The following is a 57,671-nucleotide window of genomic DNA, read 5'->3' on the forward strand; positions in this document are numbered from 1 at the left end:
CAGAATTACTATTCACTCCAGCATTAAACCAGTGGGAAACAATCAGCATTCCTCTGGCAGACTTTACAGCGGCAGGAATGACGAGTTTCAGCGATATTAATCAAATGATTATCTCTAGTTTACCTACAGGAATTAGTAAGATTTATATTGATAATATTTATTTCTCTACGATGTCTCCATTATCAAACGATGATACTGCACTCAATCCATTTACTGTATTCCCTAATCCTAGTAGTGATGTATGGAATGTAAGAACAGAAAATCGCCCTATAACTCAAGCGATACTTTATACACTAGCTGGTAAGAAGTTGATGGAGTTTCAACCTAACGCAAACTCGCTTTCTATCTCAAATCAAAGTTTAGCGAGCGGTATGTACATTCTAACTTTAAATACTGCAAATGATACACAAAGTTTGCAAGTGATTAAAGAGTAATTATAATATGATGTTTTATAAAAGGTTGTCAGTAATGGCAGCCTTTTTTTATGGCTGTAATTGAGGTTGAGGTGGTGGAATTAATATGATAAATGGATTCAATTCTAGACTATATCTGTGATTACTATTTAGGTCTTTGTTTGTCTTAAAATGAGCTCTCAAAGAGTTTAAAAGTATCCTATTTACAGTTTTTGCTTTAGTGCTTTCATGAAGATGAACTTCTACAACAGAACTCAAAGGAGTATTTCTACTTGATAATGAGGTCAAATCATCTTCATATTGTTCTTTGAATACTTTTTCTAAGTTATCAGTATTCAATTCGTAATCTTCAGAATTAACACTGTTGTAAATGTAAAAATCGCCAATTGTTATTTTTCTCTTGCCTCGACCACAGTAAGGAATAGGTTCACAAGATTGAAGTGTAGGCTGTATAAGAAACTTATTATTGTTTTCCATTACCATTAGTAGAGGTTGTTTACCATTACAAAGCTCTTTTTGGTAAGTTTCAATAATCTCACCGTAATTATAAAATTCTAGAACGTTTATTTCGATTCTTTCATTTTCTGTATGATGAGAGGTATTTGGATCTTCAGATTTCTCTATACTTATCACTCCATTTGGTAAAAGCAATATTTCCTTAACTCCAAATTTCTCGCTGAATAATAATGCAGCAATACAACCTATGATTAATGTAAGTGAAGCTATAATATATTTCATAACATCGTTTTCAAAACAACATCAAGATTGATACCAAAGCTTTTAATTACTCTTTCAATCAAAAATCTTCCCAGGATTGAGCAAACCATTAGGATCCATGGTCGCTTTTAATGTCTTCATTAATGCTATTTCCTCTGGTGTACGACATAGTTCTAGATAGGCTTTCTTATGAGTTCCTATGCCATGCTCAGCACTTACTGATCCGCCTATAGCTTGGAGTCCATCATAAATGCAGTGGTCGATCTCTTTCTTTAAGTCCGTACTCAGATTTGATTTTCCGATCATAAAATGAATGTTCCCATCTGCTACGTGGCCAAAAGCATACACCTGTTCCACACCATTTATTTGAGCCAGTGATTCATAGCGTTTTGCTATATAATCTCCTATCAATGGAATAGGTAAACTAATATCAAAATGCTGATCGTGCTTCATAAAATCTACGAGATTATTTACATCTTCTCTAATCCTGAAAAACCATACCACATCACTCGAAGATTGTGCCATGACCGCATCGAGAATTTGTTCGTTTTCTAAAGCATTTTCTAGTAAGGTTTGAAACTCTGCATGATCGTTTTGCACATGACTTCCCAGAGCTTCTACCAGAACATAGTATTTATAATCATAGGGTAATGGTGGTCGTACGGCATCGCTCACGCTTGTCATTTGCTCATAACTATTGCGCCATATTAATTCAAAGCCGCTCAGTTTTCCAGCAAGATTGCTGTCCATATACTTGAGAAAAGAAACTACTTGATCATAAGAATCAAATCCTACATAAGCTGCGTTTCTACTATTAGGTGCTTCTTCTAATTTGAGAATTGCTCGGGTGACTATTCCCAGCGTTCCTTCAGATCCTATAAAGAGCTGTTTTACATCATAAGCACTGTTGTCTTTGATGATTTTTTTCATGGAAGAGATAATTGTTCCATCTGCTAGAACAGCTTCTAGTCCCAGAATTAATTGTCTGGTCATGCCATATTTGAGAACACGTAATCCACCAGCATTTGTAGAAATCACACCACCGATTTGTGCACTACCGCGCGCTCCAAAATTGAGCGGAAACAATAAATTCTGAGCTGCTGCAGCATCATGTATGTTTTCAAGAATGACTCCAGCTTGAACAGTCATGGCACGACTGGCCGTGTCGATTTCTTCAATGATGTTCAATCGTTCTGTGGAGATCACTATTTCATTTCCATGAGTTTCAGTGCTGCCTACTAAGTTAGTAAGTCCACCATGTACGACAACAGGTAAATGATGTTCATGGCATATTTTCATGATAGCACTTACTTCTTGAGTGCTTGATGGTAATAAAACGCATAGCGCATTTAACGGCTCATCCATGTGCCATATATGATGATAGCGATCCTTGAGATCATTATCACTTAAAATTTGAGAATCTTTTAAAATGGATTTAAAAAGTGCTGCGCTCATTAATCTAGAATGGATTTAAGCATTCTTAATAAATGCTTTTCCATTTGGTCAAAGTCACCATCAATCTTAAAAAGCTTTTTAATTTCTTGAAAAACAGGTTTCAAGTCATCATGAGAATAGTTATGTGCTTTTACATATTCTTCAATTCTTGTAAGGCTTTGGTAATCAGTGTCGTTATTGAATACTTTAGATATCAACTTAAAGTCAGATTTATTCACGCGATCTTTTATGAAATCGAGTTCTTCGGCGCTTTGAGTGAGATCTGCATTTGCGCAGTACAGTAGCAGGTAGGTCTGGAATTCATTTTTACTCCAGTCAATATGATTAGTTTCCATGGCTTTTAATTTATACTTAAAGTTAAGCATAAATAGCACATTTGTAAAAGTTTTTGAGGCTTTTAAGTATTAGAGACTATAGTTTGATTTTTACTTTTAATTTCACAATACTACTGATCTCTTTTTCAGGTCTAACATCGTAAACACCCAACTCTTATCTTTTTTCAAGGGAAGACGATTCTTTTTCTTTTATATTATTCTATTTTGAATTCACAAAGTTTAAGTTTTCCCTTGAGGGAAATGTCCGTAGGACAATGGGTATTGCGCATGAGTGAATGAGAATAATAAAAATTAACTCAAGAAATTTTATAATGGTTAAATGATACTAACGCTGTATTAATTTTTCACCATTACATACCAGTCCCATTCTGCTGGATCGCCTATTCCTACACTAGGTGTGTAAAGTAATAAATGAACATATTCTCCAGGATTATTGGCACGAAATTTTGCGACCACATCGAGATCTTTTACAGCGCCCCATAAGGCGACATAGTCAATCACGTGAGGATAAAATGCCGTTTGGTCATAATTAACGACTTCCATATAATAGTCACTAGGTTGTGGAGCTGGTGTTGTGGTTAATTGAAAATCTGCAGGAGAATCTAGGTTTTGAGGAAAACTACGTTCTCCTAATCCTGCCCAGACTATACTACCATCAAATATCATCTCATTTAAACCTGCATAATATACTTGCACACCGCCAAAATCGCCTGGTGCCTGATATTCAGTAGCAAGAGTAAAGGAACTATGAACAGGGAAGTCGAGAACTGTTCCGCCTTCAAAGGTGTTAGTTAAATAATCAACTTTAAGTAGCGCTACTTTATTATCACTAGCGCTCGTTAAACTACTGGTATTACTGCTAGAGCAACTTAGTAGAAAAGAGACAAGTAAAATGGATATGAAAGTTCTCATAAGTATTTCTTTTTAAGCAAGATAGTGAAATAGTATGCTTTCGCGAAAGCGTGATTCAAAAAATCACTTTAATCCTCTAACCACAATTGTCCTCGATGAGGTTTTAAAGCATCTCTTACCGGTGGCATGGCAATTTCATCTATGCCCATAAACGCGATATGGTGATTATCACTGATTTGCTGTGTTCCGGTTCCTAGCGATGCGATGTTGTCACGTTCAATGAATTCGTCTAGGTGAATCAAGTGATGTGCTGCGGTGCGTTCAGCATCAGGACCTTTAAAATCCCATATTAATTTAAGTTTTCTATCCATGTTCATTACTTTGAAGCTGCAAAGGTCTTAAAATCTTCCATGTGCTGGTGCGTTTGAGCTGTAAATAATTGTGGTCTGCCTCTAGCGATCAGTCTCATCATTCCTGTAAACGTAAAAGTTGCGGTACTTTCCCATAAAGTAGCTTTTTGAGAAATACCATTTTCAGTAAGTTCAATTTCTTTAAAGCGGTTACTTTGTTTATTTATCACACCATTTGTGCGGTATGTCGCTTCCCATAGATGAGGTAAATCTATGGCTGTGATTTCTTCTATCATGGTGATAGTTGTTCCTGCGACTCTTATCTTCATGGATCGCTTGCTTCCTTTTTCACCTACAGTAGGTGTGGTGTTTTTAAAACTGATTAAGCTTTTTTGCCATGCGGCAAAATAATCTTGATTTTTAAATAGTTCCATGACAGTCTCAATGGGCTGTTCTATGATTACTTGATGCTCGCTTTTTATCATAAGTCATGAGTCGATAGAACTTTTATAACTAACGGTTGATTTTTGTAAAACCTTTCACAAATAAAATATACTATCTATGAATGGCAAGCGTTTTGCGTAGGGTTAAAATATGGTTATTTTTGCTGGCCTTGAAAGCGATAAAATATGAATTCTATGAAACGTTTTTTTACGATACTATTACTTGTCTTAAGTTCAATAGCAGTCGCTCAGGAACTAGAAGATAAATCATTACTCACCATCGATGGTACATCTTATGATGCTGGGACATTTATGAGAGTATATCTCAAAAACCTTGATGTCGTGCAGGATGAAGAACAAAAAGACATCGATAACTATCTCGACTTATACATCGATTATAGGCTTAAATTAAATCAGGCTTATGAACTAGGCCTGGATGAAAAGGAGTCTTACAAGAAAGAACTTAAAAATTACAGACAGAGTCTAGCTCAAGCTTACCTTACAGACACTGAGGTAACTGACGCACTCGTTCAAGAGGCTTACAATCGCATGACTCGTGAAGTAAAAGCAAGTCACATTCTTGTAAAAGTAGGTCCTGGAGATGCACCACAAGATACTCTCAGAGCGTGGAATAAAATCAATTCTATAAAAACAGAACTAGATAAAGGTGGCGATTTTGCGCAAATTGCTCGAGCTCAAAGTGAAGGTCCTAGCGCTGGAAATGAAGGTCAGTTAGGATGGTTCAGTGTTTTTAAAATGGTATATCCTTTTGAAACAGCTGCGTTTGAAACACCTGTAGGGAAGCATTCAAAAATATTTAGAACAGATTATGGCTATCATATCGTTAAGATATATGAAGATCGTAAGGCTAGAGGAAAAGTTACAGTAGCGCATATCATGACTATGGATTCTAGAGATGCAACTGAGAAAACAGCCGAAAAGCGCATTAAAGAAGTTTATAAACAATTACAAGAAACAGGGAAGTTTGAAGAGCTAGCTCGTGAGTTCTCTGATGATATGAATTCGGGTCCACGAGGAGGAAAACTAGACCGTTTTGGTACTGGTGGATTAAATGCCCCTGTATTTGAGGATACTGCTTTTGGCTTAGAAGAAAAAGGACAATACTCTGAGCCTTTTGAAACTAAATTTGGTTGGCACATTGTTAAGCTTATTGAAAAACATCCTTTAGGTGGTTTTAAAGAACTTGAAGCAACTATAACAGATAAGATTAGAAAAGCACCTCGCGCTCGCAAGATCACAGATTCTTTCAATAAAAACCTCAGAGAAAAATATCAGGTAACAAGGTCTGACGATGTTCTTGCTGTTCTCAATCAAGTAATCACAGATTCTATTATGCCTAATAAATGGCAGTATGATTTGAATCATGCGACAGTTAAGAAAACAGTATTTGAGATTAAAGACAAGAAATACACTTATGGTGATTTCTACAAATTTGTAATGCAACGTCAGAAAAAGGATTTTACAAATTATGCGAGTAAAGAAGAAAAAATAAAAAAGCTCTATGATGATTACATCGATAGTTCTATTGCTGCTTACTATGATGAGAATCTCGAATTTGAAAATAAAGATTTTGCTTTTATATATAATGAGTATAAGGAAGGATTGCTGCTTTTTGATTTACTAGAAACTAAAATATGGAATAAGGCCAAAGAAGATTCTCTAGGTCAGCAAGCATATTATAACGAGCATAAAGAAAAATACCAGTGGAAACGTAGACTGGATATCATTATGACTCAAAACACAACCGAAGAAGTTGCTCAAGAAGTTAAAAAGTTACTTGAGCAAGGAACTGATAAAACCGCTATTAAGGAACAGTTCAATGTGGATGGTCGTACTAAAGTGATGATCTCTAGCGGAATCGTGGAAGAAACATATAATCGTCTTCCAGACAATTTTGAGGTGACAATAGGCGTTTCTTCTATCTACCACGATAAGAAAACAGGTTTTTACAAAGTGATAGTAGTTAATGAGATTCTAGAACCTACTCAAAAAACACTTGATGAGGCTCGTGGAGCTGTCATTAATGATTACCAGCAACAGCTAGAAAAAGACTGGCTCGATTCATTGAGAAATGGCAGGAAAATTAAATTGAATAAAAAGACCTTTAAAAAAGTGAAAAAAGCTATTGAGAAGAATGCGTAAATACTTTCTATACATAGCTATTGCTAGCTTACTTTCATCTTGCGAGTATTTCCAGAAGGCAGAGCCGCTGGATGCTGTAGTCATGGTAGGTGATGCATACTTAACTCAAGAAGATATAGAAAATTTGCTACCTGTTGAATATACTGCAGAAGATTCTACCATTATAGTTTCTAGATATATAGATAGTTGGGCGACAGAGCGATTGTTAATGCAAAATGCTCGTAATAACATATCACTAGATAGACAAGAGCAACTCGATAAGCTCATCGAGAAATACAGATTTGAATTGTACTCTCAAGCTTATAAAGAAAAGCTTACCATGCAAAATCTAGATACGGTAATCAAGCCTCAAGAAATCGACAGTTATTTTGAAGAAAATAACAAGGATTTTAAGCTTAATGAAGATCTTATTCAGTTTCGTTACTTACAACTAGATCCATTATATGCAGACTTTAATACAGTACAAAAGTTGTTTGCAAAAGGTGACTCACTATCCCTACGCCAGCTCGATAGTCTAGCTTTAGGATTTAAAAACTACTTTTTAAACGATACAATTTGGGTAAAGAAAAATGTGGTTTACGATAGAATTACAGCGATCAATCCCACAAATGAAAACTCCTATATAAAAGAAGGTAGATATTGGAAATTAGAAGATAGCGTTGGCGTATATTTGGTGCGATTCAATAATGTACTGCGCCGTGGTGATAATGCACCACTATCTTACGTAAAACCTACTATAAAACAAGTATTGCTTAACAGGCGCAAACTCAATTACATTAAAAAATTAGAAAAAGATTTATTAGATGATGCTATCAAGAGTAAAAAATTTAAAATTAAACCATAGATTCCTCTTTGTTGTTTTAGGATTCGCTTTCGCGAAAGCGTCCATAGCACAAACAGATACACTTCAAATATCTGACGAGCAGGTAAAAGAAGAAGTGCTTATGGCTATGCGTAAGGCAGATTCTGTAAAGCCAGTAGTTCAAGTAAGAGAATTAATCGATGGAGTTTCTGGAGTTGTAGGTGATTATGTGATCCTTAATTCTGATATTAAAAAGCAGTTACTAGAAATTCAAGGAGATCAAGATCTAGGAGAATTAACAGACTGTCAGTTGATAGAAAGTATCCTGCGTGAAAAGATGTTTGCTCACCATGCTATTCAAGACAGTATTACTGTAAGCGATCAAGAAGTTGAGGCAGAGACAGATCAACGTATCGCTTATTTTAAAAGCATACTAGGAACTGATGAGAAAGTTCTAGAAAAATACCAAAAAAGCTCAATGCCAGAACTGCGCAGCGCACTTAATCGTATCACAAGAGATATGAAACTAGCACAACGCATGCAACAACGCATTACTGAAGAAGTAGAAATTACTCCTGAGGAAGTAAGAGCATTCTTCTATGACTTACCAGAAGATAAGAGACCACTCTTTAATACAGAGGTGGAAATGGCACAAATTGTTGTAAAACCTAAGCCGAGTGAAGATGCCGTAAAAGAAGTAGTAGATAAATTAAAAGATTACAGACAAGATGTACTTGATAACGGAGCTAGTTTTGCCGCAAAAGCAGCACTCTTCTCTGAAGATATTGCTACTGAACGTCAAGGTGGAATAATAACTCTTAAAAGAGGTGATCCATTTGTAAAAGAATTTAAGGAAGCAGCATTCTCATTAACTGAAGGTGAAATAAGTGAGCCGTTTGAAACGATTTTTGGATGGCACATTTTAAAAGTAGATAAAATAAAAGGACAAGTAAGAGATGTACGTCACATTCTATTATATCCATACATCGCCGTGGCTCAAGTAAATGAGGCAAAGCAAAATCTTGATAAGATTAGAGATAAAATCATTTTAAAAGAAATGACTTTTGATCAAGCTGCAAGAGAAATGAGTGATGAAAAGGAAACAGCAAAAAATGGAGGTAAATTAATAAACCCTAACACAGGTGAAGCTCGACTTGATCTAACTAGATTATCTGAAGATTTAACGAGACAAATCATCTTCTTAGAAAAAGGAGATATAAGTGGTATTATAGATGAAAAAGATCAAATAGGTCGTACCACATTTAAAATCATTTATATCATAAATAAGATTAAGGATCATAAAGCAGACTATGCACTAGATTACCTTAAAATTAAAGATATTGCCTTAAAGGATAAACAAGTAAAAGCGATTAGAAAATGGCAGTCAGATAAACTCAAGGATACCTATATTAAAATAGGAAATGAGTTTAAAGGTTGTGATTTTGAAAATCAATGGAATAAATAATACACAGATCACATGTCAGATGTTGCTGCTATAGATAACTTGGTTAAAAAACACCAAGAGCTTAAGAAAGAAATTGCCAAAATAATAATAGGTCAAGATGAGGTCGTTGATCAAATCTTGATTTCCATTTTTGCCGGTGGACACGCCTTACTTGTAGGTGTTCCAGGACTTGCAAAAACTTTAATGGTAAATACTATTTCGCAGGCACTAGGTTTACAGTTTAAGCGCATCCAGTTTACACCAGATTTGATGCCTAGTGATATTCTAGGAAGTGAAATTCTTGATGAAAACAGAACTTTTAAATTTATAAAAGGACCTGTATTTTCAAACATCATCCTAGCAGATGAGATCAACCGTACTCCACCTAAAACTCAAGCAGCTCTTCTAGAAGCCATGCAAGAGAAAACGGTAACTGTAGCAGGTCATAACTATAAGTTAGATGCACCGTACTTTGTACTAGCAACTCAAAACCCAATTGAGCAAGAAGGAACATATCCGTTGCCTGAGGCACAGTTAGACCGTTTCATGTTTGCCATTAACTTAGAATACCCATCTTTTGAGGAAGAAGTAAATGTTGTAAAAGCAACGACAAGCAATCATAAACCTCAAGTAAACGCATTATTTAACGCGCAAGAAATCATTGATTTCCAGCAGTTAGTACGCCGCATTCCTGTGGCAGATAATGTTATAGAATATGCTGTGACTCTAGTAGGTAAAACCAGACCTAAGTCTGACGCTGCTCCAGAGATTGTTAAAGAATACATTGATTGGGGTGCAGGACCACGTGCTTCTCAAAACTTAATCCTTGCTGCAAAGACTCATGCAGCAGTAAATGGGAAATACAGTCCAGATATTGAGGACGTAAAAGCCGTAGCTACTGGAATTCTAAGACATCGTATCATTAAAAACTATAAGGCTGAGGCCGAAGGTTATACTGAAGACAGTATCATCGCAAAAATCTTGTAATTATGCGCAAGTATGCTATTGCATTATATCTCTTTTTAATAGGCGGTATTTTAGTAGGTGCTGGTGCTTTTTATAAGGAATCTCATGCTACATGGAGCACCTGTTTTTTAGTGGTAGGCTATACAGTAGATCTTGCTGCTGTTTATTTTGTGCTTAGAACTGCTCTTAAAAAGTAGATTTATTTTTTATTCTGGTTATGAAATTCACGCTTTCGCGAAAGCAAAATTACCAATTTCGTAATTTTCACCTACTATTTTTATCAATTTGACTAGTTTAATGAGTTGAACGAATCGAATTATTGAGGATATTGCAAAGAATCGTGAGTTTTACTGAGTATTTTTAAAAATCACTCCTTTTTTGTAACTTCGCAACACTGAAAAAATGACAAACTAAATTTAGATATATGGCTTTTGATATTGATATGATTAAAAAGGTGTATGCTGAGTTGCCAGGTCGCGTTGCTAAAGCTCGTGCACTTACTGGTAAACCACTTACACTAGCTGAGAAGATTTTATATTCTCACCTTTGGGATGGAACACCTGGTAAACCTTTTACAAGAGGTAAGGACTATGTGGATTTTGCACCAGATCGTATCGCATGTCAGGATGCAACGGCTCAAATGGCTTTGCTTCAATTCATGCAAGCAGGTAAAACTGAAGTAGCAGTACCTACAACGGTACATTGTGATCACTTAATTCAAGCAAAAAACGGCTCTAGTTCAGATCTTCAGAACGCGTTGAATACTTCTAACGAGGTTTTTAATTTCTTAGAATCAGTGTCAGATAAGTACGGAATCGGTTTCTGGAAACCAGGAGCTGGTATTATTCACCAAGTTGTATTAGAAAATTATGCATTCCCTGGTGGAATGATGATAGGTACAGATTCTCACACCGTGAACGCTGGTGGATTAGGAATGGTTGCCATAGGTGTAGGTGGAGCAGACGCTGTAGATGTTATGGCTGGAATGGCTTGGGAATTGAAATTTCCTAAACTTATCGGTATCAAATTAACTGGTAAACTATCAGGATGGACAGCGCCTAAAGATGTAATCCTTAAAGTTGCTGAGATTCTAACTGTTAAAGGTGGAACTGGAGCGATTGTAGAATACTTTGGAGATGGAGCTATCAACCTTTCATGTACAGGAAAAGGAACGATTTGTAACATGGGAGCAGAGATAGGAGCAACGACTTCTACTTTTGGTTATGATGATTCTATGGAACGTTACCTACGTGCTACAGAAAGAGCAGACATTGCTGATGCTGCAAACGAGGTAAGAGAACATTTAACTGGTGATGCTGAAGTGTACGCAAATCCAGAACAATATTTTGATGAGGTAATCGAGATTAATCTTGATACTTTAATGCCACACATTAACGGACCATTTACTCCAGATCTAGCTACTGAGGTAGGTTCTATGAATGAAAAGGCAACTAAAAATGACTGGCCGCTTAAGGTAGAATGGGGACTGATAGGTTCTTGCACTAACTCTTCTTATGAAGACCTTTCTCGTGCAAGTTCTGTAGCTCAACAAGCTATTGATAAAAAACTAGTTACTAAAGCAGAATTTGGTATTAATCCAGGTTCTGAAAAAGTACGTTACACGACAGAGCGTGATGGTATTTTAGGAGTTTTTGAAAGTGTAAATGCTAAGATCTTTACAAATGCTTGTGGACCATGTATCGGTCAGTGGGCACGTTACAGTGATCCTAAAAATGCACCTAAGAACTCTATCATCCACTCGTTTAATAGAAACTTTGCAAAACGTGCAGATGGGAATCCTAACACACACGCCTTTGTAGCATCACCAGAAATGGTTGCTGCGATTGCGATTGCAGGAAGATTAGATTTTAATCCTATCACTGATAAGTTGATCAATGAAGATGGAGAAGAAGTAATGCTGGATGAGCCAACAGGATGGGAATTACCTCCTAAAGGTTTTGAAGTAAAAGATGACGGTTACCTTGCTCCACAAGAAGATGGTAGTGGAGTAAAGATTAAAGTTGCTGAGGATTCTGAGCGTCTTCAATTGTTAGAGCCATTTACACCTATAGGGACTAATGTAAATAATGCTAAACTGTTGATTAAAGCATTTGGTAAATGTACTACTGACCATATTTCTATGGCTGGACCATGGTTACGTTATAGAGGTCACTTAGATAATATTTCAAATAACTGTTTAATAGGTGCTGTTAATGCTTATAATAAGCAAACCAACTTTGTTAAGAATCAGTTAGATGGTGAATATGGAGCTGTACCAGCAACGGCGAGAGCTTATAAAGCTGCTGGAATACCTTCAGTTGTTGTAGGCGATCATAATTATGGTGAAGGTTCTTCTCGTGAGCATGCTGCCATGGAGCCACGTCACTTAGGTGTTGTCGCTGTGATTGTAAAATCATTTGCACGTATCCATGAGACCAACTTAAAGAAACAAGGAATGCTAGGTCTTACGTTTGCAAACGAAGCAGACTATGATCTAATCCAAGAAGATGATAACTTCAACTTTGTAGATCTTGCACAATTCTCTCCAGATAAGCCATTAACAATCGAGATCACTCATGCTGATGGTTCTAAGGACTCGATCAAAGCAAATCATACTTACAACGCTGCTCAAATCGAGTGGTTTCACAAAGGAAGTGCTTTGAACAAAATCAAAGAAGATAATGCTGCTTAATTAAAAGCGTTTTCTATTTATATTCAAAATGCCTCTTGAGTTTTCAAGAGGCATTTTTTGTTTTATACATTTAATTATCGATGCTCTTTTATAAACTTAGTTGGAATTAAATATCCATTAGTATCTCTAGAATATCCACCACCAATGGGTAATTCTAAATCATCTCGCATCTCAAAATGAAGATGTGCTAAGTAGGCTCCATTTGCAGTTCCTATAGTACCTATTTGAGCACCACGTTTTATGAGAAGATCTCTTGAAACAAATATCTCATTACAGTGAGCATAAAGCGATTCTACAAAAGTACTATCTGGTAAACGATGAGTTATTCTAATCACGTTTCCCCAGCCACCACCTATATTTTCTGCAAAAGTTACTTTACCATTTGCGATGGCATAAATAGGGTCTCCTAAATCGGTATTCCCACCAGTAACTGCGTTCCAATCATCTCCTAAATGATTATTCTTTCCAAAAGCTTGAGCGTTGTAATAACCTTTACCATTAGGTTTGCCTACTGGATAATCAAAATGAGTTGCGATAGGGACAGGTATTACTTCAATAGCTTCTTCAATAGGTTTCTCAGCGATTTCAGTTGAGATAGGAGATTCAGTAATTTTCTTTTCAGTTGAATTACAGGAAATGAATAAAAACAAAGGAAAAAGTATAAGGTATTTCATAAATCATAAATAGGTTCATATTTACAACATCAATTTAACCATATTAATTGTATAGCGGTCTATCTTTGTAAGACATGTCACAACAAATCACAACACTCACTTTTTTTAAATACCCAAGCTTTAAAGAGAAACTTTGGGCTTTTGGGATGATGCAATTTGCGCATAGTCCTTTGAAAAAAGTAAAAGGGTTGCAGTTTTATAAACTGTTAGGTTCTGGGAAAGAAAATTTTGATCCTAAACCAGACTGGAGTGTTTATGGATTATTACAAGTTTGGGACAATGAAGAAACCGCAAAAGACTTTTTTGCAAGTTCCAAACTTTATAAACGTTACCAAAACCATAGTGAGCACCAACTTACGTTTAACATGAAAAGTATTAAAGCTCATGGTCAGTGGTCTAAGAAAAATCCTTTTGAACCTAGCGATTCACTTGATGAGAATAACGCTTATATCTCAGTCATTACCAGAGCGACTATCAAATTAAGTATGTTGAAGAAATTCTGGGATTATGTACCTACTTCACAATTAGATTTGGTTGACAATCCTAATTTGTTATTTACTGCTGGAGTAGGAGAACGTCCTGTGACACAAATGGCTACCTTTAGCTTATGGAATGATGCTAGAGCATTAAAAAAGTTTGCCTACCGCAGTCAGAATCACAGACATGCGGTTCAACAAACTCAAGCATTGCAGTGGTATAAAGAAGAAATGTTTACTAGATTTCAGCCTTATAAAATTACTGGCAGCTGGCCTGATTTTGAGATTCCTGAAGACTTAAAATAACTGCTTAAAAAAGGACTTAATAAATGCATAAGAAGTCATAGGTAACATAATTTCTAACTCTTCTTTAAATACCGTTTCTTCATCTAGAAAGCTGAATATTTTCTTAATGTTGTTTTTCTTATACAGCGTATGAAAAACTTTAGAGCCACGACCGTTATCACTATGTAATACATCTAGCATAATATCATCATAGAATCTAAACTTTTTAGAATTCATCTGGTGATGAAGTACTTGATGATTTAAAATATTATTTACCAGTTGCGCTGCTTTTTTCTCACTCATCTTAAAACTATAACCTGTAGAAGGTTTTACCCAGCCGCCAGCCGTTCCTATTTTAAACAGATTCTTTTCATGGTGTTGATCAAATCGATACGTGGTCATTGGGATGATTCCTTGTTCTGTCTTCTCAATGGTGTAACTTTCTATTTGTAGAAGGTCCTTGATGTATTTTTTAAGGTATTTCTCATAGGTTTCTTCACTTACTATTTCCTTAGCAAAATAGGTGAATTCCACTAAGGCCTCAGTGGTAGAAAAGGGCAATACATAGGTAAAATTGGTTGTGCCGGCATCGATTAACCGGTAATCCATCATCACAAATTCTTCTGGGTCAAATGCAGGTTGCTCTGTTTTAATAACCCAACCTTTAAAATGCTGCTGTAATGAAGTTGCTTTTGTATCGGTAAAAAATGCCGGATCGATGCGACTGTCTAGTACGAGATTTGTGGTGATGTCAGTGCTGTCACAATGGACTGTGCGTATCTCATCACCAGATACGCTTTTTACTTTCTCTTCTATAATTGAGAAGTTAGGATGTTTTTGTAATTCCGCTTTCGCGAAAGCGATAAAATCATGGCTTTCTATGGTTTTATAAACATAAGGATTGAGGTCCAACGGTATCAAATCTGTAGGCATTATAAATGTGCCTTTTTCCCAACTATGCGAGATCAAATGATCCCAACGGCCTGTTCCTTTTTCCCAATACGACCAAGTTTTTTCAAGAGACTTTGCCTTAAAATCATCAATAACAACCACTTTGAGCGTGGTTTTATGACGCAATAATTCCTGCACGACATGACTGCCAGCACAGCCCATTCCTATAATCGCTATGTCGTAATGATGATCCATAAACCTGATGCAAAAATGAGTTGTACCGTATACAAATGTAACGAACTGTTGCGGTCGCCTCGTAATTTGTAATAAGCTAAAATGAGGTGCAGTAGCGCTGCAATAACAAACCAGCAAACGTAGTTAAACCATCCTGCTCCATCATCAAAGTGCCAAAATCCTGCATAATCGCAAATTTGTTCTAAGAAAAAATCTAAGAAAACCATTAAAGTTGCACCTGCAATAATCTGTATCCACTTATTTTTAATAAATGAAGTTGCTATAGCATGACTTATAAATGTGAGAATGCCCCAATTTATTCCTATTAATAAAGGAATCCCATCGATTTTAGGGCCTAAATGTATTCCATAATGGTAATTACCAAATAAATAACTTGTATGAACTCCTATCCATTCTGAGCCCATACCAACTATAAAGCATAATCCAAAAAGGAGTGTCTTTTTTACAGAGTCTATAGGGTAATAAAGGAAAAGTACGAGTGCGAGATACAGAAGAGTGAAAGGAGATTTTTCTACAAAAAAATCGCTGTAACCTAAAGCTATACCTATCAATGCAGAAATATGGACGACCCATAAAAAGATAATTAAAGCTCTTTTCATTATGCGTCGGGAATTAAGTCTGCGGTGATTTGTGCGCTGAGTAAGCATAATGGAATACCACCGCCTGGATGGACTGAACCACCTACATGATAAAGGTTTTTAATCTGACTATTAAAATTAGGATGTCTTAAAAAGGCGGCAAACTTATCATTACTCGCTGCACCATAAAGGGCACCACGATAACTGCTCGTGTTTTTTTCAATACCTCTCGGGTCTAAAATGTACTCAGTAACGATGTGATTTGATACATCAGTTTTAAGGCATTTATTAATCTTTTCTATAATGTTTTTACGAGCTGTTTCAATCAGTTCTTCCCAGTTCTGACCATAATCTCCTGGAGCGTTAATCATGACAAACCAGTTCTCACAACCTTGAGGAGCATCTGTTTTGGTTTCTTTACTGGTGATATTGATGTACACTGTAGGATCATTAGAAAGTGATTTTTTTTCAAAAATATATTCAAATTCAGTAGGGTAGTCCTCGCTAAAAAGTATGTTGTGTAAATCTAGTTCTGGAAACTCTTTATCAATTCCCCAGTAAAAAATTAGGGCGCTACTACTGCGTTCTTGTTCCAGTGTTTTTTTAGGCTCCTTTACGTTTCTTAATAAATTCTTGTAGGTAGGAACGACATCCATATTTGAAACGACTATATCTGCATTAAAAGCACCGTTTTTAGTCGTTATACCAGTGACATTGCCGTTGTCATGAGTGATTTGTGATACGCTTTCGCGAAAGCGGAATTCAACACCAATCTCTTGTGCTAATTCATAAAGTGATTGAGAAATACGATGCATGCCACCATGTGGATAATAGGTGCCAATTCCAATTTCCAGGTGCGGAATCATAGACATGATTCCCGGAGTTTGATAAGGTGATGAACCATTATAAGTTGCATAACGATTAAAAAGTTGCGTCATCTTAGGGTTTTTAAAAACTTGATTTTCTTGATCAAGTGTATTAAATAATCCTAAAAAAGGAGCATTGAATAGCGCTTTAATAGTGTCAATGGAAAGATAAGTACTTACTTTATGTAATGACTTTTCGAGAAATAATGATTTGGTCAGGTTGTATCTTGACTTACTTTTTACAAGGTAGTCGTTCAAGATCCGTTTAGACTCAACAAAAATATCTCCTGCGTGATCTACAAATTCTTTTTGGTCAGTAAAGGCATGAAAAATAGTGCCGTCTTCCCAGAAGTAATGACATCCTACTTCTTTCTTGAGATATGTAAACGGAATTTTATGTTCTGGAAATAGAGCATGTAAATCGTCTACTAAATATGGTAAGGTAAATAATGATGGGCCTAGATCAAAACGATAACCATCTTTTTCAATAGCGTGTAGTTTTCCTCCAGCATAGTCATTTTGTTCAAAAACAGTGACTTGATAACCTTTGTGTTTTAACCTAACTGCAGCTGCAAGTCCACCTAGTCCTGAACCTATAACAATAGCCGTAGCCATTATTTAAAATATTTCAAGGGAACAACAAGCATCCCGAAGTTTTCGCCTTTTTCTTTCCCTAAATGTTTATGATGAACTTTATGTGCTCTGCGTACTCCACGAGCGTACACATTATCTGCTTTGCGTAACCACTTAAAACGTTGATGTATAAAAATGTCGTGAACCACGAAGTAAGCCATGCCGTATGCAAATATTCCAGCACTTACTGGCAGTGCCCACCATAAGTCTAGTTCGCTATGTGCAATCTTGAGTCCAATACTAATTACAGCATAGAAAACAAAAAAGAAATCATTTTTTTCAAACCAGCTGTCGTGTTTTTTATGATGATGATCTTCATGAAGATTCCATAAGAAACCATGCATGACGTATTTGTGCATCCACCATGCATTAAATTCCATTACTGAAAATGTAACTAGAAAAATAAGTATCCAAAAAAGTATGTCCATCTATATCAAATTTAAGCGATAGCTCACATAACCTTTAGCTAATAGTGCTATTTTTTCGTAATTAGGTACTCTGATACGGGCATTTCTTATTTCCTTAGATGGAGTGCGTTCTAATCGAGTCAACAGTCTGCGATAGTAAACGTAAGCCGTGTAGACACCTAGTTTAGCTTCAACAGGTAGTCGTTTGATTCCTCTTAATCCTATGTCAAAATCTTCTTTGATCTCTGCGATAAGTCTTGTTTTATCTTCTTCTGAAAGGTCTTGTAAGTTAGTGTTAGGAAAATAACTTCTTTCTAGAACGTCTAAATCTGCCTTCAAATCTCTAAGAAAATTTACTTTTTGAAATGCGCTTCCTAATCGCATGGCATCGTCTTTTAAAGAGTCGTACGTGGCTTGATCACCTTTTACAAACACCTTTAATGACATAAGTCCTACAACATCGGCACTTCCATAAATGTAGTTTTTATATTCTTCATCAGTTAGGTAAATAGACTTATCTAAATCTAATCTCATACTATGAATAAATGCACCGTACATGTCTGGTGTAATGTCGTATCTATTAACCGTTTCTTGAAATGAATTTAAAATAGGATTCAAACTGATTTTCTCATCGATAGCATTTTTAAGATCTGACTCAAAACGATCTAATAGGGTTCTTTTATCATAATCATGAAAGGAATCTACAATCTCGTCTGCAAATCTCACAAAACCGTAGATATTGTGTATATCCTGTCTAATGGTAGGACCTAGCATTTTACTCGCAAGAGAAAATGACGTGCTGTAGTTATTTGTTACAGCTTTGCTACACTGACGTGAAACTTTGTCGAATAGGCTTTTCATATTATGAGTATTTTTTAATAAGTCCTGCCGCTAGTTTTCCAGAAATTAATGATGGAGGAACTCCTGGTCCTGGTACGGTAAGTTGACCTGTGAAATATAAATTTTGAACTTTCTTACTCTTTAAATTAGGACGTAAGAATGCTGTTTGCAATAATGTGTTTGCCATACCGTAAGCATTACCTTTATAACTGTTGTATTCTGATTTGAAATCATTCACACAAAAAGATTCTTTAAATAGTATATGGTTTGTGACGTTTTGGTCGGTACGTTCTTCGAAACGTTTCATGATAATGTTAAAATACCTCTCTCTAAGTTCTGGTGTATCCGCTAAACCTGGTGCTAGAGGAATTAAAAAGAAGCCATTTTCACAGCCTTCGGGAGCAGTACTATCATCTGTCACTGATGTGAAGTTAGCGTAAAATAATGGATCTTCCGGCCATTGTGCATCTTCATAAATTTCGTGAGCGTGTTTTTCAAAATCAGTATCAAAGAATAAGTTATGGTGTTCTATGTTTTGTAATTTTTTATCAAACCCAACATAGAATATTAATGAACTAGGAGCAAAGGTTTTCTTTTCCCAATATGCTTTTGAATATTGTCTGTTTTTTTGAGGTAGTAAAGTCTCAGAGTGATGATAATCTGCACCAGAAAGAATTGTTTTGTAATCAAGTGTTTCCCCATTAACTACAATTCCCGCAGCACAATTTTGATCATCTACTTTTATTTCAGATACTGATGAGTTAGTATTAATTGTGACACCTAACTCTACAGCCAATTTTTCCATGGCAAGAATCACTTCATACATTCCACCTTTAGGATGCCAGGTTCCTAAGCCAAAATCTGCATAGTTCATGAAATTATAAAAACTAGGAGTGTTTTGCGGTGTGGCACCTAGGAATAATACTGGGAATTCTAGAATGGAAATCAGTTTAGGGTTTGCGAACTTTTTGCGAACGTCTCTAGAGACATTGCTCATAAAAGCTCCTACTTTTTTTGCTGTTTGCGGTGTTACTAATTCTAGAGGTGATTCTCCCGGACGGTACACCAACTTTTTAATAGCGATGTCATAGTTTTCTTCTGCATTGTTAATGAATTGTTGAAGAGGTTGAGAACTTCCTTGTTCTATACGTTCAAATGTTTCTTTGATTTTTTCAAGATTATCTCCTATTTCAATAGTCTCATCTTTGAAGACGACAGCATAAGCAGGACTTAATTTATCCAGTTGATAATAGTCAGAAGGTTTTTTATCAAAATCTGCGAAAAAACGTTCGAATATATCGGGCATCCAATACCAAGATGGGCCTATATCAAAGGTGAAACCATCTTTAATTAGTCTACGTGCTCTTCCACCTACGGTATTATTCTTTTCATATATAGTAACTTTGTTCCCAGCCTGAGCCAAGTAACATGCCGCTGATAATGAAGCAAAACCAGAACCTATAACTGCTATTTTGTTGCTCATGCTGTTACAGGATTTTGAATGTTTTCTATCACTTCTGATACACCTTTGAACACGTATTGATTTGACTTTAAATCGGATTGATTAATTTTTTGAGCTAATCTACCAAGAACCCATAATTCAACATCCTCGCTGTCAGATACTTTTTTATCGAACTGTTTAAGGAATAATGGTAGTTTTTTCTCCGTAGGTTGTACGGTGACGTATGTTATAAATGTTGGTTCTACTTCTTTGTTTTTAAAAAACGGAAGAGATTCTAAGGTCATGCATGACCCTAGATATATTGTGTTGCAACCTTTTTTAAGTAATTCATAATTCAAAAACAGCAGCCCTAAATCGTGCATCTCATTTTCAGGTAGAAATAAAATATAAGTCTTATCGGTCTTGGTGGGTTTGGAATATTGTAATTTCTCAATATTAATGAGCACCTTTTGTTTTATTAAATGACTAATAAAATGCTCATGAGCAATATTAATTGTTTTGGATTGCCATAAATAGCCCAATTCTTCAAGAAATGGAACGAACAAATTATAAAAAACTCCGTTAAAGCCATGTTCTAACAATGAATTCTGATAAACCCTTTGAAACATTTGCTGGTCAAAGTTTACCATAGCAAGTTTTAATTCTTGAATGGCATGATCGTTTTTATTATTTCTTTCTGCGTAGCTCCTTACTTGATCTTCAATATCTTCTGAATTCAAATCTGCGATAGCCGATATTTTTATACCCACATTTTTAAGGTAGGATATATTTAGGATCTTTTGTAAAGCTTCTAAGTTATAAGTTCTAATATTAGTATTAGTTCGTTCAGGCGTTAAAAGATTATAGCGTTTTTCCCATATTCTTATAGTATGTGCTTTAATACCACTTAAGTTTTCTAGATCCTTAATACTAAATTTACTCTTTATCAAAATAGTTTTGTTTTACTTTCATGTATGTAAAATTAAACAAAATTAGAAAGTGTTTAAAGTTATTAAGTTAAAATTCTACATTTTGCAATTTATTTAACAAACGATTTAGGATTTGAGAGGAAATATATTGAAGTGTAAATTGAGAAATAAAAAAAAATCAGGCAAAACCTGATTTTTAAAGTACCCGAGATGGGACTTGAACCCACACGTGACTAGCACACACGGCCCTCAACCGTGCCTGTCTACCAATTCCAGCACTCGGGTATTAAAAAAGTCCTTAAAAATTAAGGACTTTTGAAAGAAAATAATCTAGTGATCTGGCTGGGGCTCGAACCCAGGACCCTCTCCTTAAAAGGGAGATGCTCTGCCAACTGAGCTACCAGATCGGTATTGCTTAATTGCGGGTGCAAATATAAAACCTAATTTTAAAACTCACCTTATTTTATTCCTATAAATTTGAAATAAATTTTTAGTTCTAATTTTGAATATAAAATCACAAATAAATGCTTGTTTTTTTAGGTTATATGGGAAGTGGTAAATCGGTTGTAGGACAACGAGTTAGTGAGCTGTTGGATTATGATTTTATAGATTTAGATCGATATATAGAAAAAGAGGAAAAAAGAAATATTTCCAAAATATTTTCTGAAAATGGAGCTATTTACTTTAGGAAAAAGGAAAATCAGTATTTAAAAACGGTCATTGAAAGTGAAGATAAAGTGATTTTAAGTCTAGGAGGTGGAACTCCATGTTATTATAATCACATGGAAATACTTAATTCCCACAAAAACATAAAAACGTTTTATTTAAATGCTGGAATTCAAACGCTGACAGAGCGATTATGGGATGGGAGAAACACAAGACCCATTATAACTGATATTAAAACTAAAGAAGACTTGCTAGAATTCATCGGCAAACACTTATTTGAACGCCGCCCTTATTATCAGCAAGCGAGGCATCATATAAAAGTTGATGATAGAAATATTGATGAAATAGCACAAGAGGTTATTGGTTATTTATTTTAAGATGACACTATAAGGTTCGGCATTTATATTAACCTTGATATGCTCTTCCATAGTTGTGGATAATGATATGCCTTTAAAATCAGCTTTTACGGGATATTTTTTGTGATTGCGATTTACAAGTACTGCTGTTTTAAATCTATTCAATGGCACATTCAGAAAGTGCTTCACTCCATAAATTAGCGTCGTTCCACTATTAAGGACATCATCACAAAGTACTACACCTTTATTCGTATATTCTTCTGGTTTAAGTGATGTGGTAACACCTGTTAATGGATCGTTTTTATCCATTTCTACCTTACATAAGATGATTTCGCTTTTTACAATTTTTGACAATGCAGTTTTGAGTTTTTTAGCAAAAACATACCCACCATCGGCGATACCTGCTAGAATGATTTCGTCATGATTTAAATAAACTTCAGCAATTTGATATGCGATTCTTTTAATCTTATGTTTAACTTGATCGTGATTAAGTATTTTAGTTTCCATAAGTTCTTTTATTTAATTTAATGAACAGTTCTTTTCCTAATCTGCTTGGTGAAGAGTTGTAACAAGGTTCCATTATTGCAATCTCAAAGTAGGGTTTAAATAAGGTTTCATATTCATCTATTGAACCTCCAAATGGTGGCTCGTTTACTTTATGTTCAAAATTAAACAATACACCTGCAATTGTTCCATTATTATTTAAAAGCTCATGATTCTTTTTTAAGTAGCTTTCGCGAAAGCGTGGTTCTAAAGCACAAAAAAATGTTTGTTCAATTATGAGGTCATAGCTGCCTTCATGCTCAAAGAAATCACCATTAATGAACGATGAACTCGGTAACTCAGGAATTTGCTGTTGTGCATTCTTAAGTGGCAATTGGGCAAGATCCAATATGTGAATGTTCATGAAACCTTTATTTACCAAATAAATGGCTTCATGAGCATTGCCAGCGCCTGGAATGAGAATTTTTATATTCTTATCAGTTAATTGATCTATATATTCCTTGATAGGTCGAGATATACTTCCTAAATCCCAGCCAGTGGACTTAGTAAGGTATCTTTCTTGCCAGTATTCCTTATCTAAGTTTTTCATTCTTCTTCATCTTGCTGTCCTAGTACCTGTCCTAGATCTCTCCGATCTTTCTTAGTAGGTCTTCCTTCTCCTTTGCGCCTATAATAATCTTGATTAAGTTCAATCATTTTACGGGCTTCAAAATTTTCTTTCGGAGTGCGATCTAATCTATATAAATCAACAATTTTATTACCTACACGGCTAGCTGGTAAATCCATGACTTCAATAACGTAGTCGATTTGATCTTTTCTTAAGTTAATGATATCACCAGGATAGACATCTCTCGCTGGCTTGACTATAGATTCATTTACTCTTATGCGACCTTTTTTTGCAGCGTCTGTTGCTTTACTTCTTGTTTTAAAGTATCTAGTGGACCATAAAAATTTATCAACTCGCATAAGAGATGCTTTATTTAAGCGTTATCTCTACAAAAGTAGTAGAAAATACTATCTTTGAATGCTTAAAAAAATGAAGATGAAAAACATTAAATATTTTGTTGTATTAATTACCTTGATTATAACCTTTACGGCTTGTAAATCAGATGATGATGTTACTACGGTAGCGATAAGGGATCGTGATGAGGTGGATGTTGAAGATCAACAAAAGCTACAGGAATATTTAGATACGCATTTTTGGAATTATGAAGATTATGCAACTATTGCGGCAGGTAGTGATTTTGAAATTAAATTTGATTCTATTGATGGAGTTAATGCCGGCAAAACTCCTTTATCGCAGCAAGTAACTAGTTCTGTTCTTAACAGATCAGGAATAGATTATACCATTTATACTTTAAATGTAAGACAAGGTGGAGGAACTAAATCTCCTACGTTTGCAGATAGTGCTCTTGTGAGCTATAAAGGTTATCAGTTAGAGAAAGAAGTTGTGAATACCGTTAATGGAGTTGATGTTTATGACCAAATTGTCTTTGATGCCTCTACAAATGCTTTATGGTTTGATTTACCAGGTGTTGTAAGTGGATTCATGGAAGGGATTACACAATTTAATGCTGCTGTTTCTATTACACCTCAGCCTGACGGTACTTTAGTTTATGATGATGGTGGAGTAGGAGCTGTATTTATGCCTTCTGGAGTTGGATACTTTTCAGGCTCAGTTTCTGGTATTCCTGCTTATTCACCTTTAATTTTTACGTTTCAATTGAGAGCTGCAAAAACTACTGATCACGATGGTGACGGAATATTTTCAAAATTTGAGGATCTTAATGGAGATCGAAATGTAAGATCGTCAGATAATTTAGATAATACAGATGAGGACCTTATAAGTCGTTTTAACTACGTAGATCCAGATGATGATAATGATGGTGTATTAACTAAAGACGAAGATCCTGATCCTAATGGTGACGGTGATCCTAGCGATGCTCGAGATACAGATGGTGATGGTATTCCAGATTATCTCGATGCAGATTCTGCGATAGTCCCAACTACCTAAAATAAGTTATTTCTAAAATTTTTAAAAGTCCTTTATAGGGCTTTTTCTTCATATTGTCATTTGTGATTATCACAAAATAAAAATTTGCGCTATAGGATTTACACAATTTTTCATGTGAAATTCACTATATCATTGTCTTGAATTTAAAACTTAAGATTATGAAAACTATTGTAATTTGTATTATCGCTTTATTCTTATCGTTGTGTTGCTTAGCTCAAAGCAATTCAGGAACATCATCAGACCAGTTAGTAATCAATCAGAACATTCCGTACATTAAAATTGGTGCAGGATACTGGATGCCTACAGGAAGCTTATCTAATTATTTAAACAATTCTCCATTCTTTGAATTAGGAATTGTGATTCCAGATGATTCTTATAGCAGGAGTTTTGAACTAGGTATTCAGCTAGTCGTTCCTCAACAACAGGAGTTCTTTCTATTACGCGATAATAATGAAGATTTTGAGATTGAAGCAACTACAGTGTTAAACACATATTTGAAACTCAATAAGTACATATGGGAAAAGGATAGGAATCGGTTGGAGCTTAATTTTGGATTAGGAATCTCTTCTATATTTGTTGATCCCGTGACTAGAGCAGGAGATGAGGTGCTCGATTATGATAGCATTAATTCCTTTTTAGTAACTCCAGGTTTATCATATACCTTCAGTTTTGATGATAAATCGATTGTTCAACTGGCACTTGATATGCATTACACGCCTTTTAAAATGGAAAGAGGAACGACTAAAGACTTGGGCTCCTTCAGTTTATTGCCTAAAATCTCTTATCGTTTTTAAGAAAGTCATTTTAGATTACGACCAAAAAAAATCCTTAAAGCTCACGCTCTAAGGATTTTTACTATTCCGTAATGGTAAAACTATTTTCTAGCAATTACTTTTTCTGCTTTTAATGCGATGTTCTCAGCATTCAAGCCATATTTTTCTAATAATTGAGCCGGAGTACCACTTTCACCAAAAGTGTCTTGAGTAGCAACAAACTCTTGTGCAGTAGGATGGTGCATCGATAGGGTACGAGCAACGCTTTCTCCTAAACCACCTAGATAATTATGCTCTTCGGCAGTAACTACACAACCCGTTTTCTTTGCAGATGCTACTATGGCAGCTTCATCAAGAGGTTTTATAGTATGAATGTTAATCACTTCAGCACTAATTCCTTTTTCATTTAAAGTTTTGGCAGCTTCTAGAGCTTCCCAAACTAAATGACCTGTTGCGATGATTGTTACATCAGTTCCTTCTTGAAGCATTACTGCTTTTCCTATTTCAAAAGTTCCATTTTCTGGAGTGAAGTTAGCAACCTTAGGACGACCAAATCTTAAATAAACTGGTCCATGATGATCTGCTATAGCAAGTGTTGCTGCTTTAGTCTGATTGTAATCACAAGTGTTAATAACCGTCATACCAGGTAACATTTTCATCAAACCTATATCTTCAAGAATTTGGTGAGTTGCTCCATCTTCACCTAGAGTAAGACCTGAGTGAGAAGCACAAATCTTCACGTTCTTATCTGAGTATGCAATACTTTGTCTTATCTGGTCATATACGCGACCCGTAGAAAAGTTTGCAAAAGTTCCTGTAAATGGAATTTTTCCACCTATAGTCATTCCTGCAGCGATTCCCATCATGTTAGCCTCTGCAATACCTACTTGAAAGAAACGCTCTGGATGATTTGCAGCAAATGCGTTCATCTTTAATGAACCTGTCAAGTCAGCACATAGTGCCACTACATTTTCATTCTTTTTTCCTAGTTCCGTAAGTCCGTCACCAAAACCTGATCTCGTATCCTTACTTCCTGTGTTTTCGTAAATTTTCATATAATCATGCTGTTAGACAGCGTGTTTTAATTAATAATCGCCTAAGGTTTCTGGATTCTGGCTCAAAGCCTCTGCAAGTTGCTCGTCGTTAGGAGCAATTCCGTGCCATGCGTGAGATCCCATCATAAAGTCTACACCATTACCCATCTCAGTATGTAGTAAAATACAAACTGGTTTTCCTTTACCAGTTAATGACATTGCCTCATTCATCCCAGTAATGATAGCGTCCACATCATTTCCTTTATTAATAGTGATCACATCCCAGCCAAAAGCCTCAAACTTATTTCTCAAATCTCCTAGTGCAAGAACTTGTTCTGTACTACCGTCGATTTGCTGACCATTCACGTCTATAGTTGAAATGAGGTTATCAACTTTGTTTGCCGCTGCATACATTGCTGCTTCCCAGATCTGTCCTTCTTGTAGTTCTCCGTCACCGTGAAGTGTAAAAACTGTTTTATTGTCGCCGTTCAATTTCTTGACTTCGGCAGCACCTATGGCTACGCTCATTCCTTGACCTAGCGATCCACTTGCGATACGTACTCCAGGTAAGCCTTCGTGAGTCGTTGGGTGACCTTGTAGTCTCGTGTTTAATTTTCTAAACGTACTCAGTTCTTGAACTGGAAAATATCCAGCACGAGCGAGAACGCTATAAAAAACAGGTGAAATGTGACCGTTTGAAAGGAAAAACAAATCTTCGTTTTTCCCATCCATATTAAAGCTAGGATCGTGATCCATCACTTCATTATATAAGGTAACAAGAAATTCTGCACAACCTAGAGATCCTCCAGGATGTCCACTACTTACCGCATGTACTTGTCTCACTATGTCGCGACGTACTTGGGTTACTAAATCTTTTAAGTGCTGTGTATCAGCCATTTTAGGTTTTTTTGATGATCGTTCAAAGTTAGAACCATTCCCGTTTTTACAAGGAATGAAACCACCACCACTTATTAACGAAAAGTGGTGTTTTGTAAACAATCCTTCTAAAAGTAAAATCAAAATTAAATCAAAAACAAAGTCAAAGACAAACCCATAAACAGAATTAAAATAGAATAGATATAAATTTCAATCTTTCATCAATGGTTTCTTTTTCTTGAATTTCTTTTAAGGAATAGCCGTGTTGTTGTAATTACGCTTTCGCGAAAGCGAGATTATCAAAATCCTTTCTACTCATCACTAGTAAATAGTATCTTTGCGGCTCATGAAATTTGATTTACTACAAACTGATTCACAAAGCCAGGCGAGAGCTGGAGTTGTGCACACAGATCACGGAGCGATTGAGACTCCTATATTTATGCCGGTAGGTACTGTAGGTACTGTAAAAGGTGTACACCAGCGCGAGCTAGAAAATGACGTTAATCCAGATATCATACTGGCAAACACGTATCATTTATACTTGCGTCCAGGAATGGAGGTGCTTGAAAAAGCTGGCGGACTGCATAAATTTATGAATTGGGATCGTCCTATTCTTACTGATTCTGGTGGATACCAAGTGTATTCATTAAGCGCAAATCGTAAAATTAAGGAAGAAGGTGTGAAGTTCAAATCGCACATCGATGGATCTTATCATTTCTTCACACCTGAGCGTGCGATGGATATCCAGCGCTCTATAGGTGCAGATATCATAATGGCGTTTGACGAGTGTACTCCTTATCCATGTGACTATAATTATGCCAAGCGTAGTATGCACATGACGCATCGCTGGTTAAAGAGATGTATCGAGCATTTTAATAACACACCTAGTAAATACGGTTTTAACCAAACTTTATTTCCTATCATTCAAGGAAGTACTTATACTGACTTGAGACAGCAAAGTGCAGAGTTTATTGCAAATTGTGATTTACCTGCAAATGCGATAGGTGGACTATCAGTAGGTGAACCGGCTGAGGAAATGTATGCCATGACTGATGTGGTAACAGCAGTGCTGCCTAAGGACAAACCTAGATATCTTATGGGTGTAGGAACACCTATTAACTTACTGGAAAATGTCGCGCTAGGAGTAGATATGTTTGATTGTGTGATGCCTACACGTAATGGTCGTAATGGAATGATCTTTACCGCTCATGGAACGATGAACCTAAAGAATAAGAAGTGGGAACAGGATTTTTCTCCACTCGATCCAGCAGATTATGCATGGGTAGATACCGCTTATTCTAAAGCTTATGTAAGACATTTATTTACCGTAAATGAAATGCTAGGAAGACAAATTTGTACTATACACAATTTATCATTCTATTTATGGTTAATGAGAGAAGCACGCAAGCACATACTTGCAGGTGACTTTAGAACATGGAAAGACAAGATGGTAAAACAAATGGATAATAGACTCTAGTGCTTAAAATTCTAGATAAATACATACTCAAACAATACCTAGGAGCATTTTTGCTGCTGTTGTGCCTTTTCATACCTATTATGATCACGGTTCACATCGCAGAAAAAATCGGAAAGATTCTTTCTAAAGATGTGCCATTTGTTGAAGTGATGATGTATTTACTGGATTTTACCATTTACTTTTCAAATTTCCTGTTCCCGATATTTCTCTTTATTTCTACCATGTTTTTTACTTCAAAACTGGCCAATAATACAGAGATCGTCGCCTTTTTAAGTTCAGGAGTTTCTTATAATCGTTTTCTACGTCCTTATATTATAGGAGCAGTAATCGTTTGTGTGACAGCACTTGTTTTTAGTACTGTTTTTGTGCCAGACGCTGCCGCTGGATTTAATGAGTTCCAGTATAAATACTTTAAGTCTGAACGAGAGAAACAGACCAGCAACGTCTTCAGGCGTATCTCAGATAATGATTATGTTTATGTAAGTAATTATCAGTCTAACAGGAAAATGGGTTTTGACTTTACCTTAGAACATTTTGAAGGAAATGAACTTGAATATAAAGTTTATGCAGATCGAATCAACTTTAAAGATAGTATTTACACTTTAAGTAATTATAAGAAGCGTATTCTCAATGAAAACGGAGAAACTTTAATTACCAAAGCTCGCATGGATACCATTATGAACTTTGACATAGACGAGTTAACACCATCGTCCTACGTGGCAGAAACGCTGTCTTATCAAAAACTTCTAGAGTTCATAGAAACTGAAGAAAGTCGTGGAAACGCAAGTATGAATGTTTATTATGTAGAGAAACACAAGCGTACTTCTATACCAGTAAGTGCTTTAATATTTACCATTATAGCTGTTGCGGTGTCATCAGTTAAGAAACGTGGAGGAATGGGCGTGAATCTCGCAATAGGTTTAGGAATTGCGATGAGTTATATGTTCCTAGATAAAGTATTTGGTACTATTGCCGAGAAAAGCACGACTATTGAGCCTTGGGTTGCTGTTTGGGCGCCTAATATTTTCTTCGGGATTGTTGCCTTTATATTGATACGTAATGCGCGACGATAGATTACTCAATTACCTGCATCTTCATTTTATAGTTTTTATTTGGGGTTTTACCGCAGTTCTCGGTGCACTCATAAGTATAGAATCTGTTCCACTGGTGTGGTGGCGCATGTTTCTTGCGGTAATAATGATTGTGATTTACATGAAGTGGAAGAAGATACCATTTCAATTTACGGGTGTCCATAAATTACCACGTAAGCGATTACTGTCCATATGCCTTGCTGGTGGTGTGATTGCGTTGCATTGGATTACGTTTTTTGGGGCGATAAAAGTGTCAAATGTCTCTGTCACACTAGCGATGATGAGTACGGGTGCTTTTTTTACAGCGCTGCTGGAACCTTTATTTACTCCTAAAAAATTGGTGTGGTATGAGTTGGTTTTTGGCATGGTAATTATAGGTGCGCTGTATTACATTTTTAATGTAGAAACTGAGTACGTCATGGGAATGGTGCTAGGATTAACGAGTGCCTTTTTAAGTGCGGTTTTTTCTATAATGAACGTGAGTTTTGCAAAAGAACATCCACCATCGATGATTTCATTTTATGAATTATTGAGTGGAGTAGTGCTGCTCTCGTTATTCTTTGCATTGCCGCAATTTGAATTTGTCGGGCCTCTAGAATTAACGAGCGATGACTGGTTGTGGATGGGAATACTATCATCAGTATGTACGGCTTATGCTTTTATAGCTAGTGTAAAAGTGATGAAGTATTTAAGCGCTTACACGGTGATGCTCACGACTAATCTAGAACCTGTTTACGGCATTTTACTAGCGTTTTTTATCTTGGGAGATGCAGAGCAAATGACGCCGCAATTTTATATAGGTGCTGTAGTTATTCTAGTAGTCATTGTTCTCAATGGTTTTATAAAGACACGATTGCAACGCAAGTAGTTGAGTTTTTTATCTACTAAAATTGATATAGTGTGCAGTGGTGATTTGGAACACGCTTTCGCGAAAACGTAATTCACAAAAACCTATTCATATCTTATTCTAATGAGTAGCGACCGCTTAAAAGAATCTATTATATTTGCTTTACTAACAAGAACAACCCTAAGTTTATGGAATATCTTGATTTTGAATTACCTATCAAGGAACTTGAAGAAAAATACCAGCAAACGCTGGAAATAGGAAGCGATAGCGAGGTAGACGTTACTGCTACCTGTAAACAAATAGAGAAGAAATTAAAGGCAACGCGCAAAGAGATTTATGGCAATTTAACGCCATGGCAACGTGTGCAAATGTCACGTCATCCTGCACGACCTTATACATTAGATTATATCAAAGCGATTTGTGGCGACACATGGTTAGAGCTGCACGGTGATCGTGGAGTAAGGGATGATAAAGCGATGATAGGTGGTCTAGGTAAAATAGGCGACCAGAGTTTTATGTTTGTAGGTCAGCAAAAAGGTTTCAATACTAAAACGAGACAGTACCGTAACTTTGGTATGGCAAATCCTGAGGGATATCGCAAGGCGCTACGTTTAATGAAAAGTGCTGAGAAATTTGGCGTTCCTGTAGTGTGTTTAATCGACACACCAGGTGCTTATCCAGGACTTGAGGCTGAAGAACGAGGGCAAGGAGAAGCAATCGCTCGTAACATACTTGAAATGACACGTTTAAAAGTGCCTATCATAGTAATGATTATAGGTGAAGGAGCAAGTGGTGGAGCACTAGGAATAGGAGTAGGAGATCGAGTAATCATGCTTGAAAATACGTGGTATTCAGTAATCTCTCCAGAATCTTGTTCATCTATTTTATGGAGAAGTTGGGAATTTAAAGAACAAGCTGCCGATGCTTTAAAACTTACCGCTACAGACATGAAGAAAATGAAACTGGTAGATGAGATTCTCAAAGAACCAGTAGGTGGAGCACATACTAATAGACCTGATACTTTTAAAGCTGTAAGTGCGTGTATTACTAGACATTATGAAGAACTTAAAACTCTAGAGTCAAGTAAACTCGTAGAACAGCGTATGGATAAATATGCTAATATGGGTGTTTATAAAGACTAAGCTTAGTTAAACATATAATTTTGAAATCCCTGAACCTCTGGTTTGGGGATTTTTTTTGTTGTGCGACTGTTTAACCTGTGCAATTAAATTATAATTTGAGATACACTGCTCAACCTCAGACCACAATCATGACACTCCATTTCTAGAGAAAAATCGACATTAAAACTTATCAACTTTATGAACTAGTGATAAAAGTAAGGCCCGATTTTTGTCGCCTATTGATTCACAATACAATCAAAAAAAAAGTGTACTTATTAACAGGTTATCATTATAAGAAATGGTTACTTTGTTAACTAGTGGAAGACATCGTCATCACGTATAAACCTTAACAAAGCACTACTTTTGAACCTATGGAAAAAATTCAATCATTAGCCGTTTCTAAAACAGATAATAGCATGGTGGTTCCTCTTGAACGAGGAAAAATACCACCACAAGCTATTGATTTAGAGAAAGTTGTACTCGGTGCATTAATGATTGATGGTAAAGGAGTTGATGAGGTAATTGACCTTTTAACACCTGATGTTTTCTATCAAAAATCACATCAATACATTTTTGACGCCATTGATAAGCTCTTTAAAAGCGGTAGTCCAGTGGACTTATTAACCGTAAGCGCTCAACTGCGTAAAGATGAAAATATAGAAGGCGCTGGTGGTGACCATTATTTAGTACAATTATCACAATTGGTAAGTTCTACGGCGCATATAGAATTTCACGCAAGAATCATTCAGCAGAAGTTTATACAACGTAGCTTGATTAAACTATCAACTGAGATTATTGCAGACTCTTATGAAGAGTCTACAGACGTTTTTGATTTGCTTGATAAAGCAGAATCTAAACTCTATGAGGTAACTCAAGGAAACATTAGAAAAAGTACAGAGACTGCTATGGACTTGGTAAAGCAAGCTAAGCAGCGCATTGAGGACATCGCAAACCGCGATGGATTGAGTGGAGTACCTACTGGTTTTACAGACCTAGATCGATTAACCTCAGGATGGCAGCCTAGTGATTTAATTATTATTGCCGCTCGTCCTGGTATGGGAAAAACGGCTTTTACACTTTCTATGGCTCGTAATGTCGCTGTAGGATCTAATATTCCTGTGGCATTTTTCTCACTAGAGATGAGCTCAGTACAACTAATTACACGTTTGATTTCCTCAGAGACTGGATTGAGTTCTGAAAAATTGAGAACTGGTAAGCTGGAACCTCATGAATGGGAACAGCTTAATGTTAAAGTAAAAGATCTCGAGCGTGCCCCTATATTTATAGATGATACGCCATCACTATCTATTTTTGACTTACGTGCAAAATGTAGAAGACTTGCTTCTCAACACGGCATTAAGTTGATCATGATTGATTACTTGCAATTAATGACGGCTCAAACCGGTAATAAAGGTGGTAATCGTGAACAAGAAATTTCTACCATTTCACGTAATCTTAAAGCACTCGCAAAGGAACTTAGTGTTCCTGTAATTGCGCTTTCTCAACTTTCTCGTGCGGTGGAGACTCGTGGTGGTAGTAAACGACCGCTACTGTCTGACCTGCGTGAATCGGGTGCGATTGAGCAAGATGCAGATATTGTTTCATTCATCTACAGACCAGAGTATTACAACCTTGAAGAATGGGATGATGATGATCAGAGTCCTACCGCAAATCAAGCCGAATTTATCGTCGCAAAACACCGTAATGGTGCGACCGATGCGATACGATTGAAGTTCCTTGGGCAATTTGGTAAGTTTGATAATCTGGACGATTTCTCAACGCCATATGAATTTGGTTCTAAGATGAACGCCGCAAACGATGATACCAACCGTCCAGATGGACTGGATGCGAGAAGTTTACCTAGCGCTAAGGATGCTTTTGGTGATTTCCCAGCAAATCCTGAAGATGAGGTACCTTTCTAGGTCGCTGTTAAAATCTGCATACTTTTTTCTCGTACTCCAGCGTTCTTTCCTATCTTAGCACGTACACATTTTTGTGGCATTTTTTATGCAATGGATTGTTTTTGTTACGCTTTCGCGAAAGCGTGATGCTCAAACTCATTGCTCTAAAATAAAAATTCTATGTTGAAGAAATTCCTTTTATATACTTTTCTAATCTTATGGGCGCCGCTGTCTATGGCTCAGTATTTATTTGTGCCTATGGATGCCGAAACGCAAAACGATCACTTAAAAGCCTATGGCGTTTCTTACTGGGTGCTCAGTAAAGGGACAAAAGTGAAGTGGTTGCTCAATTATCGCGGTGGCTCTTTTTTAATGCCCAACGTGGAGGAAATTAAGAAAGAACTAATCGTGCGTGGCGTGAGCTATGAAGAAATGACAGAGAGCGAAGTCAATTCTATACTTGCACTCGTGGCAAGTCCATCACAAAACATGCAAGAAGTATTGCTGGAAAAAGCACCTAAAATAGCCGTTTATACACCTACAGGAAAACTGCCATGGGATGATGCGGTTACGATGGTACTTACTTATGCAGAGATTCCATATACTAAAATTTATGATGAAGAAGTGCTCTCTGACCAACTCCTATTATATGACTGGTTGCATTTGCACCATGAAGATTTTACAGGCCAGTATGGAAAATTTTATCGCAGTTTTAAAACAGCGGCTTGGTATATTCAAGAAAAGAAAGAAGCCGAAGAACGCGCCGCAAAATTAGGATATGCAAAAGTGAGCGAGGCAAAACGAGACGTTGCTTTAAAAATAAGAGACTACGTAGTAGGCGGCGGATTCATGTTTGCGATGTGCAGCGCGACCGATAGCTTTGACATCGCACTAGCTGCCGAAGGTGTAGATATTTGTGAACCTATGTTTGATGGTGATGCTAGTGATGCCGCATACCAGAGTAAAATAGATTACAACAAGACTTTTGCCTTTACAGACTTTACGCTGGAGCGATCGCCTAATGTTTATGAGTTTAGCTCTATAGACATGACTCAAAAACGTACGATTAAAAAAGACTTGGATTATTTCTCACTCATGGATTTCTCTGCAAAATGGGATCCTATCCCAACGATGCTCAATCAAAATCACACGAGTCTTGTAAAAGGATTCATGGGACAGACCACAAGTTATGACCACAGAGAAGTAAAGAAGAACGTTCTAGTTCTAGGAGAAAATAGATCTAATAAAGAAGCAAAATACATTCACGGAATACGCGGTAAAGGATTCTTTACCTTCTACGGTGGTCACGATCCAGAAGATTACCAGCATAGAGTAGGAGATCCACCTACAGAGTTGAGCCTGCATCCTAATTCGCCAGGATACAGACTGATCTTGAACAACGTATTATTCCCAGCAGCAAGAAAGAAGAAGCAGAAGACTTGATGTTATAATTAGTTTAATTGGTTAGAAATGAGCAAGATGTTTTCTAAGTTGAAGTTTTTCTTTTTTGGGAGCAGGAATTCAAAAATTGAACTAGATTTTTTATTTAATGATTTTTTGAATTTGACAAAACAAAAACGAATCATACTAAGTATAGCTACTAATAATAAATTACTAATCCAAATTGAAAGAGTTCAGCAAGCTCATGAATGGAAAAATTTAATAGACCTGAGTAGTTATGGAGATAATGACTATTTGTTTTATTTTATAAAAGACATTGATACTTATGAGCAAGAAAACATGTTGCAAAATTTACCACTTGACTTTAATGTAATAGAAGAAAAGGTAGATGAAACGAATGTGTTCACTTATACTAAGATAATAAACGTCAAAGCAGCCGCGCACTTAGGGTTGTTGTTAGATGAATTGATTTCAATGGTTTATAATGATTCTATAACCAAGCAACCTAAAGATATTTCTTTATTTGAAGTTATTGATGAAGTTCGGAATGATTCAGAATAGTTTCACTATCGCGCGCGATTGCATCGCGTTCGCTTTATATTAGCATATGCAATGCGCACAAATTCTAATTTCTACAACTCCAGCAATTCCTTAGATTTCTGCAATTCCTTTTCAAACAATTCTTTAGTAACCTCAGTTTTATAAAAAGGAATTATTTCCTGTAGCTTATTCAATGTTCTAGGATTTTCTATAATTTCAGGAAAGGCTTTTTCAATAACGTCTAGCATAATTTTCACTGCTGTAGAAGCTCCAGGAGAAGCGCCTAGCAAACACGTGATGCTACCATCTTTGCTGGAGATTACTTCTGTACCAAATTGGAGTTGGCCACCTTGAAACTCATCTTTTTTGATAATTTGAACACGTTGCCCAGCGATTTTATATTCCCAATCTTCGTTTTTGGCATTTTTATAAAACTTGCGCAAGTCATCCATACGGTCATCAAAGGACATTGTTACTTGGTTAATTAAATATTGAGTTAATGGTAAATTGTCCCAAAAGGTCTCCAGCATCGGTTTGATGTTGTCAATTTTAATGGATTTAAAAAGATCTAGATAAGAACCTTCTTTTAAAAATTTAGGACTAAAACCTGCAAAAGGACCAAAAAGTAATTCTCGTTTGCCATTGATAAATCGGGTATCGAGATGTGGTGTACTCATAGGTGGATCATTGGGTCCGGCCTTAGAATAAACCTTACCATGATGTTGATTGATAATCTCTTCATTTTTACAAACCAGCCAAGCACCACTTACTGGAAAACCGCCATAACCTTCTTTCTCTTCTATTTCCACTTTTTGTAATAAGAGCAAGCTGCCACCACCAGCGCCTATAAATACATGATGTGCACTTAGGTGTCTCGTCTCATCGGTAATTCTGTTATTAGTAATCACGTCCCATTCTATATTCTTGTCAGGATCTACATCTTGAACTTCTTTATTAAAAGAAACGGTTACATTAAAATCAGATTCTAGAATTTGAAATAGTTTCTTAGTAAGTGCTCCAAAGTTCATTTCGGCACCACGTTCTATTCTTGATCCAGCCATAATATCACTTTCATCACGATCTTCCATAATTAATGGAAACCATTCCTTCATTTTATCAATAGATTTAGTGAACTCAATGCTATCAAACATAAAGTGTTCTTTCAGTGATTGAAAGCGTTGTTCTAGATAATCCGTGTTGTCTTCTCCATAAACCCAACTGTTATGTGGAACAGGATTTATAAATGACTTAGGCTTATCGATGAGCTTTTGAGCAACTAGATAACTCCAGAATTGTTTAGACATTTCAAATTGCGTACAAATATCTATCGCTTTACTTATATCAACTGAGCCATCTTTTTTAGGACAGTAATTGAGTTCGCATAAAGCACTATGACCAGTTCCAGCATTATTCCAGGCGGCACTACTTTCTAAAGCGACATCATCTAATCGTTCTAGGATAAGAATATTAAGTTCTGGTTTAAGGATTTTAGTAATTAATGCAAGAGTAGCTGTCATGATTCCAGCACCTACACAAATGAGATCGTAGTCTTTATTTTTCATTCTTGGATTTAAGAAATATAAAGTTATGCTATTTGTAAAGAAATGATTGTTTTTAGTAGTTTTTACATGGTTATAATAAGTTAATTGTTATATAAATACATCTATTTAGCGTTTAATGGCGTGTTTTGTCGATATAATAAGCTTTTTAACTTATGATTTGGTGGGAATAGTTAAAAGGATTCTACTTTTGTTAGATGAAGATTTCTTACATTTTTTTGGTAATAATTTTATTTCCTTTTTTAGTTGATTCGCAAGTTGGAATAGGGACAGAAACTCCCGATGCATCGAGTATCCTAGATATTGAATCTAGCGAAGCTGGAATTTTGATTCCGCGTATGGAAGAAACAGACCGGCTAGCTATTACCAGCCCAGTTCAAGGATTGTTAGTTTATCAAACCAATACTGCTCAGGAAGGCTTTTGGTATCACAATGGTAGTGTTTGGTTAAGACTCTTATCCACTGGAGAATTTGTTAGTGAAAGTGGTGTAGTGCATAATACAACAGATTTCACAAGAGATGATTTTGTATTTGGAAGTGATCAATTAGATAATAAGAGTGGTTCAGGAGATAATACTAGAATGTTTTTTGATAAAGGTAAAGGAGCATTTAGAGTAGGTTATAATGATAATACAGATTGGGATAATGCAAATGTGGGAACTTATAGTGCAGCCTTAGGAAGAGATAATTTAGTGAGTGCGACTTATGGAATGGCCTTAGGTTATGATCATACGATTACTGGAACTGCTAGTACGGGCATTGGACTACGTAATACGGTATCTGGAGAGTACGCAACTGCTATAGGTAGAAGTAATACGGCCAGTAATGATCAATCTTTTGCTACTGGAATTGCATCGCGATCTACTGGTGTTAATAGTATCGCTATGGGTAATACTAGTGACGCAACCGCAGAAAATGCTATCGCTTTAGGTAGGCTAAATGATGCCACTGAATTGAACGCTGTCGCGATAGGTTTTACCAATAAAGCATTTGCGGAGAATAGTGTTACTTTAGGTAACAATAATACTAACCGTGGTATTGGAAGCTTTAGTTTGGGTAATAATCTGGTAAGTCCATCTGCTAGTGAAATTGTGGTAGGTACTTATAATGAAAGATACACACCCATTAGTGCAACTGATTTTAATGTCGCAGATCGTTTATTTACGGTCGGTAATGGTAGTGTAGTAAGCAGTGTAACTAGTTTCAGTAATGCCTTTACGATACTTAAGAACTCTAATACAGGAATTAATACCTCAACGCCTCAAACTTCTTTAGATATTAGGTCTAAAAATCATCTCGGTGCTGTATCTTCAGATGACGGAATTTTAGTGCCTCGAGTTACAGAACTTTCTGTAAATGGTCTTGAAAATGGTCAGCTAGTTTTTCTAGATGCAGATTGGGTTGATGCTATGGGTACACCAAGTACAACCGATGATCTCACGTATATAAGTGGTTTTCATTACTGGAATACAGCAAACTTAGTTTGGTCACCAATTAATACAAATATTGAACCTTGGAATAAAGCAACTACTACCGATAGTGCCAGTTTAAATACCGATAATATTTATACGATGGGTCAAGTAGGAATAGGGACAAATAATCCTTTAGGTGCGTTACATATAACGACTGAAAACTCTAGAGATGTCTTATTTCTCCGTTTTATTGATTCTTTAAATGATGATTTAGACATAGATTTATTTAGGTCACGTGGTTCAGTTGCCAGTCCAACATTATTGAGTGATGGAACTAGACTGGGCGGATTAAGAGGTCAATCCTTAACAAATCCAGGGAGCTATACTTTCAATCCAGCTGCAGAAATATTTTTCAAGTCAGATGGAGCTAGTAGTGCAGGTAATAGTCCTGGAAGTATCACTATGTCAACAACTCCTATAGGTAGTACATCTACTTTAGATCGATTAGTTATAAGGCAAGATGGAGATATAGGAATCAATCAACCTGATCCACAAGCTAAACTGGACCTTAATGGAAGTCTAAGAATTACAGATGGTTCACAAGGAAGTGAAAGTGTTTTAATAGGTAATGCCGATGGAGACGCCTCATGGGACAAAAGGGCGATTACTAAGCATGTAAATGTATTTACCCCATCAACAGGTGAGACACTTTTAGATGTAGCATGGATGTCAATTAAATCATTCGGTGTAGGTGGTTCATTACGTATAGAAAATAAGTCTAGTGTTACAATTGCCTATAATTTCAAAGCAAATAATGGAGCAACGACAATAACTGCGGATATTCCAGCTATGGGAACCGCTGACATTGTAATAGGGAATAACCTTATTGACGTAGAAATTTTTGCAACTAAAAGAGGTACGGTGGATGCAGATACTATGATGTTCAAAGGGTTGAGTATTAACAGCCTGGTAAAAGGTTTTGTAACATTTGATAGATATTAAAATAATCCACAACTTAATATAAAAACAAAACCCTGATAATCAAAAGATTATCAGGGTTTTTGCGGAGAAGAAGGGATTCGAACCCCTGGAGGTGTGACCCTCGCTGGTTTTCAAGACCAGTGCATTCGACCACTCTGCCACTTCTCCGGTCGATTTAATAAAATTGCTTTTATCAAAGCGGTTGCAAATATAAAGTTATTCTTGATATTTTAAAGAATAGTTCAAAAAAAATCCACTAAAATTTTAGTGGATTTTTAAAGTAAATATTATTAAGATTGATTCTGTGTAGAATCTCTAGGTTGGTGATGTTCTTTTTTATCTTTTACTTGATGGTTAATTTCCTTACCGTGAGTTTGCTCTAGATTTATAGCTTGCTCTTTCTTACTTGTTTTGTTTGGTGTTGTTTCTAGGTTTTCCATGGTTTTTATTTTCAAGTTAATGAGAATAACCTTTGAAACCTATGGTATTAACAACCTTTAACCTTCAAGTCTTATTACTTTAAGACATTTTAAGAAAAAAAATTATTCCTCAGGTTTATCATGGCTCAAACTACTATCTCCAGTTATAGGGATCGCATCGCCACTGTAAGTTGGACTTTTTTCAATATTGAGTTCTATCCATGCTTTAATATTTGCAAGCCACTCTCGTCTCGTGAAATGAGCATTTCCAGGATATTCTCTATTATCAGCGATATAGCCTTGTAGTTCTAACCCCATTTTACGACCTACGTAAATAGCACGAGGCAAGTGAAATTTTTGTGTAATCACGATTGCTTTATCGATCTGGAACACTTCATGAGCTCTGAACATACTATCGTAGGTGTCAAAACCTGCATGATCTAGAAATATGTCCTGATCTGGAACACCTTTATTATTCAAATAGGTTTTCATGGCATTTACCTCGTCGTAATCTTTCTGCCCATGATCGCCACTTAATAAAAAACGTTTGATAATTCCTTTTTCATAAAGTTCCAGTGCTTTATCAACTCGATCTTGTAAGATAGGAGATAGACTTTTATCAGGGCGCACACTGGCACCTAGCACTAGACCTACATATGCAGGTTCTAACTCATCTGCATTTTCAAAAATCACATCGCGACTAGATCTTTTTATATGGAATTGTAGGATGATTACTAGTAGCACAAGTCCAAGAATTGTAAAAACCGATATGTTTAAAAATTTACGCATTTAACAAATAGGTGTTGGTTTTTTATCATCATCTATAGCAACAAAGGTAAAGTTACCTGTCACCACTTTTTCACGCATGTAACTATACATATCCTCCATGAACATAGCAACTTGAAAAGTGCAACTTGTGTTTCCTACTTTGCTTATCCTTGCAATCAGTTCAACTATTGATCCTTGCGGGATGGGTTTTTTAAAATCGATCTGATCTGTACTTATAGTAACTACTTTCTTTCTTGAAAATCTGGTGGCACATATAAATGATACTTCGTCCATCATATGGAGTGCAGTACCACCAAATAATGTATCATAATGATTTGTAGTATTGGGAAAAACGGCTTTGAAAATACTTGTTTCAGAGTCATTGATACGTTTTTCTATATCGGTCATAAAATTCCTTTATTGAAATATTAACGCAGCAAGAAGTTGACGTCCTTACCTTTGTCAGTGAATAGGAGTGGTGTTTGATTTTACGCTTTCGCGAAAGCGAATTTATAACAACCTCACAGCTCTACAAAGATAACGTATCTATAATATGAAAAGTATAGAAAATCTAGAATGGCGCTACGCCACTAAGAAATTTGATAGTCAAAAAAAATTAACTGTGGAGCAACTAGAACTACTTGCTCAGGCATTTAATTTAACCGCGACTTCTTATGGTTTACAGCCATGTCGCATGATTGTAGTCACTTCTCAACAAGTTAAAGACGCGATGGTTGAAAAATCATATGGTCAGCGACAAGTTGCAGACGCTAGTGCGGTTCTCGTTCTATGTACATTACACGTCGATGAGGATTATGTAAATGAATATTTTAAACTCGTAAAACAGTTGCGTAGTACGCCAGATGAGGTTTTAAAACCATTTAAAGATATGCTTACCAGTTCCTTTTCTAAACAGGAAGTAGAAGAGGTAGCTCACTGGGCAAAGAATCAGGCTTACATTGCGTTAGGGAATTTAATGACGATTTGTGCTCAGGAACGTATAGATTGTTGTCCTATGGAAGGATTTATATCGTCACAAATCGATGAACTGCTAGGACTAGAAGAACAAGGTTTAAAATCTGTTTTATTACTACCAGTAGGGTACAGAGCTCAAGACGACATGTTTGCAGATTTTAAAAAAGTGCGCCGTTCACAACATGAAATGGTTCAGTACGTTTAGATTGTGGCAAGATTGTTGACTTAATGTGAATAATCTTTTTATTTTTGAATTTACTAAACATTTTTATTATGAAATTGTATTCTCTTTTAATCATTCTTTTATTTGCTTTTAATGCAAGTGCTCAAGAACCATTTGAAGAAAATGTTGAAGACACAGCTGTGGCACAAGAATCTCAAATTACAAATGAGGTATCTATCAACTGGTTTACAGATTATAAAACAGCTAAAGATGCTGCCAAAAAAGAAAACAAGCCTATGCTGGTTTATTTCACAGGAAGTGACTGGTGCAAACCATGTGTAAAATTAAAGCAAGACTTCTTTAACACACCAGAATTTGCCACTGCCGCAGAGGATTATATAGTTGTTATGCTAGACATACCTTATAGAGATGATATCATCACTCTAGAACAGAAAAAGATCAACAAAGAAGTACAGAAGAAATTGAAGGTGAGCAAGTTCCCTACATTATTAGCACTTGATACTCGTGGCCGTGAGCGCAATAGAATGGAACGTTACAGTTTTCCTGATCCTCAGTATTATTGGAACTTTATGACTAGTAACGAGAGATTATTTAATTTATAAAATAAAGATTACTCGTCGTCTACGACGGTATATTTTATTTCAAACCTTTCAGAAACCCTGAAATACCCAAACGGGAATTTTTCAGGGTTTGTTGTATTTATAATATTACCACGTGCTGTTGCTGGTTGTGTGTCAAAAGGGCTACCGCCGCCATCGGTTTGTTGAAATAGTGTGTCATAGAAAGTAAAACATCTTCTATCGATACCTTTAATGCTAAGAGTAATTTCAGTTCCTACTGGTAAATCCTCCATGAAATAAACAGTTATTGATTCATTTCCATTTGAGAACGTATCATCTCCTGTATCAATTTCTGTATTGAACTCATCCATGTATTCAAAGAGGTAGAAATTCTCTTCATTTCCCGGGTCATTAAAGAAACCTGTGATTTCTGTAAAATCACCAATTCCTGTTAGCGCATTCTGTTCTACACGAGTAAATGGAACGGTGCTTTTAAAATCTTGAGTAGCAGTGTATGTGTCACTTCCATCTATAATGGTAAGTGTATAACTTTCCCCATCCTGGATGCTCATATTGAGGTTTTCATAAAGTCCAAATTCAATGAGGTCAAAAACAAAATTTGTTCCTGCCTCATTTGTAACTATAATTGTGGCATCATCAACATAAACGATTTCTTCTTGATAAAATGCGCTGCTACGAGTAAGTAATACCGTTGCAGTTGTTGATCCGTCTTCATTAAGCTCTAGAACAGCGTCTATTACTAGTCTAGGTGAAGCATTATTGAGGTCTAGTTCAATCACATCTTCACAAGATGTAATGAAACAAAATATAGCGAGAAGTGTAAATATTTTTTTCATCTTCTTAAAATTTAAAATTATAAGTAACTGCTGGTACTATACCGAAAATGGATAAACGTGTCGCCTCATTGCGACCGGTATCCTCATTTTGAGCAAAACTTATGCTCGCAGCATTGCGTCGATTATAAGCATTATAGATGCTAAAAACCCAGCTTGCTTGCCAGCCTTTAGTTTTATCTGGTTTAGGAATGTAAGTAGCGCTCAAATCCAGTCTGTGGATAACTGGCAATCTGCTGCTATTACGTGATTCATAAGTTGGGATGAACAATCCATCAAATTCATATTGACCATTTGGGTATGTAACCGGTTGTCCCGTTTGCAGTGTGAAATTTGTTCCAAAACTCCATTTTTTATTCAACTCATAACTACCCGTTATAGTTAAGTCGTGCGTTTTATCCCATGCGGCACTGTACCAGTCTCCATTATTGATTCCAGTTTCGGCTGGTGTGCGGCCAGGTGTGCGCTGCTCACTACGTGATAACGTATATGCAATCCACCCTTGTAGCTTACCTTTGTTTTTTCTGAAAAGTACTTCTAGACCATAGGCTCTAGCCTCACCGCTTAGTAAGATTTGTTCTACCGCATCATTTGCTATAAGATCTGCACCATCTATATAATCTAGTCGATTATCTACGGTTTTGTAGAATGCTTCCGTCTCTAGCGAGTAGTCACCTATGTTCTTAAAAAATCCGGCAGCAACTTGATCACCTACTTGTGGTTTTATAAAAGTTCCACTTGGTGCATATAAGTCAAATGGAGTAGGAGCGTTAGTATTTGATATTAAGTGAATGTATTGATTAATGCGCTGGTAACTTGCCTTGAAACTAGTGTCATCATCTAGAGAATATGCAATAGAAAAACGAGGTTCAAGATTCACAAATGTTTCAAGCGTAGTTCCTCTACTTGCACTTGTTGTTTCAATGGGAACTGCAGATTCATAAATTTGAAGATTCTCATCAAAAATAAGAGGCTGATCATCCTGGTAAATATTTATATTTTCTTGGCCTAGTCTGTTGAAAGAACTCAATCGCAGTCCTGCGTTAATATTAATTTTATCTGTTAGTTCAAACTCGCCATCAACGTAAACTGCATTTTCCCATGCGTACTTTTTAGTGAGTTGTCTTTCATTAATCGGACTTGAATCTGTAGTAGGAACTATGCGTCCAGGATCAAATTCATAATAAATTGTATTCAGTCCGTAACGTAATTTAGTCTTATCATTAAGGTAGTGCGTTAAATCATACTTTGCGTTAAGATTTGTAATACCGCTATTGAATTCAAATTCTACAAAGTCTAATTCTAGTCCGTAGTTATAGTCTGAATAAATAACCGATGTATTTGCAAACCACTTATTGTTAAAAACATGATTCCATCGCAGGTTGACAAAGGAGTTCCCAAATGTGTTGCTGAATAATTCATTAATATTAAATACATCTCTACCAAAATAGGAAGACATATACAGTCTATTACTATCATCTAGCGTGAAACTTAATTTTGCATTTAAATCATAGAAATAAGCCTTACTGTCAACGTCAAAGAGCGGCAGGAATAAATGTGCATAACTACTACGTCCACCTATAAGAAATGAAGACTTCTCCTTCTGTATAGGTCCTTCAAGTAGAAGTCTGCTTGCTACGAGACCTATTCCACCAGTGGCGCTCAACTTATTTTTATTTCCATCACGCTGGTAAATGTCTAGAACACTGGAAACACGACCACCGTAACGAGCAGGAATTCCGCCTTTATATAGTTTTAAATCTTTAATAGCATCGGGATTGAAGACAGAGAAGAATCCAAATAAATGATCACTTCCATAAAGAGTTGCTTCATCGAGCAGTACCAGGTTCTGATCTGCAGCGCCACCACGTACATTAAAACCAGAGGCTCCTTCACCAGCATTAGTCACTCCTGGTAGTAGTAATAATGATTTTACGATGTCTGTTTCTCCTAGAACAACCGGCATTTTCTTTATTGTTTCTATGGATAGTGCATTGGTACTCATCTGTGGAGATTTAGTGCTGAGTTTCTCCACATCGGCTTTTATGACTATGGCGTCCAGTTGCTCGTCTGCCTCTACAAGTTCTATGTTTAATTGAGTGTCATTATTTAATACTACTTCTCGCTGAATACTTGTATAACCTATAAAACTATAGACCACTTGATAGGTTCCGGCTGGTAAGGTAATGGAGTAAAATCCATATTCGTTGCTTGACGTTCCTGAGCTCAATTCTGGTATGAGTACGTTCACACCTATCATAGTCTCGCCATTTATTTTTTCACTGATGGTTCCTGACAGTGTGAATTTTTCTGACTGCGCTTTCGCGAAAGCGAAATTCAACAAAACCACTACTATAAATAATCTTTGAATCATGTAAGAAATATTGAGATCTAACTAGGTAACGGGCAATAATTAATATTGTTACAAAGCTAAGATGAAAACTCTTGCTGACCGCAATTTTATAATTTACTTAATGGATAGATAAAAAAAATATAGTCCACATTTATATGTTCTATAATCGTAAATTTGTGGGAAACACTTCTTAAATATGATATCTAAAGAATTTGCCAAAAATATTACTTTACCAGTGGTGGCAGCACCTATGTTTTTAATTTCGGGTCCAGAACTTGTGATCGCTTGTTGTAAAAATGGAATCGTGGGAACTTTTCCTGCTTTGAATCAACGTTCTACAGAAGGTTTTGAAGAATGGGTGATCCAAATTAAAACGGAACTTGATGCCTGGGAAAAAGAAACAGGTAAAAAGGCAGCACCATATGGTGTGAACTTAATAGTTCATGGAAGTAATCCTCGTGTGCAAGCAGACTTGATGGTATGTATGAAGCATAAAGTACCATTGATTATCACTTCTCTAGGAGCTGTTAAAGATTTGGTAGATGCCGTACATTCTTATGGTGGATTAGTATTTCATGACGTAATCAAAAAACGTCATGCAGAGAAAGCTGCAGAGGCTGGAGTAGATGGATTAATTCTAGTGTGTGCTGGTGCTGGTGGACATGCAGGAACCTTGAATCCTATGCCATTTGTAAGAGAAGTGCGCAGTTTCTTTAAGGGAACTATTTTACTCTCAGGAGCGATGAGTAGTGGTCAGGACGTGGCAAGCGCATTACAAATGGGTGCAGATATGGCTTATCTAGGAACTCGTTTTATTAATACTGACGAGTCTAAAGCAACTGACGAGTATAGAGATATGATTATTGCTGCTGGCTCTAGTGATATCGTTTATACAGCTGCAATATCTGGTGTGAGTGCAAATTTTCTAGGCGCAAGTTTAAAAGCCGCTGGAATTACTGAGGAACAGTTGAAAGCGACTGGGAAAATAGATTTCGGTAAAGAGATGGATACTGAGGCCAAAGCTTGGAAAACTATATGGAGTGCTGGACAAGGTGCCGCTACGGTTGAAGATAGTATACCAGCTATCGATTTAATAAATCGAATGAAATCAGAGTTTAAAGAAGCTCTTGAAATGCAGAAGAAAAATCTAGAGCATTACTCTTAGGTCTGATTGAGAAACTTTTAAAATCTTAGTATAACAAAAAGCCATTTATCTGCTTAGATAAATGGCTTTTTAGCTTCCCAATGTAAGCAGTGATTCTAAATTCCGCTTAGTGAATTTCTTAAAGCGGCTCTTTGAGCATAAGCTCCCGTAAGTGTATCAGCTTTAAGGAATGCACCTTCCTGTTCATTTACAAGGATGAAATAAACATAATTAAAAGGCATATTAACTTCTCTAGCAGTAATAGAGGCATTCTTTGTTACGTTTACAAACATCAACTGATTAGGATTACCTATAACGATACGATCTGCTGTAATCTTAGTAGAATGTAAATAGAGTGAAGTGTCAATATATAAAGTACCTGAAATTACAATATCACCACCTTTAAAAATGGTCACTCTTCTATTTCCATAGATATCTGATAATCTAACGTCACCTGTTCTTGAGGTTAATTGAGAATAGCTCAAAAGGCTAAAAAGCGCAATCGCAAGAGTAATAATTTTTGTTTTCATTTTTTAGTTTGTTTTTCATCGTCGATTAATTTGAATTAGTAAATCAATCAACAAGGGTTTAAGAGTAAATTGTTTTAATATTTCTGTACTTCGTTACTTTTACCGATTAAAGGTTTTTTGAGTGAAAATAACAATCGATTAAAAGCAATATAATTTGTTTAAAAGCAGAAGACACCGATAAAACTTCTGTAAAAAGTTGTATCAGTGTCTTCAAAAGGGTTAACTTTTGTTAATTATAAAATGTGTAAAAACTTGTTAATCAGTTATTTAATTATTATTATTGTTTATTTTACAAATGTATTAATAAACATTTGTTCATCAAAACTTTAATTGAATTTCCTTTGATTTGTCTGTCGATAAAATGATGCTTTTTAAAATGACTTTCTGGTCTTTACAAGGTTCAAAATTAGAATAGGCGTTACCTTTGTAAATTATGAGCACACTGGTTCAAATTCAGATTTTACCACATCATCTCGATAATGATGATCATATTCTTGAAAAAGTTTTTGAGAAAGTTGATTTTCCCATGAGTGATGTGTCGCAATGGAACATAAGAAAACGCAGTATTGATGCTCGACAACGTCGTGTATTATATAATTTGCAAATTGAGATATGGAAAAATGGTGAAGAAAAACCCTTGCGTGCTCCTTATAAAATTCAAGATATAAGTAACGCTCCACAGGTTGCTATCATAGGAGCTGGACCAGCAGGATTATATGCCGCATTAAGAGCCATAGAAGGTGGATTAAAACCTGTCATTTATGAAAGAGGTAAAGATGTGCGTTCCAGACGCAGAGATCTTGCAGCTATTAATAAAGAACATATTGTTAATCCAGAATCAAATTACTGCTTTGGTGAAGGTGGAGCAGGAACCTATAGCGATGGAAAGCTTTATACACGATCTAAAAAACGAGGTAATGTACTAAAAGCAATGGAATGGTTTGTGGATTTTGGCGCGACACCAGATATTCTAGTAGATGCACATCCACATATAGGGACAAATAAATTACCACAAATTATTACCGCAATGCGGGAAGCAATTCTTGAAGCTGGTGGAGAAGTACGATTCAATGAGAAACTTACTGATGTAAAACATGAAAACGGTCATATAAAGTCTATTCAAATTAATGATGATAAGTGGTATGATTATGCTAATGTCATCCTAGCTACAGGCCATAGCGCTCGTGATATTTTCTATTTGTTACACGATAGAGGAATTAAAGTAGAGGCTAAGCCATTTGCCATAGGAGTGCGCATTGAGCACTCGCAGTCATTAATCGATACGATACAATATCATGGAGATGATGCAAATCCATATCTTCCACCAGCAAGTTATAGTCTGGTAGAACAAGTAGATGGATTTGGTGTGTACTCTTTCTGCATGTGTCCAGGTGGGATTATTGCCCCATGTGCTACCGATGTTGAAGAAGTTGTGACTAATGGATGGAGTCCTAGTAAAAGAAATAATCCATATTCTAACAGCGGTATCGTAGTAAGTGTGACACCTCAGGACTTACCTAACTTTAAGGAAAACGATCCATTTATTTGTCTTAATTTTCAAAAAAAGGTAGAGTACGATTGTTGGGTTGCTGCAGGAAAAACTCAAAAAGTTCCCGCACAGCGCATGACAGATTTTATTGCTGGAAAAGTTTCAACAGATTTTCCTAAAACTTCATACCAACCAGGATTAACAGCTGTAGATTTAAATGAAGTTTTACCAGATATGCTAGCGAGCAGATTGAGAAAAGCCTTTGTAGCTTTTGGTAATAAAATGAAAGGCTATCTTACTACTGAGGCTGTACTGCACGCGCCAGAAAGTAGAACATCTTCACCCGTAAAAATTCCTAGAGATGCAATGACTCTAGAGCATGTAGAAATTAAAGGTCTCTATCCGTGTGCAGAAGGTGCTGGATATGCCGGCGGAATCATAAGTGCGGCTATAGACGGTATTAACTGTATGGATCGTATCATTGAGAAATATCAAGAGTAGCCCTAATTCAAATAGCACTTGACATTCTAAAATTCTGAACTAGTTAGCTTGTAAACTCTAAGGAATATTTAGGACCATCAACTTCAGTTTCAAATAACTTGGAATAATTAGTAATATCATCAATGCCTTCTAGTTTACACAACACAGTGATTGCAGCACACAATCCCTCAAATTGCACTGATTTATCTTGAGGATTAGCCGGTTTAAAGTGATTGTGTTTTAAAGGTAATTGATATCCACAGCCCTGAAGAAAAGCTTGTTCTATTTTTAGTAATTCAGAAGGTAAATAGCCATAAAGTCTTTTGCCGAATTTTTCATTTACAATTCCTACGTAATTTAATTGTAAAGAGCCATGGTCGTCAGATAGATGTTTCCAAGCGTCATTGTTATCACATATATTCCCAACAGCACAATGACAAGCACACTCTGGATGCAGTGTTCCGTTATGAAACGCATCATATAGTTTAGAAATCGCGTCATTAAATCTATTACTCATATTGTTATAGGTATGTAACGTTAATTGGTACGACATAATACTTCTAAACTTACTAATTCGAGAAGGATAATGATGATTTAAATTGAACATCCACTAATAATTGGTCAAAAGTTCAACATAAACATTATTGATTTTGCTTTCGCGAAAGCGATTAATTTTATCTTATAATTATTAATAGCGACTAAAGATGAAATATTCTCTCTTGAAAATAATATCAAAAAATGGTTTTATACTATATTGACTTGTTTTACGATAAGAATTCAGTTAGTTGATATAAATAAGATAAGTGGCTCTGTATTTACAAATGTATAACAAGATATTGAACTTGCAGTTATTATCACTAAACATGTAATTCAGTAAAACTAATTAACAAATTCACTGTTTATAAATTAAATTATTAATTAACTATCATAATCGATATAAATCCTTTGGATATTTCAATTAATTAACGTTAATTTGAAAACCAAATTGGTAAACCAATTTAATTATGTGTTGTTATGATAGAGCATGGACTGAAGTTATTAGCTGTAACATCCGAGAAACAAACTGATACGGTAATAGAAAATGATGTTATAGCAAAAATTAGAGGACTCATTAAGAAACACAACTTTGAAGAAGGTGATAGGTTACCATCAGAAAGGAAATTGTCTGATAAATTTGGTGTAACTCGCAATCAAATACGAGCTGCTATTCAAAAATTAGAGTTTTACGGTATTATAGAAACCATGCCACAAAGTGGTTCTATGATCTCAGGTATGGGTGTCCCTTCTTTTAAAACTGTGATGACTGATGTGCTGGACTTAGATACTCCAAATTTTAAATCTCTAATAGAATCTAGAGTTATAATTGAGTCTAATGCGGTGCAACTCGCTGCTGCTAGATGTAGCGAGCAATCACTAGTTGAGCTTGAGAAAGCTCATGAGAATTTTGTGTATCGTATTGTAAATGGATTACCTTCTTTAATAGAGGATATAAAATTTCACCTAGCTATAGTAAAAACAAGTGAAAACACGGTGCTTTATGGATTAATGAAAGTTATTGTACCGGATATTATAGGGCATTTTAATAAGGAACAAATTTGTGATCGCTCGCAGGCATTAAAATTAGTACAAGAGCACGAGGATATATTAATTGCAATTAAAAATAAAAATCCTGAAAAAGCTTCTACGGCATTGAGACTGCATTTTAGAGCTCTGAGAGATTATATTAATAAGACTAATTAAAACAGCGATAATAATACAATAAATACAAAGTTTAACTCAACATATTTCTATTAAGTTTAAATTATTAGGATGCTAGAAACATTTTATTTCGACAAATATGGAGCCACACTTATAGTTCTTATTCTCCTCAATCACTCACAGATTGTACAGCAATAGGTGGAAAAATATCCAAAACCATTAAAGAACAGACTAGTTGGAGGAAATCTTGAGCATGGATGAATTAAATAATATGTTTCCATATTTTTTAAATATCACTCATACTCGTTCTTACAAAGGAATGTTTCCGTGCTTCTTTTTAGGCAAAGTTGCCACCTTATTTTGAAGATTAGTAAAGGCTTTTATTAGTTTTCTTCTGGTGTCTTTTGGTTCAATAACTTCATCAATAAAACCTCTTGCCGCAGCGCTATACGGATTTGCAAATTTCTCTGCATACTCAGCTTCTTTTTCAGCAAGTTTTGCCTCTGGATCTGGAGCAGATTTGATTTCTTTTCTAAAAATGATTTCGCTGGCACCTTTTGCACCCATTACAGCAATCTCAGCACCTGGCCATGCGTAATTCATGTCTGCACCTATATGTTTAGAATTCATCACATCATAAGCGCCACCATAAGCTTTTCTAGTAATCACAGTGACTTTAGGAACTGTTGCTTCACTTAAAGCGTATAACAGTTTTGCGCCATTGGTAATAATTCCATTCCACTCTTGATCTGTTCCTGGAAGAAAACCTGGTACGTCTACAAGAACCAGTAGCGGAATATTGAAACAATCGCAGAATCGGGTAAAGCGAGCTGCTTTTTTAGAACTTTCCACATCTAGTACTCCAGCAAGACTTATAGGTTGATTTGCCACAATACCGATGCTTTTTCCAGCTAATCGTGCAAAACCTACGACAATGTTATCCGCATAGTCTTTATGAATTTCAAAGAATGATTCTTCATCGATTATTTCGTTAATGACTCGTCGCATGTCATATGGCTGGTTTGCATTTTCAGGAACAATGGTTTCTAAACCTTTACGGATTTCATCACCTAATGTAAATGGTAAATCTGCTGGTTTATCCTCACAATTTTGAGGCATGTAACTGACCATTTGCTTGATTTGATTGATACATTGAATATCATTTGCAGCTGTTAAATGCGTCACACCAGACTTAGTCGCATGAGTAGATGCTCCACCTAATTCTTCGGCAGTTACGATTTCATTAGTTACTGTTTTCACTACATTAGGACCAGTCACAAACATATAACTGGAGTTTTCAACCATCAACGTGAAATCAGTCATTGCAGGAGAATATACAGCTCCACCAGCACAAGGACCCATAATTGCAGATATTTGTGGAATCACTCCAGATGCCATGACGTTTCTATGGAAAATATCGGCATAGCCGCCTAGGGATCGCACGCCTTCTTGAATCCTAGCGCCACCACTATCATTAAGACCTATTAAGGGAACACCTATTTTCATGGCCATATCCATAATTTTGCAAATTTTTTCAGCATGTGTTTCTGAAAGCGCACCACCAAAAACCGTGAAGTCTTGTGCAAACACACAAACCTGGCGACCATTTATGGTTCCATATCCAGTCACAACGCCATCGCCATAAAACACTTGCTTATCCATACCAAAATCTGTGGTACGATGGGTTACTAAAGCGCCCATTTCTTCAAATGAGCCTTCATCAAGTAGAAAATGTAAGCGTTCTCTTGCTGTTAATTTTCCTTTAGCATGTTGTTTATCAATACGTTCTTGTCCACCGCCTAAATTTGCTTGGATCAACTTATCTGCTAGAATCTGTTTTTTATCTTTCATTGCTGCTGTTCAAATTGAAGTGATGTTCACTAATTACGTTTCTCCCAGTTAGAGGAAGCTGATACTGGAGTTTTTAATGTTTTCTGATTTTCTAGAAATAGTTGTAACGCTACCATGGCAGCGACTTCTCGTTCTTCCTCATATTTTTTCTTCAGTTGTTCTGGAGCATAAAAGTTCTTTACAAAATGAGTGTCAAATTTTCCAGATGTAAATGCTTCGTGTTCACAAACAAATTTCCCAAAGGGTAGCGTAGTGGCAATACCTTCTACTTTATAGTTGTCAATTGCTTGAATCATTAGTTGAATCGCTTCGGCTCTGTTTTTACCGTAGGTGATCAATTTAGAAAGCATAGGATCATAATAAATAGGAACTGCCATTCCTTCTTCATAACCGTTATCAACACGTATTCCTTCACCGCTTGGAGTTTGATAAGTAGTCAGTGTTCCTATACTAGGCATAAAATTTTCAAGTGGATCTTCTGCATATACTCTTACTTCTAGAGCGTGACCGTTAATCTTTAAATCATCTTGAGAAAATTCTAGTGCTTCACCACGAGCCACTTTAATTTGTTGTTCTACAAGATCTACTCCAGCGATCAATTCTGACACTGGATGTTCTACTTGTAAACGCGTATTCATTTCTAAAAAGTAGAAATTCTTGTGTTCATCGAGTAAAAATTCCACCGTTCCAGCACCTACATAATCACACGCTCGAGCCACTTTGATAGCGGCTTCTCCCATTGCTTTACGTATCGAAGGAGTAAGCACGGCAGACGGTGCTTCTTCCACAACTTTCTGGTGACGACGTTGCACACTACATTCACGTTCAAAAAGATGCACGATGTTTCCGTGAGAATCTGCAAGGACTTGTATTTCTATGTGTCGAGGAGAACCTACATATTTTTCAATGAACACAGCTCCATTTCCAAAAGCCGATTGCGCTTCACTAATAGCACGATCCATTTGTTCTGGCAACTCTTCCATATTATTTACCACACGCATTCCTTTCCCACCACCACCAGCAGATGCTTTTATCAAAATAGGAAATCCTATTTCGCTTGCTACTTTCTGTGCTAGAGCAACATCAGTAATCGCTTCTTCAATTCCGGGAACCATAGGAATATCATAATCACGCACGGCTTCTTTTGCAGCAAGTTTATTTCCCATGACTTTAATCGCATGAGGTTTAGGGCCTATAAAAGTGATACCTGCGTCTTCTACCAGTTGCGCAAAAACTGCATTTTCACTTAAAAATCCATAACCAGGATGTATAGCATCTGCACCAGTATCTTTTGCGGCTTGAATGACTTTATCCATTACCAGATAGGACTCTGATGATGGTGCTGGACCTAGTAATACAGCCTCGTCTGCAAAACGCACGTGTGGTGCGGCGCGATCTGCTTCAGAATATACTGCGACGGTTTTGATTCCCATTTTTTGAGCAGTTTTCATGACTCTTATAGCAATCTCTCCTCGGTTAGCTATTAATATTTTTTTCATTTTAAAGTAGGTTTATGACGCTTTCGCGAAAGCGGTATTCTAACAGTATTCTAGTATTTGACAAGTTTTTATACCCTAAGATTCCATCTCGATGATCAACTGCCCTTTAACCACAGAATCATCGATTTTTGCCTCAATAGATTTGATAATTCCTTTTCCATTAGAGAGAATGACGTTTTCCATTTTCATTGCAGATAGCACAAATAATGGTGTCTCGTTTTCAATATGATCACCAGCTTTTACCATAATATCTACGATATATCCAGGCATGGGCGCGTTGATATTATTTGACGTTGCTTCGGTTTTTTCTAGAAGTCCCATTTGAGCAACCATAGTATCATATTCATCATCAATTTTTACTTGGTAGTTGTTCCCATTTACAGAAACGGTCATGGTTTTATCGAGTAAATTTTGAGATATGACGCTTACTTTAAAAGCTTTATTCTTTTTGAGAACATGCAATTCTTCTGGGTTAACTTTATGTATATCAACAGACTGTAGATCTGTAGTAGTTACTTTAAAATCTTGGTGATCTACGTGAATAGTATAATTATTCATAGGCGCTGAATTTTATTAAAGATAATTAGAAAATTGTTTTAAAGCACGTTATCCATGATGTCTTGAACACATTCTGGGTTAAGTAGTGTGCTGGTGTCTCCTAGATTGCTGGTGTCCTTACTTGCAATTTTTCTCAATATACGTCGCATAATTTTTCCAGATCGTGTTTTAGGCAAACCATTAGTGAATTGGATTTTATCCAGTTTTGCGATAGGTCCTATTTGTTCTGTAATGATTTGGTTTATTTCTTTTCTTACATTATCGTGATCTCGACCTTCACCGGTTTCTTTTAAGGTTACATATCCATATAATGCGTTCCCTTTTACATCGTGTGGAAAACCTACAATGGCACTTTCTGAAACGGCAGGATGTTCATTTATGGCATCTTCTATAGGTGCTGTTCCTAGATTGTGACCAGAAACGATAATAACATCATCTACGCGACCAGTGATCCTATAATAACCTACTTCATCTCTAAGTGCGCCATCTCCTGTGAAATACATATTTTCATAAGCAGAAAAATAAGTGTTTTTATAGCGCTCGTGATTTCCCCATATCGTTCTAGCAATACTAGGCCACGGGAATTTTATACACAAACGACCATCTACTTGATTTCCTTTTATCTCCTGACCATTTTCATCCATTAATGTTGGTTGTATGCCTATAAAAGGAAGTGTTGCATAGGTAGGTTTTGTAGGTGTTGCAAAAGGGATAGGAGTAATCATTATTCCACCTGTTTCGGTTTGCCACCACGTATCAACAATAGGTGCTTTTTTCTTTCCTATATTGTCATCATACCAGTGCCATGCTTCTTCATTAATAGGTTCACCTACGGTTCCTAGGACTTTTAATGAGGACAAATCGTATTTTTCTACGTGTGCAATACCTTCTTTGGCAAGTGCTCTAATGGCAGTAGGAGCGGTATAAAATTGAGTTACTTTATGCTTCTCGACAACTTCCCAGAAACGGCCATAATCTGGATGACTAGGTACTCCTTCAAACATCACGGTTGTGGCGCCATTTGCTAACGGCCCATAAACTATATAACTATGTCCCGTGATCCAACCAATATCTGCCGTGCACCAATACACATCATTTTCTTTATATTGAAATACATTTTTAAAGGTGTAAGCACTGTAAACCATATAACCAGCTGTAGTATGCACCATACCTTTAGGCATTCCTGTGGATCCAGACGTGTACAAAATGAATAATGGATCTTCTGCATCCATAACCGTCGCCACTAACTCGTTAGAAGCTTCATCTAATAATGGTTGCAGCCACTCATCTCGACCTTCCTGCATATTAATGTCTGTATGAATGCGCTTTGCAACTAAAACAGATTCAACACAGTCACAATCATTTAAAGCTTCATCTACAATACCTTTCAAATCTATAGTTTTAGCGCCACGATATGATCCGTCAGAAGTAATCACCATCTTACAATCAGAATCGTTTATTCTAGTTGCTAATGCAATAGACGAAAATCCTGCAAATACTACTGAATGTATGGCACCTATTCTAGCACAAGCTAATACTGAAATGGCTAGTTCTGGAATCATAGGTAGATAAATACAAACACGATCACCTTTCTGAATTCCTTTAGCCTTGAGCACATTTGCAAACTTGTTGACACGATGATATAAATCTTTGTATGTGATATGCTGTGCAGCTTCTTTGGGATCATTTGGTTCAAATAAAATTGCTGTTTTGTCTCCACGTGTTGCAAGATGTCTATCGATACAATTTTCTGTAATATTAAGTTGTGCTCCTTCAAACCATTTAACTTCTGGTTTTTTAAAGTCCCAACTTAAAACGTTATCCCATTTTTTACGCCACAGAAAATGCTCTTCAGCAATTTCTTCCCAAAATGCTTCAGGGTTACGTACCGATTTTCTATAAACTTGAAAATATTCTTCGAGGTGTTTTATATGATAATTACTCATTACTGCTGGTTCTGTTTAAAATCTTGATGGAAAAGATTTGAAAGCACGTTGATGATGAACTCAAGAGTTTAATTCATGTGCTCTTTTTTAATGATGCAGTAATTTACAAAGAAGTTTTAGGAATTACAATCCTATAAATAACAAGTGGACTACCATTGAAATGAAGGTTTGATATTTAGAAAGTATCTACTTCATAAATAGAATAAAACTGTAAATAAGGCAGAAATAAAAAAGCTCTTTAAACTTATGTTTAAAGAGCTTTAAAAATTGTGACTATGACAGGATTAAATATCCTGAATGAGAACAATGTTGCAAATAAGAAACCACGCATCGCAAAAAAAGCGATGCTACTTTTGAATTTTCTATTCTCTTACAGAAGTCTTTAACTTCTGACGTTTATAGAAAACACAAAACCACGCTCTAAAAAAAAGCGTGGTTTCTTAAGTGATTGTGACCTCGACAGGATTAAATATCCTGAAAAGCTCCATTCTGCAAAAAAGAAACCACGGACTGTCGTCCTAGTTCTTTACTTTATTCCAAAACTCCAAACTGCGTTTGGTTTTTCCATAAAATAAAGAACCACGCTAAAAAGCGTGGTTTCTTAAGTGATTGTGACCTCGACAGGATTCAAACCTGTAACCTCTTGAGCCGTAATCAAGTGCGCTATTCAGTTGCGCCACGAGGCCTAAAATTGCATCCGGCTTAACGCCTTAGCGGCTGCAAATATAAAACTTTTAATGATACTACTGCAACACTATAAGCCTAATTATTACAAATAATTTTATTCTAGATTGATACGCTTTTTGCGAGGAAACTTTACTCTATATGAAAAGCGTTCCTTTAACTGGCTACCGCTGCCTAGATTGATTTCCCATGTAAGCACCTGAGTTTCTTCATCCATTT

General features: G+C 36.2%; 56 protein-coding genes and 4 tRNA genes (2 of these 60 cut by a window edge). 24 read left to right on the top strand and 36 right to left on the bottom strand.

Features of this window, described 5'->3' with window-relative positions; translation table 11 throughout:
- Positions 1–434 carry the 3' portion of a T9SS type A sorting domain-containing protein gene (locus ACSHWW_RS05260; protein ID WP_435681377.1) on the top strand. It extends 883 nt beyond the left edge of the window, so only the last 434 of its 1,317 coding nucleotides appear in the window; its start codon lies off the left edge, out of view; it ends in the stop codon at positions 432–434.
- 48 nt (positions 435–482) lie between these two features.
- Here the strand turns inward: ACSHWW_RS05260 and ACSHWW_RS05265 are convergent, their stop codons facing one another.
- The 6 genes from ACSHWW_RS05265 to ACSHWW_RS05290 all read right to left on the bottom strand — a co-directional run bounded on the left by ACSHWW_RS05265 (position 483) and on the right by ACSHWW_RS05290 (position 4,607).
- Complete coding sequence (locus tag ACSHWW_RS05265) at positions 483–1,151, bottom strand: hypothetical protein (protein ID WP_435681378.1); 669 nt, start codon at positions 1,149–1,151, stop codon at positions 483–485.
- Between the two features lie 54 nt (positions 1,152–1,205).
- The gene (locus tag ACSHWW_RS05270; RefSeq protein ID WP_435681379.1) at positions 1,206–2,585 is read right to left on the bottom strand and encodes an FAD-binding oxidoreductase; all 1,380 of its coding nucleotides are present in this window, start codon (positions 2,583–2,585) and stop codon (positions 1,206–1,208) included.
- Positions 2,585–2,920, bottom strand: a complete 336-nt coding sequence (locus tag ACSHWW_RS05275) for a hypothetical protein (protein ID WP_435681380.1) — start codon at positions 2,918–2,920, stop codon at positions 2,585–2,587. Before ACSHWW_RS05275 ends, ACSHWW_RS05270 begins: the two co-directional genes overlap by 1 nt.
- 336 nt (positions 2,921–3,256) lie before the next feature.
- Positions 3,257–3,832 carry a hypothetical protein gene (locus tag ACSHWW_RS05280; protein ID WP_435681381.1) on the bottom strand — a complete coding sequence of 192 codons (576 nt, stop codon included), beginning with the start codon at positions 3,830–3,832 and terminating at the stop codon, positions 3,257–3,259.
- Between the two features lie 68 nt (positions 3,833–3,900).
- A complete protein-coding gene (locus tag ACSHWW_RS05285) occupies positions 3,901–4,143 on the bottom strand; it encodes a hypothetical protein (RefSeq protein ID WP_435681382.1) in 243 nt (80 codons plus the stop codon).
- A gap of 5 nt (positions 4,144–4,148) precedes the next feature.
- Positions 4,149–4,607 carry an SRPBCC family protein gene (locus ACSHWW_RS05290; RefSeq protein ID WP_435681383.1) on the bottom strand — a complete coding sequence of 153 codons (459 nt, stop codon included), beginning with the start codon at positions 4,605–4,607 and terminating at the stop codon, positions 4,149–4,151.
- A gap of 153 nt (positions 4,608–4,760) precedes the next feature.
- Here ACSHWW_RS05290 and ACSHWW_RS05295 point away from each other — a divergent pair, with 153 nt between their 5' ends.
- From ACSHWW_RS05295 to ACSHWW_RS05320, 6 genes are all read left to right on the top strand, one after another.
- On the top strand, positions 4,761–6,728 hold the full coding sequence (locus ACSHWW_RS05295) for a peptidylprolyl isomerase (RefSeq protein ID WP_435681384.1): 1,968 nt from the start codon (positions 4,761–4,763) through the stop codon (positions 6,726–6,728).
- The gene (locus ACSHWW_RS05300; RefSeq protein ID WP_435681385.1) at positions 6,721–7,572 is read left to right on the top strand and encodes a hypothetical protein; all 852 of its coding nucleotides are present in this window, start codon (positions 6,721–6,723) and stop codon (positions 7,570–7,572) included. Before ACSHWW_RS05295 ends, ACSHWW_RS05300 begins: the two co-directional genes overlap by 8 nt.
- A complete protein-coding gene (locus ACSHWW_RS05305) occupies positions 7,532–8,995 on the top strand; it encodes a peptidylprolyl isomerase (protein ID WP_435681386.1) in 1,464 nt (487 codons plus the stop codon). The genes ACSHWW_RS05300 and ACSHWW_RS05305 overlap by 41 nt, the downstream gene beginning before the upstream one ends.
- Before the next feature lie 12 nt (positions 8,996–9,007).
- Positions 9,008–9,961, top strand: a complete 954-nt coding sequence (locus ACSHWW_RS05310; RefSeq protein WP_435681387.1) for an AAA family ATPase — start codon at positions 9,008–9,010, stop codon at positions 9,959–9,961.
- Positions 9,962–9,963: 2 nt separating this feature from the next.
- Positions 9,964–10,137: a hypothetical protein gene (locus tag ACSHWW_RS05315; RefSeq protein ID WP_435681388.1), complete on the top strand. Its 174-nt coding sequence runs from the start codon at positions 9,964–9,966 to the stop codon at positions 10,135–10,137.
- A gap of 227 nt (positions 10,138–10,364) precedes the next feature.
- A complete protein-coding gene (locus ACSHWW_RS05320) occupies positions 10,365–12,632 on the top strand; it encodes an aconitate hydratase (protein ID WP_435681389.1) in 2,268 nt (755 codons plus the stop codon).
- Between the two features lie 74 nt (positions 12,633–12,706).
- Here the strand turns inward: ACSHWW_RS05320 and ACSHWW_RS05325 are convergent, their stop codons facing one another.
- Positions 12,707–13,306: a M23 family metallopeptidase gene (locus ACSHWW_RS05325; protein ID WP_435681390.1), complete on the bottom strand. Its 600-nt coding sequence runs from the start codon at positions 13,304–13,306 to the stop codon at positions 12,707–12,709.
- Positions 13,307–13,380: 74 nt separating this feature from the next.
- Between ACSHWW_RS05325 and ACSHWW_RS05330 the strand changes: the two genes are divergently transcribed.
- Positions 13,381–14,088, top strand: coding sequence for a DUF3291 domain-containing protein (locus ACSHWW_RS05330; RefSeq protein ID WP_435681391.1), 708 nt, complete (start codon positions 13,381–13,383; stop codon positions 14,086–14,088).
- Here ACSHWW_RS05330 and ACSHWW_RS05335 read toward each other — a convergent pair.
- From ACSHWW_RS05335 to ACSHWW_RS05375, 9 genes are all read right to left on the bottom strand, one after another.
- The gene (locus ACSHWW_RS05335; RefSeq protein WP_435681392.1) at positions 14,080–15,213 is read right to left on the bottom strand and encodes a lycopene cyclase family protein; all 1,134 of its coding nucleotides are present in this window, start codon (positions 15,211–15,213) and stop codon (positions 14,080–14,082) included. The two genes, ACSHWW_RS05330 and ACSHWW_RS05335, sit on opposite strands and share 9 nt — an antisense overlap.
- Positions 15,192–15,812, bottom strand: a complete 621-nt coding sequence (locus ACSHWW_RS05340) for a carotenoid biosynthesis protein (RefSeq protein ID WP_435681393.1) — start codon at positions 15,810–15,812, stop codon at positions 15,192–15,194. Before ACSHWW_RS05340 ends, ACSHWW_RS05335 begins: the two co-directional genes overlap by 22 nt.
- Complete coding sequence (gene crtD / locus ACSHWW_RS05345) at positions 15,812–17,272, bottom strand: 1-hydroxycarotenoid 3,4-desaturase CrtD (protein WP_435681394.1); 1,461 nt, start codon at positions 17,270–17,272, stop codon at positions 15,812–15,814. The genes ACSHWW_RS05340 and crtD overlap by 1 nt, the downstream gene beginning before the upstream one ends.
- Entirely contained in the window at positions 17,272–17,718 is a 447-nt protein-coding gene (locus ACSHWW_RS05350) for a beta-carotene hydroxylase (protein WP_435681395.1), read from the bottom strand. Before ACSHWW_RS05350 ends, crtD begins: the two co-directional genes overlap by 1 nt.
- On the bottom strand, positions 17,719–18,558 hold the full coding sequence (locus ACSHWW_RS05355; RefSeq protein WP_435681396.1) for a phytoene/squalene synthase family protein: 840 nt from the start codon (positions 18,556–18,558) through the stop codon (positions 17,719–17,721). It abuts the gene before it with no gap.
- A 1-nt stretch (position 18,559) separates the two neighbouring features.
- The gene (locus ACSHWW_RS05360; protein WP_435681397.1) at positions 18,560–20,020 is read right to left on the bottom strand and encodes a phytoene desaturase family protein; all 1,461 of its coding nucleotides are present in this window, start codon (positions 20,018–20,020) and stop codon (positions 18,560–18,562) included.
- Complete coding sequence (locus ACSHWW_RS05365) at positions 20,017–20,928, bottom strand: MerR family transcriptional regulator (RefSeq protein WP_435681398.1); 912 nt, start codon at positions 20,926–20,928, stop codon at positions 20,017–20,019. Before ACSHWW_RS05365 ends, ACSHWW_RS05360 begins: the two co-directional genes overlap by 4 nt.
- A gap of 181 nt (positions 20,929–21,109) precedes the next feature.
- Positions 21,110–21,192: transfer RNA gene (locus ACSHWW_RS05370), tRNA-Leu, on the bottom strand.
- 49 nt (positions 21,193–21,241) lie between these two features.
- Positions 21,242–21,314: transfer RNA gene (locus tag ACSHWW_RS05375), tRNA-Lys, on the bottom strand.
- A gap of 117 nt (positions 21,315–21,431) precedes the next feature.
- Here ACSHWW_RS05375 and ACSHWW_RS05380 point away from each other — a divergent pair.
- Entirely contained in the window at positions 21,432–21,950 is a 519-nt protein-coding gene (locus ACSHWW_RS05380; RefSeq protein WP_435681399.1) for a shikimate kinase, read from the top strand.
- On the opposite strand, the gene ACSHWW_RS05385 is transcribed toward ACSHWW_RS05380, so the two are convergent.
- Genes ACSHWW_RS05385 through ACSHWW_RS05395 form a run of 3 tightly spaced genes read right to left on the bottom strand, consistent with a single transcriptional unit; the run spans position 21,942 to position 23,399 of the window.
- Positions 21,942–22,436 (bottom strand): phosphoribosyltransferase family protein, encoded by a 495-nt coding sequence (locus ACSHWW_RS05385; RefSeq protein ID WP_435681400.1) that lies wholly within the window; start codon positions 22,434–22,436, stop codon positions 21,942–21,944. The genes ACSHWW_RS05380 and ACSHWW_RS05385 overlap by 9 nt on opposite strands.
- Positions 22,426–23,022: an SAM-dependent methyltransferase gene (locus tag ACSHWW_RS05390; RefSeq protein WP_435681401.1), complete on the bottom strand. Its 597-nt coding sequence runs from the start codon at positions 23,020–23,022 to the stop codon at positions 22,426–22,428. The genes ACSHWW_RS05385 and ACSHWW_RS05390 overlap by 11 nt, the downstream gene beginning before the upstream one ends.
- Positions 23,019–23,399: an RNA-binding S4 domain-containing protein gene (locus ACSHWW_RS05395; RefSeq protein WP_435681402.1), complete on the bottom strand. Its 381-nt coding sequence runs from the start codon at positions 23,397–23,399 to the stop codon at positions 23,019–23,021. Before ACSHWW_RS05395 ends, ACSHWW_RS05390 begins: the two co-directional genes overlap by 4 nt.
- A 76-nt stretch (positions 23,400–23,475) precedes the next feature.
- Here ACSHWW_RS05395 and ACSHWW_RS05400 point away from each other — a divergent pair, with 76 nt between their 5' ends.
- A complete protein-coding gene (locus ACSHWW_RS05400; RefSeq protein ID WP_435681403.1) occupies positions 23,476–24,447 on the top strand; it encodes an FKBP-type peptidyl-prolyl cis-trans isomerase in 972 nt (323 codons plus the stop codon).
- Positions 24,448–24,605: 158 nt separating this feature from the next.
- Positions 24,606–25,241 (top strand): hypothetical protein, encoded by a 636-nt coding sequence (locus ACSHWW_RS05405; RefSeq protein WP_435681404.1) that lies wholly within the window; start codon positions 24,606–24,608, stop codon positions 25,239–25,241.
- 80 nt (positions 25,242–25,321) lie between these two features.
- On the opposite strand, the gene ACSHWW_RS05410 is transcribed toward ACSHWW_RS05405, so the two are convergent.
- Together ACSHWW_RS05410 and ACSHWW_RS05415 are read right to left on the bottom strand one after the other, a co-directional pair.
- Positions 25,322–26,275, bottom strand: a complete 954-nt coding sequence (locus ACSHWW_RS05410; RefSeq protein ID WP_435681405.1) for a transketolase family protein — start codon at positions 26,273–26,275, stop codon at positions 25,322–25,324.
- Positions 26,276–26,305: 30 nt separating this feature from the next.
- The gene (locus tag ACSHWW_RS05415; RefSeq protein WP_435681577.1) at positions 26,306–27,151 is read right to left on the bottom strand and encodes a transketolase; all 846 of its coding nucleotides are present in this window, start codon (positions 27,149–27,151) and stop codon (positions 26,306–26,308) included.
- A 325-nt stretch (positions 27,152–27,476) separates the two neighbouring features.
- Between ACSHWW_RS05415 and tgt the strand changes: the two genes are divergently transcribed.
- The 7 genes from tgt (at position 27,477) to ACSHWW_RS05450 (ending at position 35,529) form a co-directional block, all read left to right on the top strand.
- On the top strand, positions 27,477–28,607 hold the full coding sequence (tgt, locus tag ACSHWW_RS05420; RefSeq protein ID WP_435681406.1) for a tRNA guanosine(34) transglycosylase Tgt: 1,131 nt from the start codon (positions 27,477–27,479) through the stop codon (positions 28,605–28,607).
- Positions 28,607–29,680 carry an LptF/LptG family permease gene (locus ACSHWW_RS05425; protein ID WP_435681407.1) on the top strand — a complete coding sequence of 358 codons (1,074 nt, stop codon included), beginning with the start codon at positions 28,607–28,609 and terminating at the stop codon, positions 29,678–29,680. Before tgt ends, ACSHWW_RS05425 begins: the two co-directional genes overlap by 1 nt.
- Positions 29,667–30,566 (top strand): DMT family transporter, encoded by a 900-nt coding sequence (locus tag ACSHWW_RS05430; protein ID WP_435681408.1) that lies wholly within the window; start codon positions 29,667–29,669, stop codon positions 30,564–30,566. The genes ACSHWW_RS05425 and ACSHWW_RS05430 overlap by 14 nt, the downstream gene beginning before the upstream one ends.
- Before the next feature lie 167 nt (positions 30,567–30,733).
- Positions 30,734–31,687: an acetyl-CoA carboxylase carboxyltransferase subunit alpha gene (locus ACSHWW_RS05435; RefSeq protein ID WP_435681409.1), complete on the top strand. Its 954-nt coding sequence runs from the start codon at positions 30,734–30,736 to the stop codon at positions 31,685–31,687.
- Positions 31,688–32,037: 350 nt separating this feature from the next.
- Complete coding sequence (gene dnaB, locus ACSHWW_RS05440) at positions 32,038–33,588, top strand: replicative DNA helicase (RefSeq protein ID WP_435681410.1); 1,551 nt, start codon at positions 32,038–32,040, stop codon at positions 33,586–33,588.
- 213 nt (positions 33,589–33,801) lie between these two features.
- On the top strand, positions 33,802–35,010 hold the full coding sequence (locus ACSHWW_RS05445; RefSeq protein WP_435681578.1) for an asparagine synthetase B: 1,209 nt from the start codon (positions 33,802–33,804) through the stop codon (positions 35,008–35,010).
- Positions 35,011–35,037: 27 nt separating this feature from the next.
- Positions 35,038–35,529 carry a hypothetical protein gene (locus tag ACSHWW_RS05450; RefSeq protein ID WP_435681411.1) on the top strand — a complete coding sequence of 164 codons (492 nt, stop codon included), beginning with the start codon at positions 35,038–35,040 and terminating at the stop codon, positions 35,527–35,529.
- A 71-nt stretch (positions 35,530–35,600) separates the two neighbouring features.
- Here ACSHWW_RS05450 and mqo read toward each other — a convergent pair whose 3' ends face one another.
- The gene (gene mqo / locus ACSHWW_RS05455) at positions 35,601–37,070 is read right to left on the bottom strand and encodes a malate dehydrogenase (quinone) (RefSeq protein ID WP_435681412.1); all 1,470 of its coding nucleotides are present in this window, start codon (positions 37,068–37,070) and stop codon (positions 35,601–35,603) included.
- A gap of 194 nt (positions 37,071–37,264) precedes the next feature.
- On the opposite strand from mqo, the gene ACSHWW_RS05460 reads away from it, so the two are divergent.
- Complete coding sequence (locus ACSHWW_RS05460; protein WP_435681413.1) at positions 37,265–39,481, top strand: hypothetical protein; 2,217 nt, start codon at positions 37,265–37,267, stop codon at positions 39,479–39,481.
- Between the two features lie 62 nt (positions 39,482–39,543).
- Here the strand turns inward: ACSHWW_RS05460 and ACSHWW_RS05465 are convergent.
- The 4 genes from ACSHWW_RS05465 to ACSHWW_RS05480 form a co-directional block, all read right to left on the bottom strand.
- Positions 39,544–39,628: transfer RNA gene (locus ACSHWW_RS05465), tRNA-Ser, on the bottom strand.
- 122 nt (positions 39,629–39,750) lie between these two features.
- A complete protein-coding gene (locus ACSHWW_RS05470) occupies positions 39,751–39,900 on the bottom strand; it encodes a hypothetical protein (RefSeq protein WP_435681414.1) in 150 nt (49 codons plus the stop codon).
- A 102-nt stretch (positions 39,901–40,002) separates the two neighbouring features.
- Entirely contained in the window at positions 40,003–40,668 is a 666-nt protein-coding gene (locus tag ACSHWW_RS05475; protein ID WP_435681415.1) for a SanA/YdcF family protein, read from the bottom strand.
- On the bottom strand, positions 40,669–41,055 hold the full coding sequence (locus ACSHWW_RS05480) for an acyl-CoA thioesterase (protein ID WP_435681416.1): 387 nt from the start codon (positions 41,053–41,055) through the stop codon (positions 40,669–40,671).
- A gap of 145 nt (positions 41,056–41,200) precedes the next feature.
- Here ACSHWW_RS05480 and ACSHWW_RS05485 point away from each other — a divergent pair, with 145 nt between their 5' ends.
- Positions 41,201–41,827: an NAD(P)H-dependent oxidoreductase gene (locus ACSHWW_RS05485; RefSeq protein WP_435681417.1), complete on the top strand. Its 627-nt coding sequence runs from the start codon at positions 41,201–41,203 to the stop codon at positions 41,825–41,827.
- A gap of 68 nt (positions 41,828–41,895) precedes the next feature.
- Positions 41,896–42,408, top strand: a complete 513-nt coding sequence (locus ACSHWW_RS05490) for a thioredoxin family protein (RefSeq protein WP_435681418.1) — start codon at positions 41,896–41,898, stop codon at positions 42,406–42,408.
- Between the two features lie 8 nt (positions 42,409–42,416).
- Here the strand turns inward: ACSHWW_RS05490 and ACSHWW_RS05495 are convergent, their stop codons facing one another.
- Together ACSHWW_RS05495 and ACSHWW_RS05500 are read right to left on the bottom strand one after the other, a co-directional pair.
- On the bottom strand, positions 42,417–43,223 hold the full coding sequence (locus ACSHWW_RS05495) for a DUF4249 family protein (protein WP_435681419.1): 807 nt from the start codon (positions 43,221–43,223) through the stop codon (positions 42,417–42,419).
- 4 nt (positions 43,224–43,227) lie between these two features.
- A complete protein-coding gene (locus ACSHWW_RS05500) occupies positions 43,228–45,594 on the bottom strand; it encodes a TonB-dependent receptor (protein ID WP_435681420.1) in 2,367 nt (788 codons plus the stop codon).
- Positions 45,595–45,769: 175 nt separating this feature from the next.
- Between ACSHWW_RS05500 and ACSHWW_RS05505 the strand changes: the two genes are divergently transcribed.
- Positions 45,770–46,738, top strand: coding sequence for an NAD(P)H-dependent flavin oxidoreductase (locus ACSHWW_RS05505; RefSeq protein WP_435681421.1), 969 nt, complete (start codon positions 45,770–45,772; stop codon positions 46,736–46,738).
- A gap of 95 nt (positions 46,739–46,833) precedes the next feature.
- Here the strand turns inward: ACSHWW_RS05505 and ACSHWW_RS05510 are convergent, their stop codons facing one another.
- Complete coding sequence (locus tag ACSHWW_RS05510; protein WP_435681422.1) at positions 46,834–47,247, bottom strand: hypothetical protein; 414 nt, start codon at positions 47,245–47,247, stop codon at positions 46,834–46,836.
- A gap of 433 nt (positions 47,248–47,680) precedes the next feature.
- On the opposite strand from ACSHWW_RS05510, the gene ACSHWW_RS05515 reads away from it, so the two are divergent.
- Positions 47,681–49,237, top strand: a complete 1,557-nt coding sequence (locus ACSHWW_RS05515; protein WP_435681423.1) for an NAD(P)/FAD-dependent oxidoreductase — start codon at positions 47,681–47,683, stop codon at positions 49,235–49,237.
- A gap of 43 nt (positions 49,238–49,280) precedes the next feature.
- On the opposite strand, the gene ACSHWW_RS05520 is transcribed toward ACSHWW_RS05515, so the two are convergent.
- The gene (locus tag ACSHWW_RS05520; RefSeq protein WP_435681424.1) at positions 49,281–49,769 is read right to left on the bottom strand and encodes a Na(+)-translocating NADH-quinone reductase subunit F; all 489 of its coding nucleotides are present in this window, start codon (positions 49,767–49,769) and stop codon (positions 49,281–49,283) included.
- Positions 49,770–50,230: 461 nt separating this feature from the next.
- Between ACSHWW_RS05520 and ACSHWW_RS05525 the strand changes: the two genes are divergently transcribed.
- Positions 50,231–50,956: a FadR/GntR family transcriptional regulator gene (locus tag ACSHWW_RS05525; RefSeq protein ID WP_435681425.1), complete on the top strand. Its 726-nt coding sequence runs from the start codon at positions 50,231–50,233 to the stop codon at positions 50,954–50,956.
- A gap of 267 nt (positions 50,957–51,223) precedes the next feature.
- On the opposite strand, the gene ACSHWW_RS05530 is transcribed toward ACSHWW_RS05525, so the two are convergent.
- The 6 genes from ACSHWW_RS05530 to ACSHWW_RS05555 all read right to left on the bottom strand — a co-directional run.
- Positions 51,224–52,765 (bottom strand): acyl-CoA carboxylase subunit beta, encoded by a 1,542-nt coding sequence (locus ACSHWW_RS05530; RefSeq protein WP_435681426.1) that lies wholly within the window; start codon positions 52,763–52,765, stop codon positions 51,224–51,226.
- A gap of 29 nt (positions 52,766–52,794) precedes the next feature.
- Positions 52,795–54,264, bottom strand: a complete 1,470-nt coding sequence (gene accC / locus ACSHWW_RS05535; RefSeq protein ID WP_435681427.1) for an acetyl-CoA carboxylase biotin carboxylase subunit — start codon at positions 54,262–54,264, stop codon at positions 52,795–52,797.
- 75 nt (positions 54,265–54,339) lie between these two features.
- Positions 54,340–54,822 (bottom strand): biotin/lipoyl-containing protein, encoded by a 483-nt coding sequence (locus ACSHWW_RS05540; protein ID WP_435681428.1) that lies wholly within the window; start codon positions 54,820–54,822, stop codon positions 54,340–54,342.
- 38 nt (positions 54,823–54,860) lie between these two features.
- Positions 54,861–56,768, bottom strand: coding sequence for an acetate--CoA ligase (gene acs, locus ACSHWW_RS05545; RefSeq protein ID WP_435681429.1), 1,908 nt, complete (start codon positions 56,766–56,768; stop codon positions 54,861–54,863).
- Between the two features lie 612 nt (positions 56,769–57,380).
- Positions 57,381–57,454 (bottom strand) — tRNA-Arg (locus tag ACSHWW_RS05550).
- Between the two features lie 95 nt (positions 57,455–57,549).
- A protein-coding gene (locus ACSHWW_RS05555; RefSeq protein WP_435681430.1) for a mucoidy inhibitor MuiA family protein crosses the window boundary here: on the bottom strand, positions 57,550–57,671 show its final stretch. The gene runs 1,756 nt beyond the window's last position; the window shows 122 of its 1,878 coding nt (coding positions 1,757–1,878); the start codon falls outside the window, past its right edge — the gene reads right to left on this strand; the stop codon is at positions 57,550–57,552.

Source organism: Nonlabens sp. (assembly GCF_051251825.1).
GTDB lineage: Bacteria > Bacteroidota > Bacteroidia > Flavobacteriales > Flavobacteriaceae > Nonlabens.

Bases quoted from the DNA above. Each gene is read 5' to 3' on its own strand.
- ACSHWW_RS05525 (WP_435681425.1), top strand. From the start codon at position 50,231: ATGATAGAGCATGGACTGAAGTTATTAGCTGTAACATCCGAGAAACAA.
- ACSHWW_RS05415 (WP_435681577.1), bottom strand. From the start codon at position 27,151: ATGGCTGATACACAGCACTTAAAAGATTTAGTAACCCAAGTACGTCGC.
- tgt (WP_435681406.1), top strand. From the start codon at position 27,477: ATGAAATTTGATTTACTACAAACTGATTCACAAAGCCAGGCGAGAGCT.
- ACSHWW_RS05450 (WP_435681411.1), top strand. From the start codon at position 35,038: ATGAGCAAGATGTTTTCTAAGTTGAAGTTTTTCTTTTTTGGGAGCAGG.
- ACSHWW_RS05295 (WP_435681384.1), top strand. From the start codon at position 4,761: ATGAAACGTTTTTTTACGATACTATTACTTGTCTTAAGTTCAATAGCA.
- crtD (WP_435681394.1), bottom strand. From the start codon at position 17,272: ATGGCTACGGCTATTGTTATAGGTTCAGGACTAGGTGGACTTGCAGCT.
- ACSHWW_RS05355 (WP_435681396.1), bottom strand. From the start codon at position 18,558: ATGAAAAGCCTATTCGACAAAGTTTCACGTCAGTGTAGCAAAGCTGTA.
- dnaB (WP_435681410.1), top strand. From the start codon at position 32,038: ATGGAAAAAATTCAATCATTAGCCGTTTCTAAAACAGATAATAGCATG.
- ACSHWW_RS05315 (WP_435681388.1), top strand. From the start codon at position 9,964: ATGCGCAAGTATGCTATTGCATTATATCTCTTTTTAATAGGCGGTATT.
- ACSHWW_RS05390 (WP_435681401.1), bottom strand. From the start codon at position 23,022: ATGAAAAACTTAGATAAGGAATACTGGCAAGAAAGATACCTTACTAAG.
- ACSHWW_RS05380 (WP_435681399.1), top strand. From the start codon at position 21,432: ATGCTTGTTTTTTTAGGTTATATGGGAAGTGGTAAATCGGTTGTAGGA.
- ACSHWW_RS05275 (WP_435681380.1), bottom strand. From the start codon at position 2,920: ATGGAAACTAATCATATTGACTGGAGTAAAAATGAATTCCAGACCTAC.
- ACSHWW_RS05470 (WP_435681414.1), bottom strand. From the start codon at position 39,900: ATGGAAAACCTAGAAACAACACCAAACAAAACAAGTAAGAAAGAGCAA.
- ACSHWW_RS05280 (WP_435681381.1), bottom strand. From the start codon at position 3,832: ATGAGAACTTTCATATCCATTTTACTTGTCTCTTTTCTACTAAGTTGC.
- accC (WP_435681427.1), bottom strand. From the start codon at position 54,264: ATGAAAAAAATATTAATAGCTAACCGAGGAGAGATTGCTATAAGAGTC.
- ACSHWW_RS05265 (WP_435681378.1), bottom strand. From the start codon at position 1,151: ATGAAATATATTATAGCTTCACTTACATTAATCATAGGTTGTATTGCT.
- ACSHWW_RS05360 (WP_435681397.1), bottom strand. From the start codon at position 20,020: ATGAGCAACAAAATAGCAGTTATAGGTTCTGGTTTTGCTTCATTATCA.
- ACSHWW_RS05520 (WP_435681424.1), bottom strand. From the start codon at position 49,769: ATGTCGTACCAATTAACGTTACATACCTATAACAATATGAGTAATAGA.
- ACSHWW_RS05500 (WP_435681420.1), bottom strand. From the start codon at position 45,594: ATGATTCAAAGATTATTTATAGTAGTGGTTTTGTTGAATTTCGCTTTC.
- ACSHWW_RS05305 (WP_435681386.1), top strand. From the start codon at position 7,532: ATGATGCTATCAAGAGTAAAAAATTTAAAATTAAACCATAGATTCCTC.
- ACSHWW_RS05445 (WP_435681578.1), top strand. From the start codon at position 33,802: ATGGCTCAGTATTTATTTGTGCCTATGGATGCCGAAACGCAAAACGAT.
- ACSHWW_RS05460 (WP_435681413.1), top strand. From the start codon at position 37,265: ATGAAGATTTCTTACATTTTTTTGGTAATAATTTTATTTCCTTTTTTA.
- ACSHWW_RS05480 (WP_435681416.1), bottom strand. From the start codon at position 41,055: ATGACCGATATAGAAAAACGTATCAATGACTCTGAAACAAGTATTTTC.
- acs (WP_435681429.1), bottom strand. From the start codon at position 56,768: ATGAGTAATTATCATATAAAACACCTCGAAGAATATTTTCAAGTTTAT.
- ACSHWW_RS05310 (WP_435681387.1), top strand. From the start codon at position 9,008: ATGTCAGATGTTGCTGCTATAGATAACTTGGTTAAAAAACACCAAGAG.
- ACSHWW_RS05505 (WP_435681421.1), top strand. From the start codon at position 45,770: ATGATATCTAAAGAATTTGCCAAAAATATTACTTTACCAGTGGTGGCA.
- ACSHWW_RS05405 (WP_435681404.1), top strand. From the start codon at position 24,606: ATGAAAACTATTGTAATTTGTATTATCGCTTTATTCTTATCGTTGTGT.
- ACSHWW_RS05515 (WP_435681423.1), top strand. From the start codon at position 47,681: ATGAGCACACTGGTTCAAATTCAGATTTTACCACATCATCTCGATAAT.
- ACSHWW_RS05475 (WP_435681415.1), bottom strand. From the start codon at position 40,668: ATGCGTAAATTTTTAAACATATCGGTTTTTACAATTCTTGGACTTGTG.
- ACSHWW_RS05490 (WP_435681418.1), top strand. From the start codon at position 41,896: ATGAAATTGTATTCTCTTTTAATCATTCTTTTATTTGCTTTTAATGCA.
- ACSHWW_RS05350 (WP_435681395.1), bottom strand. From the start codon at position 17,718: ATGGACATACTTTTTTGGATACTTATTTTTCTAGTTACATTTTCAGTA.
- ACSHWW_RS05285 (WP_435681382.1), bottom strand. From the start codon at position 4,143: ATGGATAGAAAACTTAAATTAATATGGGATTTTAAAGGTCCTGATGCT.
- ACSHWW_RS05395 (WP_435681402.1), bottom strand. From the start codon at position 23,399: ATGCGAGTTGATAAATTTTTATGGTCCACTAGATACTTTAAAACAAGA.
- ACSHWW_RS05430 (WP_435681408.1), top strand. From the start codon at position 29,667: ATGCGCGACGATAGATTACTCAATTACCTGCATCTTCATTTTATAGTT.
- ACSHWW_RS05320 (WP_435681389.1), top strand. From the start codon at position 10,365: ATGGCTTTTGATATTGATATGATTAAAAAGGTGTATGCTGAGTTGCCA.
- ACSHWW_RS05530 (WP_435681426.1), bottom strand. From the start codon at position 52,765: ATGAAAGATAAAAAACAGATTCTAGCAGATAAGTTGATCCAAGCAAAT.
- ACSHWW_RS05340 (WP_435681393.1), bottom strand. From the start codon at position 15,812: ATGAAAAGAGCTTTAATTATCTTTTTATGGGTCGTCCATATTTCTGCA.
- ACSHWW_RS05290 (WP_435681383.1), bottom strand. From the start codon at position 4,607: ATGATAAAAAGCGAGCATCAAGTAATCATAGAACAGCCCATTGAGACT.
- ACSHWW_RS05540 (WP_435681428.1), bottom strand. From the start codon at position 54,822: ATGAATAATTATACTATTCACGTAGATCACCAAGATTTTAAAGTAACT.
- ACSHWW_RS05485 (WP_435681417.1), top strand. From the start codon at position 41,201: ATGAAAAGTATAGAAAATCTAGAATGGCGCTACGCCACTAAGAAATTT.
- ACSHWW_RS05510 (WP_435681422.1), bottom strand. From the start codon at position 47,247: ATGAAAACAAAAATTATTACTCTTGCGATTGCGCTTTTTAGCCTTTTG.
- ACSHWW_RS05325 (WP_435681390.1), bottom strand. From the start codon at position 13,306: ATGAAATACCTTATACTTTTTCCTTTGTTTTTATTCATTTCCTGTAAT.
- mqo (WP_435681412.1), bottom strand. From the start codon at position 37,070: ATGAAAAATAAAGACTACGATCTCATTTGTGTAGGTGCTGGAATCATG.
- ACSHWW_RS05270 (WP_435681379.1), bottom strand. From the start codon at position 2,585: ATGAGCGCAGCACTTTTTAAATCCATTTTAAAAGATTCTCAAATTTTA.
- ACSHWW_RS05495 (WP_435681419.1), bottom strand. From the start codon at position 43,223: ATGAAAAAAATATTTACACTTCTCGCTATATTTTGTTTCATTACATCT.
- ACSHWW_RS05335 (WP_435681392.1), bottom strand. From the start codon at position 15,213: ATGGATCATCATTACGACATAGCGATTATAGGAATGGGCTGTGCTGGC.
- ACSHWW_RS05400 (WP_435681403.1), top strand. From the start codon at position 23,476: ATGAAAAACATTAAATATTTTGTTGTATTAATTACCTTGATTATAACC.
- ACSHWW_RS05435 (WP_435681409.1), top strand. From the start codon at position 30,734: ATGGAATATCTTGATTTTGAATTACCTATCAAGGAACTTGAAGAAAAA.
- ACSHWW_RS05385 (WP_435681400.1), bottom strand. From the start codon at position 22,436: ATGGAAACTAAAATACTTAATCACGATCAAGTTAAACATAAGATTAAA.
- ACSHWW_RS05410 (WP_435681405.1), bottom strand. From the start codon at position 26,275: ATGAAAATTTACGAAAACACAGGAAGTAAGGATACGAGATCAGGTTTT.
- ACSHWW_RS05330 (WP_435681391.1), top strand. From the start codon at position 13,381: ATGTCACAACAAATCACAACACTCACTTTTTTTAAATACCCAAGCTTT.
- ACSHWW_RS05300 (WP_435681385.1), top strand. From the start codon at position 6,721: ATGCGTAAATACTTTCTATACATAGCTATTGCTAGCTTACTTTCATCT.